Genomic DNA, 55,940 nt, shown 5'->3' with positions numbered 1-55,940 from the left:
CGCGTAGACGTCGAAGCCGCCGCCCGCGCCCGCGACGAGAATGCGGCGGGCCTTCTTCAGACGCGTGAACAGTGGGGGTTCCTGGAGGGAGAACACCACGCGACGGTAAGGCATCGCGGGTGAATGTGATCGAGGTTTTTCGGGGGAGCGCGAACTCTCGCGGGGGGTGTGGACGTCTGACTATGTGGTGGCCGTGGTCATCGGGGGACTACGGCCACCACTGAGCATTCGCGGTCAGTACTTCGCGGTCTGTACTTCGCGGTCAGTACGGGGACGGGCCGCCGAACATCTCGCTGAGCCGCGGCGCCAGGTCGTAGTCGCCGCGCAGTTCCAGGCGGCCGTCCATGAGGAGCGTCGCCGGGTTGGCGTCGCCGGCGATGATCCGCAGGAAGTCCGCCGTCTTCACCGTGAGGGTGAGGGACGGGTCGTCCGCCGGGCCCGGGTGGGCGCGGGCTCTGGACTTGCCGAGGACGAGCGTCCAGGTGGTGCGGGTCAGGCGGAACTCCAGCTCGCCGGTGAAGCCGCCGGCCGCGGACGGGTCGTAGGCGCGGGCCATGCCCGCGAAGAAGAGGCGCTGCGCGCTCGGGCCGAAGCGGCGTTCGATCTGCTCGTCGGTCCGGCCGTGGACGAGCCGGTAGAAGCCCTGCCGGAACCGGCGGCGGCTCGCGGCGCGGACGTCCTCGCGGAGCGGCCGCCGGGACCGGTGCGCGCGGGCGACCTCCGCGTCCTCGTCGATGCGGTAGCCGGGCGGCGCCGTCCGGGCCGGGGTGCGGCGGGCGAGCGCCGCCTCGATCGCGGGGGCGAGCCGCTCCGCCTTGGCCGCCTCGCGCTCCTCGCGGCCCTCGGTGAAGTGCGGCAGGACGGCCGTGCCGAACAGTTCGAGCGACTCGCAGATGTGCTCGTGCCGGTTCGGCCCCGACTGCAGGACGAACGCGATCTGGTCGACGCCCGCCGACTCGTACCGCCGGATCAGGTCGATGACCTGCGCGGGCGTGCCGACGGCGCCGCGCAGCGAGCCGATGTTGACGTTGAGGGTCCCGGCGCCGGCGATGATCTGCTCGCGGGAGAGGCCGCGCGCGTCGCGGTGGGCCTGGAACTCCTCCCAGACGTTCGTCCGGCCCGGGTCGTGCGGTGTCGGGCCGTAGTAGTGCGCGAGGGCGAACGCGAAGAAGTGCGCGCCGTCGATGCCGCGGTCGATCGCGGTGGCCTCGTCCTCGTGCAGCATCATCGGCAGGACGACGGTCACGTTCGGGTTCACCGCGAAGCCCGCCGGGACGCACTCCTCGGAGGCGATGATGCGGTAGTACTCGTCGACCCACTTGCCGGCGTCCTCGGGTTCGACGAAGGAGAACGACAGGGCGCCGACGCCGTTGCGGGCCGCGAACTCGATCGTCTCCCGGCGCGAGCACGCCACCCACAGCGGCGGGTGCGGCTTCTGGACCGGCTTCGGCAGCACGTTGCGGGGCGGCATCCGGACGTGGTCGGACGACCAGCCGGCGAAGGGCTCCTCGACGAACATCCGGGTGACGGCGTCGACGGCGTCCTGCCACTGGGCGCGCTTCTCGGTGCGCCGCACCCCGAACCCGCCGAGCTCGGCGCTCGAACTGGACTCGCCCGTCCCGAACTCGACCCGGCCGTTGGAGACGAGGTCGAGCGTCGCGATGCGCTCGGCGATCCGCGCGGGGTGGTTCACCGCGGGCGGCATCTGGACGATCCCGTGCCCGAGCCGGATCCGCTTCGTCCGCTGCGACGCGGCGGCGAGGAACACCTCCGGCGCGGACGAGTGCGAGTACTCCTCCAGGAAGTGGTGCTCGACCTCCCAGACGCAGTCGAAGCCGACCCGGTCGGCGATCTCCACCTGGTCCAGCGCGTCCTGGTAGAGCCGCTGCTCCTGCCCGTCCAGCCAGGGCCGCGGCAGCTGGTGCTCGTAGAAGAGTGAGAACCGCATCGGTGACCACCTCCCGGCCAGCCTTACCCCGATCGGACGGCCCGTCAACGGCGACCAAGCGCTCGCTTGACGCTGCCCGGCGGCACCCGGCACGGTGATCGCGACGACCCCGCGCGAGAGGAGCCCCATGGCGCCGCTGGACGGACTGCGCGTCCTCGACCTGACGATGTGGCGGCCCGGCCCGTACGCCACGCAGCTGCTCGCCCAGTTGGGCGCGGACGTGATCAAGGTGGAGCCGCCGGGCGGGGAGCCGATGCGGATGTTCCGCGACCACTTCGACGTCCTCAACCGGAACAAGCGCAGCGTCGTCCTCGACCTGAAGTCCGCGGACGGCCGCGCGGAGCTGGCGCGGCTCGCCGCGGACGCCGAGGTCGTCGTCGAGGGGTTCCGGCCCGGCGTGGCCGACCGCCTGGGCGCCGGCCACGAGGCGCTCCGCGCGCTCAACCCGCGGCTCGTCTACTGCTCGATCTCCGGCTACGGGGCGGACGGGCCGCTGGCGGACGTCCCCGGCCACGACATCAACTACCGGGCCTACGCCGCCGCGCTGCCCCCGGACGCCGTCTCCCCGGAGGCCGACGACCTGCCCCTCGCGGACATGGCGGCCGCCACGATGGCCGCGTTCGCGATCACCGCGGCGGTGCTGGCGGCCCGCGCCACCGGGATCGGGGACCGCATCGACCTCGGCATGGCGGACGTCCTGGCGCACTGGACCGGTACCGTCCCGGCGGCGACGCGCAGCTCGGGCGCCGGCCCCGTCCCCGGCTACGGCGTCTACCCGACGCGGGACGGCCGCAAGATCACGCTGGGCGTGGTGTCGGAGGAGCGGCTGTGGGCGGCGACCTGCCGCGCGCTGGGGATCGAGGAGCACGCCGGCGTCCCGTTCGCCGAGCGGCTGGGGCGCATCGCCGAGCTGGACGGGGCGGTCAGCGCGGCCGTGGCGAAGCTCACGCGGGACGAGGCCGTCGAGCGGCTGACCGCGGCCGGCGCCCCCGTCGCGCCCCTCCTCTCCCACGCGGAGATGCTCGCGCTCGACCACTTCGCGCACCGGAAAGTGCAGGAAGAAGGGCCTGTCCGGACGACCGTGCACCCGCCGGTCAAGGGCGGGGCCGCACCCGAGGCCGACGAGCACCGGGGCGAGACCTGGCGTCTCACGGGCTGAAATTCGGGTGGGATCGTCCGCCCTTTTTGGCATGCTGGGTGCGTGAACGCGCGTGGCATATGTCCTGCTTTGGTCGGCCGGGCGGTGGAGCTGGCGGCCCTGCGGGACGCCCTCGCCGACGCCCCCGGCGCCGTCCTCGTCGGCGGCGACGCCGGGCTGGGCAAGACGCGCCTGGTCAAGGAGTTCGCCCGGTCCGTGGCGGGCGAGGCGAAGGTCCTGGTCGGAGGCTGCTTGGAGCTCGGCTCCGACGGCCTGCCGTTCGCGCCGTTCACCACCGTGCTGCGCGGCCTCGTCCGGGAGATCGGCATCGACGGCGTCGCGGCGCTCGTCCCGCGCGGCGACACCGGCGGCCTCGCCCGGCTGCTGCCGGAGTTCGGCGAGCCGGAGTCCGACGCCGCGTCCGGCGAGGAGCGCGCCCGGCTGTTCGAGGTCGTGCTGTCGCTGCTGGAGCGGCTCGCCGAGCGCGGCCCCGTCGTGCTCGTCATCGAGGACGCCCACTGGGCCGACCGCTCCACCCGCGACCTGCTGGCCTTCCTCGTGCGCAACCTCGGCCGCGGCCCGGTGCTGGTCGTGCTGACCTACCGGACGGACGAGCTGCACCGCACCCATCCGCTGCGGCAGCTCCTCGCCGGGCTGGAGCGGCTCGACCGGGTCCGCCGCACCGACCTCGGCAAGCTGAGCCGCGCCGACGTGTCCGCCCTCGTCGCCGAGCTGCTCGGCCAGGACCCGCCGCCCGGCCTCGTCGAGCGGATCGAGGCGCGCAGCGAGGGCAACCCGCTGTTCATCGAGGCGCTGCTCGACGACGACGGCGGGCTGGCGTGCGAGCTGCCCGAGTCGCTGCGCGACCTGCTGCTCGCCGGGGTGCAGCGGCTCCCCGACGAGACGCAGGACGTCCTGCGGGACGCGAGCGGCAGCAGCACCCGCATCGAGCACGCGCTGCTCGCCGCCGTGACCGGGCTCGGCGACGCCGCGCTGACCCGCGTCCTGCGGCCCGCCGTCGCCGCCAACGTCCTGGTCGTGGACGGCGACGGGTACGCGTTCCGGCACGCGCTGATCCGCGAGGCCATCCACGACGACCTGCTGCCGGGCGAGCACACCCGCCTGCACAAGCGCTACGCCGAGACCCTGGAGCAGAACCCGTCCCTGGTCTCCGCCGGGCGGCTGTGGGTCGAGCTGAGCTACCACTGGAAGCAGGCCCACGACAGCACGTGGGCGCTGGTCGCGGCCTGGCGCGCCGCCGGTGAGGCCCGCAAGGCGCTCGCCCACGCCGAGTGCCTGGCGATGCTCGAACGCGTCCTCACGCTCTGGGACCTCGTCCCCGACGCCGTGGAGCGCATCGAGGCCGACTTCGTCAAGGTGCTCATGGACGCCGCGACCGCCGCCGACCTCGCCGGGGAGTACGACCGCGGCATCAAGCTCGTCACCGCCGCGCTCAAGGAGGTCGAGGCCGCCGGCGGCGAGCGCGACGACGAGTGCTGGGCGACGCTCCTCGTGCTGCGCGCCCGGATGCGGTACCAGATGGCGCGGCCCGGCTTCGTCGACGACCTGCGCGCCGCCATCCGGGCGCTGCCCGCCGAGCCGCCGACCGTGCTGCGCGCGCGGGCGCTGTCGATGCTCGGCAACTACGTGCGCGTCACCACCGAGATCGGCGCGGCCCGCGACGCGGCGGAGGAGTCCCTGTCGGTCGCGCGCCGGCTCGGCGACCCGCTCGCGGAGGCGGAGGCGCTCATCACCCGGTACTGCGCCGACACCGACTACGAGAACGACGCCGGCCTCGCCGAGATCGAGGCGACCGCGCGGCGCTCCGGCAACCACCAGGTGCTGCTGCGCTACTACGTGATCAAGTCGCATTTCCTGGAGGGCGCCGGCCGGCACGCCGAGGCCGCCGCGGTCGCGGCGCGCGGCAAGGAGCTGGCCCGCGAGTACGGGGTGGCCCGCACCCAGGGCACGTTCCTGTGCATCAACCAGGCCGAGCCGCTGGTCTCGCTCGGCCGGTGGGACGAGGCCATGGCCGAGATGAATTACGCGCTCGCGCAGGACCCGGCCATCACCACCCGGACGTCGCTGCTCGTCCTGACCGGCTGGGTGGCGCTGGCCCGCGGCGACCTCGCGACCGCGCGGGAGCGGCTCGCGACGTCCCGCGACATCAAGAAGCTGAAGGCCGAGTGGCTGAAGACGCAGGACTACTTCGCCACGCTGTGGCTGGAGGCGAACCTCGCGCTGGCCGAGGGGCGTCCCGCCGCCGCGCTGGACGCGGTCCGGCCCGTCCTGGAGCAGGCGGGCATGCCCGACGACGCGCGCTATGCCTGGCCGGTACTCGTCGCGGGGGCCGCCGCGTGCGCCTGGCTGGGCGACGCCGCGGCCGGCGAGCTGGCCCGGATCGAGGAGCGGGCCGCCGGGCTGGGCGCGAGCGGGCCGCTGCAGCGCGCCTACCGCCGCACGTTCGCCGCCGAGGCCGCCCGCGCCCGCGGCGTCCTCGACCCGGCCGCCTGGCAGGAGGCCGCCGCCGCGTGGGAGGAGCTCGCCAACCCCTACGCGCGGGCCCGCTCCCTGCTCCGGTACGCGGAGGCGCTGCTCGCGAGCGGCGACCACGAGGCGGCGTCGGACGCGCTGGGCACCGCCGCCGCGCTCGCCGACGAGCTGCGGGCGCCGCTGCTCGCCGCCGACATCGCCGAACTGAGGCGCCGGGTCCGGTCGCCGCGCCGCGGCGACGCGTCCGGGCCGCTCGGGCTGACGCCCCGCGAGTTCGAGGTGCTGCGGCTGGTGGCGGAGGGCCGCAGCAACCGCGACATCGCCGAGGCCCTGTTCATCTCCGTGAAGACGGCGAGCGTCCACGTGTCGAACATCCTCGGCAAGCTGGAGGTCGCGAACCGCGGCGAGGCCGCCGCGACCGCGCACCGGCTGCGGCTGTTCGCCGCGCCGAAGACCCCCGCCTGACGCGCAGCGGGCCCGTGTTCCCAGCCCGTGTTCCCGCCCCGTGTTCCCAGCCCGTGACTCCGGCTCGTGATTCGGTGGCGGGGGACCTCCCCTCCCGGATCCCCCGCCCCGAACCGTCGGACCACACGGGAACATCGTGGCCGGCCGGCCGGGGTACGGCCCGCGGAAGCAGGCGGTGCTCCACCGTCCGGAGAGACGGCCCGTGACCCGTCCGGCCACTGTCCAGTGTGGTGGTCCGGGGCCCCCGGCGGCGCGCGAGACATGCCTTGGGGAGCGACAGAAAAAAGCGACGGTGCCGAGCCGCGTTCCGTGACCCGGCACCATCGCCCGCGGGCACGCGGCCCGCGTCAGTGCGGCATGCGCCGGCGCGGCGCGCCGGCGCGGCGCGTCAGCGCGGGACGCGCGCGACGCAGAACACCGTCTGCCCGAACGGCGGGCGGACGAAGCGTTCGATGGTGCGGGTGACCGGCACGACCGTCCGGTCGTAGATCTTGACCAGCCGCGGGTCGGGGTAGCCGGCGCCGCCGCGGCGGACCGCGAACCACCAGGCGATGCCGCCGAGGAAGTTGATGGGCTTGAGCACCTCGGGGACGAGCCCCGCCTCCCGGACCGACGCCTCCAGCGTCTGCGGCGTGTACCGGGTGACGTGCCCGACCTTGCGGTCGAAGTCGCCGTAGAGCTGCATGTAGCCGGGCACCCAGATGACGATGCGGCCGCCGGGCTCGGTGACGGCGGCGAGGTCGCGCAGCGCCTGCACGTCGTCCTTGATGTGCTCCAGCACGTTCATCATGACGACCGTGTCGACCTTGCGCCGGATCTTGATCTCGGCGGGCAGCGCCAGGTCGATGACCTCGACGTCGTCGTTGCCGTCGTAGCGGCCGCGCAGCTCGCCGACGCAGTACGGGTCGTTGTCGCTGACGACGAGGTAGTCGAGCCGCCCCGCGAACTGCTCGGAGAAGTGCCCGAGGCCGGAGCCGACCTCCAGCATCGACCGGCCCACGTGCGGGGCGACGGTCTCGTACTCGTACTTGCGGTAGTTGCGGGCCTCGTCCCCGCCGAGGTGGTTCTCCAGCGCGCCCTCCCCGGCGGCGGGCTGGACGACGTCCCCGTCGGCGTTCACGTGCGGCGCGGGCCCGGCGGCCGGGGCGCCCTTCTTCGGGGCGCTGCCGAGCAGGCCGAGGAGGCTGCCCGCGATGGACTTCTTCTGACCAGGTGACTGCATACTTCCCGCTCGCTGGGTGCGTTGGCGTTCGGCTTCTCGTTCGCCGGATCCGTGTCCCGGCCTGCTCGGGGCCGGCCGATCTCTGGCGCGAAGGATCGGGTCAGTCTACCCATGCGTGCACGCCGGGCGTCCGTCAGTGACCGCGATGGCGGGCGCCCGGACGGCGTGTCGCCTGGTCGGCGCGCACCGGATCCAACCGCGAAGCCGGATCCAACTGCGAAGCCGGATCCAACTGCGAAGCCGGATCCAACTGCGAAGCCGGATCCGGCTGCGATACCGGATTCAGCCGATCGTCCGGTGCACGGTCTCCTTCGTGCTCGGCCCCGGCTCGGACGGCGCGATCCACGGGCCCGGGATCGACGGGTCGAGGACGCCCTGCTCCAGCCACGCGAAGTCGCCGGCGAGCACGGCCCGCGCCAGCTTCGCGTCCATCGCGTCGGTGTTGCGCCACAGCCCGTCGAACAGCTCGTCCACGCGGACCCGCGCCTGCTTGCAGAACGCGTCGGCGAGCAGCAGCGCCGACTTTCCGGGCGCCCCGTCCGAGAGGCCGCTCTCACCGGACGCGTCGGCGTGGGCGCGGACGCACACCGCGCTCATCGCGAACAGCTCGGCGCCGATGTCGACCATCCGGCCGAGGAACCCCTGCTTGCGCTCCAGGCCGCCCTGCCAGCGACCGGCCGCGTAGAAGACCGACCGGGCCAGCTTGCGGGACGCCCGCTCCACGTACCGCAGGTGCCGCGCGAGCACCCCGAACTCGGCGTAGGAGTTCGGCCGCTGCCCGGCGCCGGTGACGAGCGTCGGCAGCCAGCGCGCGTAGAACCCGCCGGCCTTCGCCGCGGCCCGCGCCCGGCGCGCGGGCGAGGCGTCCGGGTCGATGACGCCGCCGGCCGCCGACAGGTGCGCGTCCACCGCCTCGCGGGCGATGAGCAGGTGCATGATCTCGGTGGAGCCCTCGAAGATCCGGTTGATGCGCAGGTCGCGGACGAGCTGCTCCACCGGCACGCCGCGCTCGCCGCGCGCCGCGAGCGACTCCGCGGTCTCGTAGCCGCGGCCGCCGCGCAGCTGCATCAGGTCGTCCGCGACGCGGCACGCCATCTCCGACGACCACAGCTTCGCCAGCGCCGCCTCGATCCGGATGTCGTTCCGCTCGTCGTCGGCCAGCCGGCTCGACAGGTCGTGCATCGCCTCCATCGCGTACGCGGTCGCGGCGATGAACGCGACCTTGCGGGACACCGCCTCGTGCTCGCCGACCGGGCGGCCCCACTGCACCCGCTCGCGCGACCACTCGCGGGCGATCCGGGCGGCCCACTTGCCGCTCGCCGCGCACACCGCGGGCAGCGACAGCCGCCCGGTGTTCAGCGTCGTCAGCGCGATCTTCAGCCCGGCGCCCTCCGTGCCGATCAGGTTCGCCTTCGGGACGCGGACGTCGTGGAACCGGGTCACGCCGTTCTCGATGCCGCGCAGCCCCATGAACGCGTTGCGGTTCTCGACCGTGATGCCCGGCGTGCTCATGTCCACGACGAACGCGGAGATCCCGCCGCGGTGCCCGGCCGACTTCGGCACGCGCGCCATCACCACGACGAGGTCGGCGACGACGCCGTTCGTCGTCCACAGCTTGACGCCGTTGAGCAGGTAGTCGTCGCCGTCCGGGACGGCGGTGGCGCGCAGCCGGGCCGGGTCCGAGCCGACGTCGGGCTCGGTGAGCAGGAAGGCGCTGATCTGCCGGGCGCAGCGCGGCAGCCACTCGTCCTTCTGCTCCCGGGTGCCGAACAGCTTGACCGGCTGCGGGACGCCGATGGACTGGTGCGCCGACAGCAGCGCGCCGAGCGCCCCGCTCACCGAGCCGACGACCATCAGCGCGCGGCCGTAGTAGTACTGGCTGAGGCCGAGCCCGCCGTACTTCTCCGGGACCTTCATGCCGAGCGCCCCGAGGTCGCGCAGCCCGGCGATGACCTCGTCCGGGATGCGCGCCTCCCGCTCGATCAGCGCCGGGTCGATCCGGGTGGCGCAGAACTCGGTGAGCCGGGCGAGGAAGTCCTCGCCCTTGCGCCGCTGCTCGGCATCCGGACGCGGATGCGGGTGGATCAGGTCCAGCCGGAAGTCGCCGAGGAACAGCTGCTTGCCGAAGCTCGGCAGCCGCCACTCGCTCTCCCGCGCCTCTTCGGCGACCTTCCGGGCCGTCCGCTCGTCGACATGCGTATGCGTCTGCTGACTCATGGTGACCGCATTTCCCGTGACCGCATGGGGAAACTCCGGGCGTCCGCCGCCGGGAAGTGATCCAATGGACACGGACAGCGCCGAAGGCTCGACCAGATCGGACGAGAAGGGTGCACCGCGCGTCATGGGCGAGTCACGCAAACCGACTCTCATCGCCTCCGTGCAGCGTGCCCTCCATCTGATGGAGGCGGTGGCGTCGCATCCCGGCGGGGCGCCCGCCAAGCAGCTCGCCCGGGAGGCGCGGCTCCCGCTCGCCACCACCTACCACCTGCTGCGCACCCTCGCCCACGAGGGCTACGCGACCCGCCTCCCGGACGGCGTCTGGGTGCTCGGCGAGCGCGTCGGCACCCTGCACGGGCAGAGCCGGGCGCAGCAGCTGCTCGCCCGGCTCCGGCCCTCCCTCACCGCCCTGCGCGACGACCTCGGCGCCGCCGCCTACTTCGGCATGCAGGTGGACGACGAGATCCGCCTCATCGACATCGCCGACGGCCCCCGCACGCCGCGCGTCGACCTCTCGATCGGGTTCGAGGACGCCGCGCACGCCACCGCGATCGGCAAGTGCGTGCTGAGCCAGCTCAGCGAGGAGCGCCGCCGCGACTACCTGTCCCGGCACCCGCTGGTCGACCTGACCCCGCACACCATCACCGAGCCGGCCCTGCTGCTGCGCTCCCTGCGGACGCCGGGCGGCCTGCTGCTCGACCGCGAGGAGTACGCGCTCGGCACCGGCTGCGCGGCCGTCCCGGTGACGGACGCGTCGGGCGCGGTGACCGGCGCCCTCGCGGTCTCCTGCCGGCCGGCGCGGCTGGGCCGCATCGAGCGGTCCGCGCACCGCCTGCGCGCGGCCGCCGAGCGGATCCAGCGCACGCTGACCCTCTCCGGCTGAAGCTCGCCCGGGAGCCGGAGCCGTCCGGGAACTGAGCCGTCCGGGAGCCCGAGGCCGCGAAGGAACCGGAGCCCGCGAAGGAACCGGTGCCCGCCTCAGCTGAGGCGGCGGCGCGTCCAGTGGAAGCAGAGGCCGCAGAGCCCGAGGGTGAGGACGGCGAACAGTCCCGTCTCGGCCCACTGCAACGGCCAGAAGCGGCTCGCGGGGTGGTAGACCACCTGCTGCTTGTAGCCGAGCCGCGCGATCTCGGTGAAGCACTTCTCGGGGGGACCGCCGGGAGGCTCCGGCACCCCGGGCTTCCCTTCCGCCCCCGGCTTCGGTGGGGGCGGGGGCTCCGGCGCCGCCGGGGCACAGGCTCCCGCGAGCAGGGCGGCGGGCAGGGCGGCCTTCCGCCCGGACGCGTCGACCGTGTGGTTGCCGAGCGTCCACGCCCCCGGCGCGGCGCCGGTCTGCACGGTCATCTCCTTGGCGCCCTGGTCCATCATCATCTGCGACAGGTTCTTCGAGGTGATCGTCACGGTCGCGGTCTCCGGCGGGATGAGGTGGGCGCGGACCCACAGCGGCATCGCGACCTGGACGGCGACGAACACGGCGAGCGTGATCGCCATGGCCGTCAGGGTGCGCCGGGTGAGGACGCCCGCGGTCACGCCGAGCGCGAACGCGAAGGCGGCGTACCCGATCGGGACGATGCCGTGCGCGCCGAACGCGACCGGCTCCATCCGCGGGAAGCGGTCGGCGATCGCCTCGTCCAGAGGGCCGGCCCACCAGTTCGCGGCGCGGACGGCGATCCCGGCGGCGGCCATCGCGGCCAGCCCGACGAGGCCGAGCTTGACGGCCAGCCAGCGGGTCCGCGTGATGCTCTGGCTCCACGCGAGCCGGTACGTGCCGGTCTCCAGCTCGCGGGCGATGAGCGGCGCTCCCCAGAAGAGGCCGATGAGGGCGGGCAGGGCCGTCACGAGCGCGATCAGGGCGCCGTACTCCATCTGGTGGTCGCGGAAGAACGTCCGGGCGAAGGTCGCGCAGGCGTCCTCCGAGCCGCAGGACGCGAGCCCCCGGTCGTAGGCGTCGGCCAGGCCGGGCCCGCTGACGGCGAGGAGGACGCCGAGGACGGCGAGCGCGCCGAACACCACCGCGGCCTGGACCCGGAACTGCCGGAACGTCAGCCAGATCATCGGATCGCCTCCAGCGCGGGACGGCTCGGGGCCTCGGTCATGTAGGCGAGGACGAGGTCCTCGATGCCGATCCGCCCGACCGTCCAGGCCGGGTCGTGGATCGGGCCGTCCGTCCGGACGACGTACGTGCTCTGCCGGTCGGTGTGGCTCTCGGACACGACGTGCTGGTCCGCCGGCAGCGTGTCCTTGCGCGGCCCGGTCAGCCGGTGATGGGTCGCGAGCAGGTCGTCGATGTCCCCGGCGACCCGGACGCGCGACTCCACGAGCACGATCAGGTAGTCGCAGGTCCGCTCCACGTCCGACACCAGGTGGGACGACAGGACGACGCTGAGCGAGTGCTCGGCGGCGGCCTCCATCAGGCCCTGCAGGAACTCGCGCCGGGCGAGCGGGTCGAGCGACGCGACGGGCTCGTCCAGGACCAGCAGCTCGGGGCGCTTGGCGATGCCGAGCGTCAGCGCCAGCTGGGCGCGCTGGCCGCCGGACAGCTTCCCGGCCCTGTGGTCTAAGGCGAGCCCGAGCCGCTCGACCCGCTCGCGCGCGAAGGCGTCGTCCCACCGCGGGTTGAGCCGGGCGCCGAGCTTCAGGTGGTCGCCGACGCTGAGCCCGGAGTACGTCGGCGTGTCCTGCGCGACGTAGCCGACCTTGGCGAGCTGCTCCGGCCCGGACGCCGGGCGGTCGCCGAGCACCCGGATGGTGCCGGCCGTCGGCGCGAGCTGGCCGACCGCCAGGTTCAGCAGCGTGCTCTTGCCCGCCCCCAAGGGTCTCCCAAGGCACCACACGGGAGAATGTACGATGATCAGCGAAAACGCCACGTACCGCATGGTGAGGGTTGGGGCAGGGCGCATGATCCACGCGACTACCGGGACGTCCGGGCGGACGCTCTGCGGTCGGTCCGCGTCGCACGCGTCCCACCTGGACGCCCCGACGTGCCGTCAGTGCGCGGACCGCATGCCCGTCCCGGCGGACGCGGTCACGGTCGAGATCGCGGAGCCTGCCCCGTCCGGCCGTGCCGTCCCCGCCGTGTCCGCCCGTGAGGCGGTCACGGTGAACGTGACCGGTGACGTCGCGGTGATCTACGTCCGTCTGTCCCGGGACTCTGATGACTCCACGTCGGTTGAGTCTCAGCGGGACATCTGCCGGACGTTCGCTGAGGCGCGCGGGTGGGAAGTGGCCGAGATCTGTGAAGACGTGGACGTGTCCGGCGCGACTCCGCTGGAAGACCGGCCCGGCATGGCGCGGGTGCTTGAGTACCTCGCGACCGGCCGCGTCCGGTACGTGCTCGCGTGGAAGCTGGACCGGTTCGCGCGCAGCATGATCGAGTTCGGCCGGTTCCTCGCCGCGTGCGACGCGGGAGGTAGCGAGGCTGTCACGACGGACGGGGTTCTTGCTCCGGGTGCTTCGCGCATGGCAGCGAAGATCATGGCGACCGTCGCGGAGATCGAACGGGACATGATCACGGACCGGATCCGCACGATGAAAGAGCGTCTCCGCAAGCGTGGCGCGTGGCCGGGCGGTATCCCGCCGTACGGGTACGCGGTGGAGTCGACGCCGGACGGGAAGCGGCTCATAGAGGACGCGGAGGCGGCGGCCCGGGTGCGGGACATTGTGTCCCGGGTTATCGACGGGGAACGTGTCGGCGGCATCGTGGACCGGCTGAACGCTGAGGGTGTCCCGTCCCCCGCCGCGCACGCTCGTATCCGTCAGGGGAAGGACCCGCGTAACAAGCGGACGGGCCGCATGCCCGCGTGGACGAACACGGCCGTTAAGGACCTGCTGACGTCCCCCGCGCTCACGGGCACTCTCATGCACAACGTGGGGACCCGTGACAAGCGCGTCATGCGCCCGGTTCTCGACGCGCAGGGACGCGCGGTCAAGGTCGGCCCGCCGCTGATCACGGACCGGGATCACGTGCGGGTGTGCGAGGTGATCGAAGCCCGCGCGGTCCCCCAGGGCAAGCGCGCTACGGACACGATGCTGCTGCACGTCGCCACGTGCCACGGGTGCGGCGGGTACCTGACCGCGAACGCGCGGAAGGACCGCCCGGGGGTCAGCTTGTACCGGTGCACCGCCAAGGGGTGCGAGGCTCGCGCGTCGATCCAGAACACGGCACTTGAGCCGTTCGTTGTGCGTACCGTGCTGGCACGGTTCGGCATGTGGCGGCCCCTGGTGAAGGTCGCTGAGGTCGCGGACGTGTCGGCGGAGATCGCCCGGGACACGGCGGCTGTCGAGTCGCTGAGCGAAGCTCTCGGGAAGCTGCCCGCCGGGGGTCCCGCGTGGAACGGCGTCATGGCTCAGCTCACCGCGACTAACGAGCGGCTCGCGGTGCTGACTGCTCAGCAGGAGGCGGCCGGTACGGCGGACTACGCCCCGGGGCCGCTGACGCTGTCTGAGCTGTGGGAGCGCGCGGAGACGGACGCGGACCGCCGTGAGTTGCTCCGTGAGTGGGGCGTTACGGCGGAGGTTTGGAAGGCGTCTCCGGACCGCCGGGACGTGGCGCGGCGGGTCAAGCTCAGCATCACCATGCCGCACGCAATGGACACGTCCCTTGAGTCGGACGACGTTGACCCGATGGAGTACGCCGCATAGCGCGGTGTGGTCTGACCGCGAAAGCCCCGGCCCCGTAAGGGTCCCGGGGCTTTCTGCCGTCTACGGCCGTCTGAGGGCCGCTGAGGGCTATGCGTCGCGGGTGATCTGCTCCGCTTCCGCGACGATCACGCCGAACGGGTCCGCCCCGATTGCGATGGACTCCGCGTGGAAAAGGGCGGTCGCGGATTCTGTCGCGCTGATCCGCCCGTCCGCGACGAGTTCGCCGAGGTGCTCCGTGTAGTAGTCCAAAAGCTGCGCGGTGGTGGCGTCCATGGCGTTCCCCGTTCTGTCTTGCGGTCGATTTCCAGGGGACCATAGCCCGGGAATCCGTCGGACGCCAAATGTGTGCAGCGCTGCACAAGAAAGGCTTACGCAAGTGACTTGCGCGCACCATTCCAGGGGTTCGCTAGTCGCCTTGCGGACCCATGCGTCCCGCCCCCTGGTCGCTGCGGGTGCTGCGCACCTTGTGACGCTCGGGGGCGGGGAGGACTTCCGAGGTAACCCACCGCTTGAACGCCCGCGCGGCGGGGAGCTTGCTACCGAAGACGAGCGCGTACATGCCGGACTCATTGAGCCCGGTCATGTGACGGACCCGGTTGCCCTCCGGAATCTGGAGGGTAGCCCCAAGGTCCCGGGGGTGCTCAGCAAGTGAGCCCCCTTTTCGTCGTCGTCCAGCATCCGGAGCGCGTTGCGTGCGCGGTCGTATCCCAGGATCCGGCACACGTCGGACGCCACGAACCACGGCGCTTCCGGGTCGCCCACCACCCTCACCGCGTAGCTAGCGGACTCGTCGGGGGTGGTCGCTCGCGTCCCGCTGGCGCTTCGCCGCGAAGTGCGTCCCGCATGCGTGCCTGTGCCTACGCGGCGAGAGCCCCCGAGAGCCCCTGTGAGCCCCCGAGAACATCCCGTGAGCGTCGCCCCCTGGTCGCTGGTCGGCCGGACGCGGGGATGCCCTCTCGGACGCCCCTGGCGGTGCCTGGCGCGCAAGCGCCCCGTGCGGCCCGGGGCGACGGCGCGTGACGCGGCGGGCCGTCCCTGCCCGGTCGGCGACACGTTAGCTGTGCTTCAGGGTCGGGTCGGGAACGTTCGGCAGAGCTACAGGGTGCGTCTCGGGTGGACGGGCGGGTCCGTCACCGAGATGACGAGTTGGTTTATAAGCCGACGCTGATACATCGAGGTAGGCGCGGTGGTCCGGCTGGCGGGTGACGACAGAGACATGATTTCTGTATTGCTGCTAACGCGCGTTAGAGCAATACAGATACAAGGTCTCTGTCGTCACCGCGTCACCTCCGCGTGCTGATCAGCGCTGCACAAGGCGGGAAGCTTGCTACCAAAGACGAGCGCGTACATGCCGGACTCGCTGACCAGCGACGTACGCCGGTTAACACCGTTCACGTTGTGGACACTGCCGAGTAGCCCCAAGGTCCCGGGGGTGCCGTGCTCGTCAGCGTCGAGAATCCGGGGGACATCGCGAGTCTCCGTTCCCAGGATCCGGCACACGTCGGACGGGCGGCGGGAACTTTCTCTGTGCTCCCGCGAACACTTCGGGTGTGACGGCACAGAACACTAGTGAGGACCCGCATCGCGAAGCGCCTTGCGGTCCGTGCCGGGTCCTTGAACGTCCCGCGATTTCGTGGGTCGGCTGCGTTTACCCATCGTGGCCCTTTCAGTGCCGACCCGCCCCCGCCTATCCGGATGGGGGCGGGTCGGTGTGCGGCTGTAGATGCCGCCCAGATGCTTCCTACGCCCCGCGCACGCTCGCACCGTGCCCGCGTATGGACCGGCCGCCGCTGGCCTCACAGCGGCAAACCAACGCCCCGTCCAGGGGACGCCCGTAGCTGGGTGCGAGCCAGCTATGCGGCGATTCCTGGGCGGGGCGTTTTTCGTGTCTGAGGCCCTTTGCGGTTCAGCCGCCGTCCCGGTCACGCGGGGAAGGGCACCCGGGACCCCCTGACGCTTGGGAATGCCGTCACGGGGTCCCCCGCATTCCCACGCGTTCCCACCGTTTGGAGAAACCTAATGTCCGACTTCACACCCGACGAGCAGAGAGCCGTCAAGCTGGCGCTATCGCTCAGCGCGGGAGAAATCGAACCCGCCGAATTCGAGCACGACATGCGCAAGCTGTGGCGGAAGCTCGGATACGCGGCGCGCACCGCCGTTCAAGGCATGGCGAGCGACGTCGTAACGACCATGCTCCGCGACGACGCGGGCAACACGCCCGCCGTCCCGGGGAGCGACTCAAACGAACCGTCAGATGCATGGTGGGGAGCAATGGCCGTAGAGACCGCACCGATCGACGCAACCGACACAGCCAACGGCGGACAACTCATCAACACCGCCGCGTACGCGGACGCAACCGTGAGACTCACGGGAGACAAGTTGCGCTTCGTTCCCGGGTTCGGATGGTTCGAGTGGACCGGAACCCACTGGGCATCCGCACCCGACCGCTACTCGGTCGCGTTCAGCGCGATTGACGACACGGCCGGGGAATTCCGGGCACGCGGCATGACCACGCAAAGCCGACTCATGGGCGTGCAGCGCCACCGCCGCGAGATTGCCGAAGCCATGCAGTACAAGCGGGACGTCATGTCACCCGCCGACCGGCTGAACGCGGCCCCACGCATCCCGTTCCGGAACGGCACGTTCAACCCCCGGAACGGCGAGTTTCAGTCCGGCGTCTGGTACCCCGACGACATGCGGACCGCGTGCGTGAACGCCGATTTCGACCGGTCGGCCGACGCGGAACGGTGGACGCAATTCCTCACGGAGGTGTTTCCCGACGCGGCCGACAACGGCGAACACGTCATGCGCATGCTCGGCCGCGCGTTGACCGGCGACCAACGGCACCACGTGTTCGGCGTCTGGTACGGACACAAAGGCCGCAACGGCAAGGGCACAATCACCCGGCTCATGCAGCACCTTCTAGGGTCCGCCGTTGTCATGCCGGACGTTCGCCTATTCGAACGACGCGGGCAGGCACACGGGGAACAGCTTGCGCGTCTTGCGCTTGCTTGGCTGGTCATCGCGAACGAAACCAATGAGGGCGTTGCGATGGACGACGAGCTTGTTAAGCGCATGTCCGGGAACGACTCCATGAACTTCCGCCGGAACTACCTCACGGAAGTGGAGTACGCCCCGCGATACACGGTCGTCTTCACCACGAACCACCTTCCCGAGTTCACGGGGACCGACGATGCGCTGTGGACGCGACTCCGCGCGGTTGAGTTCCCTGTCTCGTTCGCCGGACGGGAAGACGTCGACCTTGACGAACGGCTCAAGGGCGAAGCGGACGGCATCGCGACGGGAATTGCCCTAGCGGCGCACAGGGCGTACGCGGAGGGGCTCCCGGACACGGCCAGTACCGCAGCCGCGAAGCAGAAGCACCGCGAGGGAATCGACCCGCTGAGCCAACTTGAGGGCGAAGTGTTCGGCTACGCGGAGGGCGCGCGTATGAAAACGTCCGAGTTCAACGCTGCGCTACAGGAGTGGCGACGCGCGAACGGTGAGAGCCGTACCGCGAAGTTCGCGCCGAAACAGATCAAGGCTGCACTTGAACGGCAGGGAGTCAAGGTGGTGACCGGGCGGGGAACACGCTACTTCGCGGGAATCGCCGCGCCGTCCGGCCCCGTCGCGGAAGGGTCCGGCCGCGTCTTTGAGGGCTAAGGGGTGCAGGAAACGCACCCGGGGTGCAGATTTTGGCCTAGTTTCCCAACTCTCTGTATTAATAGAGAGGGGAGTTTAGATCTAGGGCTGAATTTTGCACCCCGGTGCATTTCTTGCACCCCCGGCCGGACGACATGACCGCGAAGACCCGCGCCCGGTGCGATGCCGGGTGCCTAACCGAAAGAGAGAACGGCATGCCACGCAAGCATGCGAACGCCCGTCCCCGCTTCGTCGCTGAGCACAACTGGGCGGGCATGGAATTCAGCATGGGGATCTACCGCACCTACCCGGATGCGCGGAGGTGGCCCGAAGAGTCCTCGAAGGTCAGCAGGCCGCGTGGCCGCGTGCGGGTGCTGGGGAGGAACTCGTGACCGCGCGCATGCAGTTCTTCGCGCATCTGGCGTTGAACACCGCGATTCTGCTGCTGGCCCTGCTGGCCCTGCTGGCGCTGTAAGACTTGCCCGGGGGCGTGCTTCGGGTGCGCGCCCCCCCGGGTTTCACCCGTATCACCCGTGAATTGGAGAACGACATGAACAATCTGAGCGTCCACTACAACGCCCGCCCGGTTGCGGGCCTTGCGACGGCTGAGACGAACGCTCTACTGGATAAGGTCCACGAGTGGAAAGACCTTGCCGACGAGCACGCCGCGATTCTGGATGACGAGTGGGAATCGCTGGCGGACGCTGAGGAACAGCGTCGGGCGGAGGCTGAACTTCGGGAGGGTAAGACTCCCGGGAAGGGCCGTAAGTCGGTCCGCGAGGAATGGGCGGTGAAGCGCGCTCACGTGCTGGCGCAGCTCAAGCTGATTCAGGAAGAAATCCGCCCGCTTGACCGGGCTACTCAGGCAGCTATCAAGCGGGACGCTGCGGGGGCGGTGGCGCAGGTTTCGGAGTCGCTGACTTCGCGTATGGCCGCGTATGAGCAGGCGGCGCAGGATCTCAAGCGGGCGGCGGCTGATCTGCGGGCCGCGATTGACCGGGCGTTCCTGGTTAAGGGCATCGCTCAGGGTAAGGCTCAGGCGCGTATTCCGCGTCCCGGTCTCAAGTGGGTGAACGACGACTACGTGAATTACCAGGTTACGGAGGTGATTCGTGGGGTCAAGCACAACGTTTCCCGTCTGGCGTCCGGCGTCCGGTTCATGGCTGGCGACGCGGTTCTGTTCAGCACGCCGGGCGGACTGGTGGAAAAGGTGCTCGACGCGGAGGGTGCCGCGATTCTGAATGCGAAGGATGCCGCCGCGTTCGCGAAGTCGGCTGGTCTTCCGGCTGGTTCGGTTCCGGTGATGGAAGAGGGTGTTTCCAGTGAGTGACGCGGACGGTTTCACGCCGATTCCGGGGTATGGCGGCATGTCGCCGAAAGACGTGGTGAGGGTGCATGCCGCTGAGCGTGCCCGTGTGGCGCAGGAGACGGCGGATCGGGAAGCGGCTGAGACGGCGCGTGACGTTGCCGCCGCGCAGATGCGCGCGGACGTCCAGGCGGCCCGGGAAAACCTCGCTCAGGCTCTCATGGACGCGGGCAAGTCGCCGGTTGAGGTGGCGCGGTACATGGCTGAGACGGGGCTGTGACCATGGACCCGGTAAGCGTCGGGGATCAACTCTGGATTCCCAACCTGGACCCCTTTAGCCGCGTGGAAGGCTGGGCACGAACGGTGATGACGCAAGCGGAAGCGGACGCCGTTAACGCGGCTATTGCTGACGGGCGCGCGCCGTTCCTGCCGGATGTGTTCACGGGCGGCTGAGAGCCGCTGTGACGGTCGCTGAACGCCCGGGGGGGGCCCGACAAGGACCCCCGGGCGTTTGGCTGTCTCGGCGCGAATCAGCGCCGTATGGAAGGAACCTCGCATGACTGAAAGACCCTCCGGGTGGTATACGCACCCGTCCGGGCGTACGAAGTCGCTTCCCCGCGATTGGAAGAACCGCCGCCGGGCGGTGCTTATCCGGGATGGGGGGCGTTGTCAGATCAATGGGGATCGGTGCATTGGTCGTGCGTCTGACGTTGACCATGTCGGTGACCGTGATGACCACTCGCTAGCCAATCTCCGCGCAGCCTGCGGCCCTTGCCACCGTCAGCGGACGGGTAGCCAGGGTGGTAAGGCTGCTGCGGCGAAACGTCCTTCGCGGAAACGGCCTGAGGAACGGCATCCTTCGCTCCGCGATGACGGAGAGTAATGGGCACCCGGCTATTGGCCCTAGGTCTAAGGGATTGGTGCTCGGTAAGGGTTAGCAGCCGGGCGGTTGTACGGGTTTCAGGGTCGCCTGGGGGTACAGAGAGTGACAATCGCCGGGGCGGTTCCCCCGGCATGAAATGCGAGGGTTGACTAATGGGACGACGCGGACCAATCCCTAAGCGGAGTGACCAGCGACGTAGGCGTAATAGGGCGGAAAGTGGCGGGCTGCCGGTTACGCGGGTGCGGGTGCCGCGTGCTTGGCCCGGCGTCCCCCGCGCGCCGGAACGGCAGGCAACGGAGGAAACCGACACGTCGGCGGAGTGACGAGATAGGCGCAGGTCAGCGGCTTTACTTCGTCTGCGCGACCGTTCAGAGGAAGTCAATCGACGCGGCCCCGGGGCGACGCCGGGGCTTTCCACGTTCGAGGAAAGGTTTACACATGGGCAGGATCACGGCGGTTGAGCAGAGTTTCCGGGATGACATGGCCGCGTTTGGGTTGCACTTCTGTAGCGGGTGCAAGCTGTTCTTGCCGGTGGGGTTGTTCCCGCCGGACGCGCGGATGCGGTCGGGGCTGGGCTCGCGGTGCCGTGACTGCTGCCGCGCGGCTGACGCCCGCAAGCGCGTGAAGCGGAAGGCGCGGAACGCGGCGAAGGACCCTTACGCGAATTCGTCGCCGAAGCGGTGTCCAGATTGTTCACGAGAGTTGCCACGCTCGGAGTTCTCGCGCGACGCGACGGCGGCTGACGGGCTGACCGGCGTGTGCCGCGATTGCTGCCGCGAGAAGGACGCCCGCAAGCGCGCGAGGAACAAGACGCGGAACGCGTCGGCGGACCCGTACGCGGACCCTTCGTCGAAGCGCTGTCCTGACTGCGGACGGGACCTTCCGCGCCGGGAGTTCTCGCGCAACGCGACGCAGGCTGACGGGCTCCACACCGTGTGCCGTTCCTGCCACTCCCTCCGCGTTGTCGAGTGGCAGCGTGCAAACCCCGGCAAGAAGGCCGACCGCAACGCGCGTCGCCGGGCCGCGAAGGCGGGTGTGCCGTCTGAGCCGTTTGACCGGACCGCCTGCTACGGTCTGCCCTGCTATTCGTGCGGGGACCCGGCGGATACTCACGACCATCTGTTCCCCGTGAACGGTGAGCTGACGGAATTCACGGTGGACGCCCCGCGAAATGTGCTTCCTCAGTGCCGTTCGTGCGGGTCGAGCAAGGGGAACATGAATCCGCTGGACTGGTGGGCCCGCGAGCATCGCCCGTTTGACGGTCTGGTGGTCGTGTGGGATGAGGACGACTGGTTCGGTGATGATGCGCCCGACCTGGATTGGGCGCATGTGGCGGCCGGGATTTGAGACGGGAACAGCCCCGGCTAGTCTTCGGACTGGTCGGGGCTTTTCTCTTGCCCGTCGCCTTGTGCGGCGCTGCTCAAGTTGGGGTGCGGGTAGGTGCCCTTGCCGTGGACACTTACCGTGACTTGCCGTTCTTTGAGTACGCGCAAGGCAGCCTCACTTGTCCGCGTGGACACTCCCGCCATGTCCGCGAGTCGCCGCGCGGACGGCACCCGCGTTCCGGCGGGGATTTCGCCGTCGCGGATAGCGCGCTCAAGTTCGTCCGCGATGACGAGGTACGCGGCGCGCGGCTGGTCGAGATCGAACCTCACGTGATCGACGGTAGGTCCCCCGTGGTCATGACTGGTGACCAGTGGTGTCAACGGGTGTCTACGTCTAGGGTGGAGGGCTCAACACAAGAACGCCCCGCCCGGACCGTTGCACGCGGCCGGGCGGGGCTAGATCGACCCGCCTACAGGGAGGCAGGACCGACCATGACCCCAGACTCTAGGGCGCGGCTGGACGCGCTAGGCACCGTTCTACGGGCGCATGGCTTCACGGCGTGGATGACGCCGGAGGGGCTGCACGTCGAGAACCCGGACGCGGCGGGGTGCTGCACCCCGCACCCGTGTGTGGTGCTGCTGGCGGAGGCTCGCGGGGATGACGGGGGCCGCTTGTGGTACGTGACGAGCTACCGCGAGCCGTTGGCGGAGGCGGACCGGGTGACGGACGCTGTGATGGCCGTCCGGTCCCTGCTGGGCGGGGCGGGGGTGTCGGTGTGACTGTGCTCATGCTCGCCGCGTGCATCATCGGCGCGGCTCTGCTGACGGGTAGCGCTACGGCGTTCGCTGCGTCCCGGCGACGGGTGTACGTCGGCCGTCACCGCGCCCCGTTCTGACCGTCCGCACCTCAGCCCTTGGCCCCCGTCCGCGACTGTGCGGCGGGGGCTTTGCTGTGGGTCGTGGCACGCCATGAGGTATCTTGGTCTCAAGAGTGAGACCCGCGCCGTTCGGCCCGACGAGGCCCACGACCCGTCCGGCCGGAATCTCCAGCGTGCAGTCGGACAGCGCCCACCGCCGCCCGTACCTCTTGCCCAGCCCTCGGGTCTCCAGAACGGCGGTCACGCTATGTCCTCCTCGCGGGCGGACCGAAATGTGGTCATGAACAGCGCCTCGATGCTCTCGTCGTCCAGCCCGGCCAGCCGCGCCTTGGCGAGCCAGCGCTCCAGGTCCTTGCGCAGCGGGCCGTGCGCGGCGAGCGACTCGCCGGCCAGCGACCGCGTCACGAACGTCCCGACCCCGGGGCGCGGTGCGACGAGCCCCTCGTGCTCCAGCTCCCGGTACGCCTTGAGCACGGTGTTCGGGTTGATCGCCAGCTGCGCCACCACGTCCTTGACCGTGGGCAGCTGGTCGCCGACCCGCAGCAGGTCGAGCCGCAGCGCGTGCCGCACCTGCCGGACGAGCTGCATGTACGGCGACACCCCCGACCCCGAGTCCAGATGGAACTCGATCACCGCCACCTCCATTTATCTAGTGTCCTAGTACTTTAGATGTGTAGGGGTGCCGGATGTCAACGCCTCCGGGGCGGGACCGGGGTTGCATGCGGTTCGAACCTCCCCAATTTCGGATAAAGCGGGCTGTATCGGACGGCTCGCCGGGCATGACCCCGGCATGTCCACATGGAGCAATGACGACCTGGCCCGCCTCGGCGGCGCCGACGAGATCCAGGTCGCACCGGAGAAGAGCGACGGCACGCTGCGCAGCCCGACGACGATCTGGATCGTCCGTACCGGCGAGGAGATGTACGTCCGCTCGGTGAACGGCCGCGACGGCCACTGGTACCAGACCGCCGAGAACACACACCGGGGCCAGATCCGAGCCGACGGCACGACCGTGGACGTGGCGTTCGTCGACGAGGGGGACCCGGCCGTCAACGAGCAGGTCGACGCCGCCTACATGGCCAAGTACGGCAGCACGCCCTACGCCGAGCCGATGACGCGGCCCGGCCCGAGGGACACCACCCTGAGGCTCGCCCCCCGTTGACCACCGCGGGGAAGGCGCGCGCACCGCCCGCCGACACCGCTTCCCGGCCGCCTTCCCGGCCGCCGACACCGCTTCGTTAGGCGCCCGTTTTGTGCCGGGGACGTAGTTCGGCGATGCTTGTGGGGTGTCAACGGAGACTATGCACGGCGCCGCCGAGCTGCGCGCCTTCCTGCACGGCCTGCCCGGCGTGGACCGGGTGGGCGCCGAGGAGCGGGCCGCGCGGCTGGCGACCAGGTCGATCAAGACGACGGCGAAGGCCGCGGCGATCGACCTGGCGATCTCGATGGTGGACCTGACCACGCTGGAGGGCGCCGACACGCCCGGGAAGGTGCGGGCGCTGTGCGCCAAGGCCGCCCACCCCGACCCGGCGGACGCGTCGGTGCCGAAGGTCGCGGCCGTCTGCGTCTACTCGGACATGGTGGACGTCGCCGTCCGGGCCCTGTCCGGGACGGGCATCGGGGTCGCGAGCGTGGCGACGGCGTTCCCCGCGGGCCGGGCGCCGCTGGAGGCCAAGCTCGCCGACACGCGCGCCGCGGTCGCGGCGGGCGCGGCGGAGATCGACATGGTGATCGACCGCGGCGCGTTCCTGGCCGGCGACTACGCCAAGGTGTTCGACGAGATCACCGCCGTGAAGGACGCCTGCGGCGACGCGCACCTGAAGGTGATCCTGGAGACCGGCGAGCTCGCCACCTACGACAACGTCCGGCGGGCGTCGTGGCTCGCGATGCGCGCCGGAGCCGACTTCATCAAGACGTCCACCGGCAAGGTGTCGCCCGCCGCGACCCTGCCGGTCACGCTGGTGATGCTGGAGGCCGTCCGCGACTACCGGGCCGCCACCGGGCGGCAGGTCGGCGTCAAGCCCGCCGGCGGCATCAAGACGACCAAGGACGCGATCAAGTACCTGGTGCTGGTGAACGAGACCGCCGGCCCCGACTGGCTGACCCCCGAGTGGTTCCGGCTCGGCGCGTCCAGCGTGCTGAACGATCTGCTCATGCAGCGCCGCAAGCTGACCACCGGCGTCTACTCCGGTCCCGACTACTTCACGCTGGACTGACCATGGTTTTCGAGTACGCGCCGGCGCCCGAGTCGCGGGCGGTCGTCGACATCCGCGCCTCCTACGGGCTGTTCATCGGCGGCGAGTTCACCGACGGGCACGGCGAGCCGTTCAAGTCGATCAACCCGGCGGACGAGAGCGTCCTGGCCGACATCGCCTGCGCCGACGAGGGCGACGTCGACCGCGCCGTGAAGGCCGCGCGCACGGCCTTCGACAAGGTGTGGGGGCCGATGCCCGGCCGGGAGCGCGCCAAGTACCTGTACCGGATCGCCCGGATCATCCAGGAGCGGTCGCGGGAGCTGGCGGTGCTGGAGTCGATCGACAACGGCAAGCCGATCCGCGAGTCCCGGGACGTGGACGTGCCGCTCGTCGCGGCCTGGTTCTTCTACTACGCCGGATGGGCCGACAAGCTCCCCTACGCCGGGTTCGGCCCGGACCCGCGGCCGGTGGGCGTCGCGGGGCAGGTCATCCCGTGGAACTTCCCGCTGCTGATGCTGGCCTGGAAGATCGCGCCCGCACTGGCCTGCGGCAACACGGTGGTGCTCAAGCCCGCCGAGACGACGCCGCTGACCGCGCTGCTGTTCGCCGACATCTGCCGCCAGGCCGAACTGCCGCCCGGCGTCGTCAACATCGTCACCGGCGCGGGGGAGACCGGCCGCGCGCTCGTCGAGCACGAGGGCGTCGACAAGGTCGCCTTCACCGGCTCCACCGAGGTGGGACGGCAGATCGCCCGCACCCTGGCCGGGACCGGCAAGAAGCTCACCCTGGAGCTGGGCGGCAAGGCCGCCAACATCGTCTACGCGGACGCGGCGCTCGACCAGGCCGTCGAGGGCATCGTCAACGGGATCTTCTTCAACCAGGGGCACGTGTGCTGCGCCGGGTCGCGGCTGCTCGTCCAGGAGTCCGTCGCCGCCGAGGTGCTGGAGCGGCTGAAGGCGCGGATGGCGACGCTGCGCGTCGGCGACCCGCTCGACAAGAACACCGACATCGGCGCGATCAACTCGGCCGCGCAGCTCGCCAAGATCAAGGAGCTGTCCGAGGCGGGGGAGAGCGAGGGCGCCGAGCGGTGGTCGCCGCCGTGCGAGCTGCCGTCCCAGGGGTTCTGGTTCGCCCCGACGGTCTTCACCGGCGTCGCGCAGTCGCACCGGATCGCGCGCGAGGAGATCTTCGGGCCGGTGCTGTCGGTGCTGACGTTCCGCACCCCGGACGAGGCCGTCACCAAGGCCAACAACACCCCCTACGGGCTGTCGGCCGGCATCTGGACGGAGAAGGGCTCGCAGATCCTCTGGACGGCGCAGCGGCTGCGCGCCGGGGTGGTGTGGGCCAACACCTTCAACAAGTTCGACCCGGCCTCCCCGTTCGGCGGCTACAAGGAATCGGGGTTCGGCCGCGAGGGCGGACGCCACGGACTGGAGGCCTACCTCAATGCCTGACCGTCTCGCCGTCCGCAAGACCTACAAGCTGTTCATCGGCGGCGCGTTCCCCCGATCGGAGTCCGGCAGGTCGTACGTGGTCACCGACGCCAAGGGCCGTTTCGTCGCCAACGCCTCGCAGGCGTCCCGCAAGGACGCCCGCGACGCCGTCGCCGCCGCGCGCAAGGCGTTCCCCGGCTGGTCCGGGCGCACGGCCTACAACCGCGGCCAGATCCTGTACCGGGTCGCCGAGATGCTGGAGGGCCGCCGCGACCAGTTCGTGGACGAGCTGCGCCAGGCCGGCGCGGCCAAGGGCGCGGCCGGCGCCGAGGTGGACGCGGCCGTCGACCGGTGGGTCTGGTACGCGGGCTGGGCCGACAAGCTGACCGCCGTCGCCGGCGCCGCCAACCCGGTCTCCGGGCCGTTCTTCAACTTCTCCACGCCCGAGCCGACCGGGGTCGTCGCCGTCGTCGCGCCCGACTCGCCGCTGCTCGGGCTGGTGTCGGTGGTGGCGCCCGCGATCGTGTCCGGCAACACCGCCGTCGTGGTCGCCTCCGAGCCGGCGCCGCTGCCGTCCATCACCCTCGCCGAGGTGCTGGCGACGTCCGACCTGCCGGGCGGGGTCGTCAACGTCCTCACCGGCCGCCGCGCGGAGATCGCGCCCTGGCTGGCGACCCACATGGACGTCAACGCCATCGACCTGGAGGGCGTCGCCGACGACCAGGCCGCCGACCTGGAGGAGAAGGCCGCCGAGAACCTGAAGCGCGTCCTGCGCCCCACCCGCGCCGACTGGACCGGGGAGCCGGGAACCGCCCGTATGACGGCATTTCTGGAGACGAAGACCGTCTGGCACCCGGTGGGCGTCTGATTTCGATATGACGCTTCGCGTGTAGAGGGTCACAAAGTGTGGAATAGATCTCCCCGTAACTGATCATTTCGGGGGGGAGATCAGTGGCAACGAGAACCGCATCGCGCACGACCACGAGCCGAGGGACGGCCGGTCGCGCGAAGAGCACCACAGCCGCCAAGTCCACCACCGCGAGGAAGCCGGCGGCCAAGCGCACGTCGGCGGCGAGCTCGTCGTCCCGGTCGACCACCACCAGGTCGACCGGGAGCAGGTCGACCGGGAGCAGCACGGCGAAGAAGTCGACGACCTCCAGCCGGACGTCGTCGACCGCCGCGACCCGCGTCACCAAGGCCGCGAGCCAGGCCAAGACCGCCGCCACCCAGATGAAGTCGGTGGCGACCAAGGCGTCCTCGTCGGCCAAGGCCATGACGGCGATGACCAAGGCGATGACCAGCGCGACCAAGGCGATGTCCGACGCCGCCAAGGCGATGGACGCGGCCGCGAAGGTCATCACCACCACCGCCAAGTCGAGCACGTCGAGGGCGAGCTCGCCGGCGAGCCGGAGCAGCTCGTCGTCCAGGGCGAGCACCTCGAAGGCGAGCACGTCGAGGTCCGGGACGTCCCGGGCCAAGGCGGGCACGTCGAAGTCGGGCACGTCGAAGTCGGGCACGTCGAAGTCGGGCACGTCGAAGTCGGGCACGGCCAAGTCGGGCACGTCCAGTGCGGGCACGTCCAGGTCGGGCACCTCGTCCCGCAAGACGACCTCGGCGGCGTCCAGCCGGTCGCGGTCGACGACCTCCGCCCGGACGAGCGCGTCGAAGTCCGGCACATCGAAGTCCGGCACATCGCGGACGAGCACCGCCAGGAAGGCGTCCGCGCCGAAGTCGCGGACGACGTCGGCGCGCAAGACGTCCTCGTCCAAGACCACCGCCGGCACGGGGTCGGGGACGCGGTCCGCCGCGTCCCGCAAGACACCCGCCCGCCGTGCGGTGGAGGCCGCGGCGGCACCACCGCCCGCGTCCTCGCTGGTCGAGCCGAAGACCAGCCCGTTCCAGCATTCGACGCGGAGCGAGGGCGGGTTCCTCAGCGGGCTCACCAACGCCGGCCGCGAGCGCTGAGAGCCGATGGACGAGAAGGACATCCTCGCTCGCATCGACGAGTACGTCGGCGAGGAGCAGCGGCTCCGCGAGCGCTACCAGCGCGACGAGCTGGGGCGCGAGGAGGAGCACCGCCGGCTCGAGCAGCTGGAGGTGGCCCTCGACCAGTGCTGGGACCTGCTGCGCCGCCGCAGGGCCCGGTTGGAGGCCGGCGAGGACCCGGACGCCACCGGCGTCCGGCCGCCGGACGAGGTCGAGGGCTACCTGCAGTGACGCCGACGCACCGGGCGCGGCCGCGGCTGCGGTTCGGCGCCCGCCTCGACCCCGATGCCACCGCGCCGCTGCTGCGCATCGCGCAGGACGCGGACCGCTACGGCCTCGACCTGCTCGGCATCCGCGACCTGCCGCACCGGCGCGGCACCGCCGACGCGCTCACGCTGCTGGCGGCCGTGCTGACCGGCACGTCCCGGATCCGGGCGCTGCCCGCCGTGGCGTGCCTGCCGCTGCGCCCGCCCGCCGCGCTCGCCAAGGCGATCGCGACGATGGACCTGCTCAGCGGCGGCCGCGTCGAACTCGGGCTCGGCGCGGGCGCCGACCCGGCCGGCATCGAAGCCTACGGCGGCGTCCGGCCCGGCGGCCTCGGGGCGCTCCGCGCCGTGGAGGAGGCCGTCCGGCTCATCCGGCTGCACTGGAGCGACCAGGCCGGGCTCCACATCGAAGGCGCCCACTACCGGTTCGCCGCGCCCGACGCCGGCCCGCGACCGCGGCGGACGATCGGCATCTGGCTCGGCGTCACCGGCCCGCGCGGCATCGACCTCGCCGGCCGGCTCGCCGACGGCTGGATCGTGCCGTCGTCCCGCGTCCCGCCGAAACGCCTCGCCGACGGCCGCCGCCGCTTCGACGACGCCGCCGCCCAGGCCGGCCGCGACCCGGACACGCTCCGCCGCGTCTACATCCTCGAAGGCTCCCTGGACGGACCGGACTCCCAGGGCTTCCTGCACGGCCCGCCCCGCCAATGGGTCTACGAACTCACCGAACTGGCCATCGGCCACGGCGTCGACACGTTCCTCTACGCGGGCGACCCGGCGAACCTGCCGGTCTTCGCCATGGAGGTGGTCCCGGCGGTCAGGGAGAAGATGGCGGAGGAGAAGAAAGGATTGGGGTCTCCACAGGGGGAGGTGTCGCCCCAGGGGGAGATGTCCATCCAGGAGGGCGACCCCCTGGAACCCCCGTCAGGGCTGGCAGGCCCTTTCCCCGATCCGCTGGCGCATCTCGGTGAAACGGCCTCGAACCCGCCGGGCCGGGCGACCTCCGGACGCTAGGGCGCCCTGCGGCCGCCCGACCCGTGGGCGGTGGTCGGGGTTCTCGCCTTACATGCGCTCCGGGGTCGGGACGCCCAGGAGGTGCAGGCCCGTCTCCAGCGTGCGCAGCGTCGCCGCGCACAGGGCGAGCCGGGACGCCTTCGTCTCCTCGTCGGGGGCCTTCAGGACCGGGCAGTTCTCGTAGAACGTGGTGTAGGCGTCGGCGACCGCGTAGACGTAGTTCGCCAGCCGGTGCGGCTCGGCGGTCTCGCCGGCCTGCTTCAGGACGGCGCCGAAGCCGAGGAGTTCGAGCGCCAGCGCCCGCTCGGCCGGGTGGCCGAGCTTGATCGGGCCGGTCGCGTCCGCGACGTCGATGCCGCCCTTCCGGAAGATCGACCGGATCCGGGCCGCCGCGTACTGCAGGTATGGGCCCGTCTTGCCGTGGAACGAGATCATCCGGTCGAAGTCGAAGACGTACTCGCTGTCGCGCGCCACCGACAGGTCGGCGTACTTGACGGCGCCCATGCCGACGTCCCGGACGATCGCCGCCCGCGTCGCGTCGTCGAACGGTTCGTCGTGCTGGATCTCGTCGAAGACCGCGCCGGCCCGCTCGACGGCCTCGTCGAGGAGTTCGGCGAGCTTGACGGTGCCGCCCGCGCGGGTCCGCAGGATCTTGCCGTCGGTGCCGAGGACGTTGCCGATCTGCGCGTGCTCGGCCTTGACCTCGTCGTTCAGCCAGCCCGCCATCCGGGCGACGGCGAAGACCATCTGGAAGTGCAGCGCCTGCGGGGCGCCCACCACGTAGATCATCCGGTCGACGTGCTCGGTGTCCACCCGGTACCGGATGGTGGCGAGGTCGGTGGTGGAGTAGTTGTAGCCGCCGTCGCTCTTGCGGATGATCACGGGCAGCGGCTCGCCCTCGCGGCCGGTGAAGCCGGGCGGGAACGCGCACAGCGCCCCGTCGCTGATCACCGCGATGCCCTTGTCCTCCAGCTCCTGGGCGGTCGGGGCCAGCAGGTCGTTGTAGAAGCTCTCGCCCCGGATGTCGTCGTCGGTGAGCGTGACGCCGAGCCGCCCGTAGACGGCGTTGAAGTACCGCTTGGACACGTCCACGAGGACGTTCCACAGCCGCAGGGTCTCGGGGTCGCCGGCCTGGAGGGCGACGACCCGCCGCCGGGACCGGTCGGCGAACTCCTCGTCGCCGTCGAACTTCTCCCGCGCGGCCTGGTAGAACGCGGTCAGGTCGCTGACGGACGAGTCGTCCCGCGCGGCGGCGTCCTCGCCGAGGTCGAGCAGGTGCTCGATCAGCATCCCGAACGGGGTGCCCCAGTCGCCGACGTGGTTGTCCCGGACGACGTCGTGGCCGAGGAACGCCAGGATCCGGGCGATCGCGTCGCCGACGATCGTGGTCCGCAGATGGCCGACGTGCATCTCCTTCGCCACGTTCGGCGAGGAGTACTCGACGACGGTCTTCTGCGGCCGCTCGGCCGGCGGGACACCGAGCCGCTCGTCCTCCAGGGCTCGCTGCGCCTCGGCGGCGATCCAATCGTCGCTGAGCGTCAGGTTGATGAAGCCCGGCCCGCTGACCTCGACGTTCGCCACGACGTCGGCGGTGTCGAGGTTCCTGACGATCTCGCCGGCCACGTCTCGCGGCTTGCGGCCCAGCTTCTTGGCCAGCGGCAGTGCCACGTTGGCCTGAAGGTCGGCGAACTGCGACGGCCGGATGACCGGGTCGGCGTCCGCGTATGACGGTCCGAAGGCGGCGCTCAGCGCGGCCTGGACCCGGGCGGCGAGTACGAGTTGCGGATCGGGCATGTTCCAAGGTTATCGGCGCGGCGCCGCCGACCGGACCCGGTTTTTCCCGCTACGGCTCGGTGCGGTCGGGGACGGTGTCCCCGGCGGGCCCGCTGACCGGCTGCCGCGGCGCGGGCGGCCCCTCGACGGGCTGCGCCGGGGCCTCCGCGGGCTTCTCGGGCTTCTCGGGCTTCTCGGGCGGACGGTCGCCGTCGCGCTCGCCGTGCGTCCAGCGGCCGAACCGGGAGGTGCGGGTCGCGGCGACCTGCTCGCGGATCCGCTCGACGATCCGCCCGGCGGCCAGCCGGTGCGCCAGCTCGCACGCCGAGGTGATCGCGCGGGCGCGCGAGGCGCCGTGCGCGATCACGACGGTGCCGTTCAGGCCGAGCAGGACGCCGCCGCCGTAGGTGTCGGGGTCGAGCCGGTCGCGCAGGTCCTGGAGGCGGCGCCGCTGGAGCAGCGCGCCCATCCGCGCCGCCGGGCTGGCGGTCATCGCGTCGCGGACCTCGCTGAACGCGGCGGCGACCGTCCCCTCCATCGTCTTCAGCGCGATGTTGCCGGTGAAGCCGTCGGTGACGATCACGTCGACCCGGCCGGCGAGCAGGTCGTGGCCCTCGACGTTGCCCGCGAACTCCAGCCCGTGGCTGCCGCCGGCGAGCAGCTCGTGCGCCCGCTTGGCGAGCTTGTTGCCCTTGCCCGCCTCGGAGCCGATGTTGAGCAGCCCGACGGTGGGCCGGTCGGGGCCGAGCAGGATCTGCGCGTAGGCGGTGCCGAGCGCGGCGAACTGGACGAGCGTCTCCGCCTTGACGTCGGCGGTGGCGCCCGCGTCCAGCAGGATCGTCGGGCGCGGGCGGGTCGGCAGCGTCACCGCGATGGCGGGGCGCAGCACGCCCTGCTGGCCCTTCAGCCGCAGCCGCGAGGTCGCCACCACCCCGGCGGTGCTGCCCGCCGAGACCAGCGCCGACGCCCGGCCCTGCTTGATCAGGTGGCAGGCGATCGCGATGGACGAGCGGGGCTTGCGCCAGCTCGCGAGCGCGCCCTCGCCCATGTCGAGGGCCTCCTCGGCGTGCACGATCGGGATCTTGCCGAGATAGCCGTACCGGTCGAGCTCCCGCCTGATCCGCGGGGCCTGCCCGACCAGGACGAGCCGGACGCCGTGCTCGCGGACCGCGTCCACCGCCCCGGCGACGATCTCCCCGGGGGCGTGGTCGCCGCCCATCGTGTCGACCGCGACCGGCAGGGGGCGCGGCGGCACGCGACGGGGCGCGGCGGCACGCGACGGCTCGCCAGTGCCGGTCATGGCCGCTCCAGGAGAGGGAAGGAAAATGCGGTGTGCCGCAACAATGCAGCTCATCGCATCGTATGGCGTTCCTTCACCTGCCTTGGCGGCGCCCGGCCGGAGTGGCGATCATCACCCCGCCATCACCCCCGCCATCACCCCCGGCCATCACCCCCGGCCGCCGGCCTCCTCGCTGCGGCAGTCGGCGCCCAGGCAGCTCGCGTTCTCCACGACCGGGCGCCCGCCCACGAGGATCGTGTAGTTGGACGTGGCGGTCCTGGTCTCGCCGGTGCCGAGGACGTCGACGCGCTTGCGGTCGGCCGTGGTGCCGGTGCACGAGACGCGCAGCCGCTCCTTCGTCCAGCCGGGCAGGTCGGCGCACTTCAGCGGCCCGGCGAGCGTCACGCCGCGCTGCTTCAGCTCGGCGGCGGCCGTGACCGGCAGCGCGGTGCGCAGCGCGGCCTGCGTCTTGTACTTGAGCTCCTTGCCGCCGGACAGCGCCAGGTACGAGACCCCGCCGGCCAGGGCGAGCACGATCAGCGCGGCGGACCCCAGGATCAGGGCCTTCTTGCGACTCATCTTCACGACGGCAACATCACCGACAGTACGGGATCGTATGCGTCGAGTGGTGGGTTTTTGGGATCAGCAGGTGGATTCGTTGCCGTCCGGGGTCAGCGGTTCGGACGCTCGCAGCCGAGGCCGAGGCAGTCCTTGCGCAGCACCTCGCGCCCGCCGACGGTGACCACGTAGCGCTCGCGCGGGCGGTCGGTGTCGGCGCCGGTGGCGACGCCGTCGACGACGACCCGTTTCCCGTCCGCCGTCCGGGCCGTGCAGGTGACCCGCACCACCGAGCCGGTGGCGGGGACCGGCGACTCGCAGGCGGGGCGCTCCTTCAGCGTGATGCCGCGGATCTCCAGCTCGTCCACGACGCCGTCGGAGACCGCGTTGCGGTACGCGCCCTCCGAGATCCGCTGCATGACCTTGCAGCCCGACACCGTCAGGGCGAGCAGGACCGCCAGGGCGAGGGCCGGGCCCCTTCTCACGCGGGCTCCCCTTCTCACGCGGGCTGGGCTTCTCACGCGGACTCCTCGACCCGGCCGATGCGGGCGACCGCGTCGGCGACCACGTCGGGACGGTCGAGCGGGACCATGTGCAGGGCGTCGGGCAGCTCGATCCGGCTCCCGTGCGTGCTCATCCGGGCGAGCCGCTCGTGGCCCTCGGCCCACTCGCGCTTCCGGTCCCCCTTGTCCACGTCGCCGAGCGCGGTCACCACGACCAGCGGGACGGCGGGGAACGGGTGCCGCTCCCGCAGCCGGGCCAGGTCGGCGGCCATCTCCCGGTAGGCCAGCTCCTCCGCGATCACCGTGCCGATCACCGTCCCGCGCCCGTACACCGCCCGGACCACGCGGTCCGGGACGGCCTCGTCGCGGCGGCTGGTGCGGCGGAGGACCAGCCGGCGCCCGAGCGGCCCGGCGAACCGCGCCACCCGGGTCGCGCCGAGGAGCGCGCCGGCGGCCGTGGCGAGCGGGGTCAGCGCGGCGGCCGCCCGGACGCGCACGCGCGGGTCGCGCTCGTAGCTGGGGTCGAGCAGGACCAGGCCCCGGACGAGCGCGGGCCGCAGCCGGGCCAGGGCCTCGGCGGGGAACGCGGCCATCGAGTGCGCGAGGACGGTCACCGGCCCGCCCGCCCGCTCCGCGAGGGCCTCCAGGATCGCGGTATCGCGGCGCAGCGACGGCCGCGCGACCGCGGCCGGGCTGAGCCCGAGGCCGGGGCGGTCGAACACCGTCACCCGGTGCCCGGCCCGCAGCCGCTCGACGCTCGGCGCCCAGTCGAACCACGCGCCGCCCAGTCCGGACGTCAGCAGCAGCGGCGGCCCGTCCGCCGGGCCGGATTCGACCACGTGCACCTGCTCGCGCCCAACGTTGACGATCGCGCCGCCGTCCGGCGCGGTCTGGTTCCCGCTCACAGCCGGGCCTCCTCCTTCGCGGTAGGGGTGCCGCCGGGCGGGGTGCGCGCCGCGTCCCGCCGGTCGGCGTACAGCGCCCAGGCGATGACCAGCAGGCCGAGGACGAGGATGCTGATCTGCACGCGCTGGACGACCCCGAGCCACTGCCCCAGGTACATCGCGGCCATCGTGCCCAGTGCCGCCACCGATTCGGCGAGCGCGAGCAGCCAGCCCCAGCGGGCGAGCGCCGGCCACCAGCCGTAGCGGCGGGCGGCGAGCGACAGCAGCAGCAGCGCGGCGACCCCGCAGACGACCACGGCGCTGCTGGTCACCGAGTGGAACTCGTGGGAGAACGACACGTGCTCGGAGCGCTCCCGCAGTGCGCACCAGGTCTCCAGGCTGGGCGCGCAGTCCAGCGGGAAGGACGCGTCGCCGATCGCGCAGAGGCCGAACAGCCCGAGGAACGCCCAGCCCGCCGTGGCGAGGGGCCGGCGGGTGAGCCGGCGCAGCGTGCCGGCCGCCACCATGATCGACAGCACCCCGGTGACGAAGTCGCCCGCGCTGTAGACGAGGTGGAACGGCTGGTCGGCGGCCGACAGCTCGCTGACGTAGCCGTTGAAGAAGTCGAGCTTGGGGCTGAGGAGGTTCTCCAGCACGAAGGTCGCGTAGCTGAGCCCGGCGACGGTCGCGAAGACGACCACCCGCAGGGGGACGACGCCCGGCTCGTCCCGTCCGGCCCCGTTCCGTCCGACAGCGTCTCGTCCGGCCCCGTCTCGTCCGACAGCGTCCACCGGCCCCCCTCACGCCGCGTGGTCGCGCCCGCGCCCTGCCGCACGCCCCGCCCACGCCGCTTCGGTCCTGCCCGCCCCGCCCAGTATTTCCCAAGATCGCCGTTCGTGGGGGCCGGGGCGGCCGGTCGGGGCGTATCCGCTGGCAGCGTCGGCGCGCCGGGCGGGGCGCGGCCGAAATCACCCCGGGATGACGGAGAAGTTGACGTCCCGTAGTCGTTGTACTGGAGACGGGGCGTCAACGATGATGTCCAGGCTATTTGTCTGGATCGTCCTTGACCTGCCTTTGTCCGGACCCGGTAGGGGGTATCAATTCGGCATGAACCCGTCCCAAACGGTTGAATGGGGGTGTCCCGCGCACTCCTGATCACAGATCGTGACGACGCGCGCCGGGGCGCGCCCTCCCCGCTGACAGCAAGGAGTACCAACACGTGACACTGGTGAACGACGCGGCTCCCGCGGTGCGATCCACCGGTCGCAAGTTCCGCGCCTTCACGGCGAAGCACCTGGACGAACTCACCGCTCGCGCCGGGCTGTCGCCCGACGAGCGGCTCGCGACCCGGGCGGTGGCGACGGTCCTGCCCTTCCGGACCAACGCCTACGTCATCGAGGAGCTCATCGACTGGACGGCCGCGCCCGACGACCCGATCTACCGGCTCGTCTTCCCGCGCCCGGACATGCTCCCCGCCGAGGACGTCGCCCACCTGTCGGACCTGCTGCGCCGCGAGGCCCCGAAGGCCGAGGTCGAGGCCGCCGCCCACCGGGTCAGGATGCGGCTGAACCCGCACCCGGCCGGCCAGATGGAGCTCAACATCCCGAGCTTCGGCGACGGCAAGATCCCCGGGATGCAGCACAAGTACGACGAGACCGTGCTGTACTTCCCGAAACAGGGCCAGACCTGCCACGCGTACTGCACGTACTGCTTCCGCTGGGCCCAGTTCGTCGGCGAGGCCGACCTGAAGATGGCCGGTGACGAGCCCACCGCGCTGCGCGACTACCTGATCGCCCACCCCGAGGTGACCAGCGTCCTGTTCACCGGTGGCGACGCCATGATCATGGGCGAGCCGGTGCTGCGCCGCTACGTCGAGCCGCTGCTGGAGCTGGAGCAGCTCGAGTCCATCCGGATCGGCACCAAGTCGCTGGCCTACTGGCCGCAGAAGTTCGTCACCGACCCGGACGCCGACGAGATGCTCCGCCTGTTCGAGCAGGTCGTGGAGTCCGGCAAGAACCTCGCGTTCATGGCGCACTTCTCGCACCCGCGCGAGCTCGAACCTCTCATGGTCGCCGAGGCGTGCCGCCGGATCCGCGACACCGGCGCGGTCATCCGGACCCAGGCCCCCCTGATCAGGACGATCAACGACGACGCCAAGACGTGGGAGACCATGTGGCGGACACAGACCCGGATGGGTCTGATCCCCTACTACATGTTCGTGGAGCGCGACACCGGGCCGCAGGACTACTTCGCCGTCCCGCTCGCCCGCGCCTACGACATCTTCCGGGACGCCTACAGGAACGTCTCCGGGCTCTCCCGTACCGTCCGGGGGCCGTCCATGTCGGCGACCCCGGGCAAGGTCTGCGTGGACGGAGTGCTCGACCTGCTCGGCGAGAAGGTGTTCGCGCTGCACTTCATCCAGTGCCGAGACTCCGAGCTGGTCGGCAAGCCCTTCTTCGCCCACTACGACCCCGACGCGGTCTGGCTGGACGACCTGAAGCCCGCCTTCGCCGACCGCTTCCCCTGGGAGAAGTAGGCCCTTCCCAAGGAAGCAGGGACATCGGGAGCCGGGGTCGGCCGCGTACTCAGCCGAGGCCGGACTGAGTACGCGGTCGGCCCCGGCTGAGCACGAACGCCCAAGCGGCGCCCGCCGCGCCAGGGCGACGATGGCCGCATGTCCCCCCACATCCTGTCCTTCGAGGGGCGCGGCCGGGCCGACCGGATCCGGCTCGTGCTGGCCATCGGCTACACGCTGACCGTCCTCGCGGTGAGCGCGGTCGTCCTCGCCGTCATGCTGTTCTCGGACGACCCCGGCTTCATAGGCGTCTGGCTCATCTTCGTCACCAGCCCGCTGTCGATACTCGGGATGCTGGCCGTCTTCCCGTTCGGCGAGCTCCCCGGCCCCCTCGACACCGCCCTCTTCTTCGCGGCGACGACCGGCCCGGGGCTGGTCCAGGCATGGCTGCTGTGGCCGTCCCGGAAGGTCAGCGCAGCGAGCGGGCCAGGCACAGGCAGGCGATGATCGTGGCGGCGCCGCACAGCGCCATGACGTGGCCGGGCGCCAGGAGGTCGCCCAGCGCGCCCGCCGCGCCGATACCGGCCGCCTGGCACGTCATCAGCCCGCTGCCCGACAGCCCCAGCGCCTGCCCGCGGATCTCCTCGGGCACCGCGTCCACGAAACGCCGCTGGACGGTCAGCTCGTAGCCCAGCCCGAACGTCCCGGCCGCCATCAGCGCGCACGCCGCCGCCAGGCCCGGTTCGAGCACGAACAGCAGCAGGGGCGCGCCCGTCAGCATGGCGAGCGGGAGCGTGAGACGTTCGCGCGTCGCCGGCGGAATCCAGCGTCCCACCACGAAGTTGCCCGCGAACATGCCCGCCGCGGCGGCGGAGAGCAGCAGGCCCGCCGCGTCCGGGCGCCCGGCCCCGGCCGCGTACGGCACGACGACGCCCTCCGCGCCGACCGAGAGGGAGATCGGCAGCCACGCGGCGAGCAGCAGCCCGCGCGTGGAGCGATGGCCGAGCAGCCGCCGGTTCGTCCGCCACGTCTCGCCCGCCAGACCGGACGCGCCCGGCAGACCCGACGCCGGCCGTGCCGCCGGGGGGACGTCCGGGAGCCGGGTGCGGGCCAGCAGCGCGGCCAGCGCCGCGCTCGCCGCCGCCAGCCACAGCGCGGCCGCCGGGGTGATCGCCGCCAGCAGCAGCCCGCCCGCCGCCTGCCCGGTGATCTGGGCGCCCGCGCTGGTCATCGTGAACAGCGACCGGCCCAGCACGTAGCCGTCCCCGGGTAGCAGCGCGGGCAGCCTGGCCTGCACCGCCGCGCCGCCGACCGGCGCGAACAGCCCCACCGCGACGAGCAGCGCCATGACCGCGGGCAGCGGCAGGACGCCCAGCGCGAGCAGGGCCGTGGCGGCGAAGCGCAGCACGTGGTACCCGGTCAGCAGCCGCCGCACCGGGAGGCGGTCGGCCAGCGACAACAGCAGCGCGCCGCCGACCACGTAGGGGAGCATCCCGGCGGCGAACACGAGCGCGGCCGCGACGGACGAGCCCGTCTGCGCGTAGGTCTGCACCGACAGCGCGATCGTCCGGACGGAGTCGCCGGCCACCAGCAGGGTCTGCAGCGAGAAGAGCGTCCGGAACTCGGTGACGCCGAAGACGTCGCGGTACCGCGCCGAGGCGGAAGCGTCGGAAGGGGGAGCGGTCATGCGGTGACTCTGCGGCTCCGGGCCCGGTCGGCGACAATGTTTCGGGGAGGAGCGAAACATGTACCGCATCGAGGTCGGGCCGGGGGACCTCGCGGCCAGCCGGTTCGGGGTCGCGCCGCTGATCGAGGTGCACGCCGCGCTCGGCCTGGTCGCGGGCCGGATGCCCGTCGGGCCGCTCGGACCGTGGGTGGAGCGGGCGCGGCCCGCCTACCGGGAGATCGCCGGCGATCCGGCCGTGCGGGCACTGGCCTTCCTGCGCCGCCGGCACGGGTACATGGCGGACTTCGTCGTCCCGCCGCCCGCCCGGCCCAACCTCACCGTCGCCGAGCAGCTCGCGACCGTCCGGGCGACGCCGCTCGACCAGGCGCGCCGGGAGATCGCCCGCAACTTGGACGGCCTGCCGGAGCCGGACGCCGTGATCCGGGACGTCCTGGACGCACCGGACGTGGCCGACCGCCTCGCCACCGGCCTGGAGACCGTGTGGCGCGCCCTGCTGAAGCCGGATTGGGCGGTGCTGCGCTCGATCCTGGAACGCGACATCGTCCACCGCGCCGGGCGGCTCGCCGCCTACGGCTGGGCGGCGGCGCTGGACGGCCTGTCGAGCCAGGTGCGGTGGCGGGACGGCGTCATCGAGGCCGACATCCGCAGCGACGGCACCTTCCGGCTGGGCGGCGCCGGGCTGACCCTCGTGCCCGTGGTCTTCTCCGAACTGGGCGTCGCCCTCGAACAGGACTGGCCGTACACGCTGATGTACCGGGCGCGGGGCGTGGCCGCCCTCTGGGAGAGCCGGGAGCGGCGCGGCGACGACGCCCTCGACCGGCTCGTCGGCCGCACCCGCGCGGAACTGCTGCGGGTGCTCGCCGAGCCCGCCACGACGACCTGGCTGAGCGCCCGGTTCCGGATGAGCCTCGGCGGGATCGGCGGCCACCTCGCGGTCCTGCGCGAGTCGGGGCTGGTGACGCGGGAGCGGAGCGGCCGGTCGGTGCTCTACCGGCGCACGGCCGTCGGGGACGTCCTCGTGGGCACCGACTGAAGCGGCGTGACAGGGACGGCCTGGCTGAGGCGGCGTGACAGGGGCGGCGTGACAGGGGTGGCCTGGCTGAGCGCAGCCTGGCCAGACCCCCGGCCCAGCCGGCGTGGCCGAGGCCGCCCCGGGCGGGGCGGCCTCGGCGGAAAGGGTCAGGACTCGTAGACGGGGATGATCGAGGCGCGGGCCAGCGTGTGCGCCGTGACGTTGAACCCGACGACGGCGGGGGAGGCGTCGGAGTCGATGCCGAGCGACTCCACGTCCAGCGCGTGCACGGTGAACACGTAGCGGTGCGGCCCGTTGGGCGGCGGCGCGGCGCCGCCGTAGGCCTTCGTCCCGAAGTCGTTGCGGGCCTGCACGCCGACCTTGGAGTCCGCGGTACCGGCGCCGGTGGGCAGCTCCGTCACGTCGGCGGGGATGTCGAACAGGCTCCAGTGCCAGAAGCCGCTGCCGGTCGGCGCGTCCGGGTCGTAGCAGGTCACCGCGAAGCTCTTCGTCTCCGCCGGGAACCCCGACCAGCGCAGGTGCGGGGACTTGTTGCCCCCGCTGAACCCCCAGTCGTCGAAGACGTGCGCGTCCCCGAGGCGCTCGCCGTCGCGGATGTCGTCGCTCTCGACGGTGAACGACGGCACCTCGGGCAGGTGCTCGTGCGGAAGCGGCGGTTTGGCCATGGCGACCTCCTCCATCAGGATCTTCGTGTGCCTCCATCTCTACCAGTGGGCGTCACGTCTTGACCGCGCCCATGGTGAACCCGGTGACGAAACGGTCCAGGAACAGGTTGAACAGGAACGCGATCGGCACCGCCGTGATCACCGTGGACGCCTGGAGCGACTGCCAGAAGAACACGTCCCCCCGGACCAGCTGGGTCGGCACGCCGGTGCTGACCACCATCTCCGGGCTCGCCGACACGAACGCCAGCGCGTACACGAACTCGCTGGAGGTGAGCGTGAAGGCGAACACGACCACCGCGACGATCCCGGGGAACACCAGCGGCAGGACGACCCGCAGGAACGCGCCGAGCCGGCTGTGGCCGTCCACCATGGCCTGCTCCTCGACGTCCTTCGGGACGGCCTTCAGGAACCCGATCAGCAGCCACACCGACACCGGGACCGTGATCGTCGGATACACCACGATCATCGACCAGAGGGTGTCCTCCAGGCGCAGCGCCACCACGACCCGGGTCAGCGACAGGAACAGCAGCGACGGCGGCACCAGGTACACCAGGAAGATCGCGATGCCCATCGGGGTGCCCCACGGCCGGTCCAGCCGGGCCAGCGAGTACGCCGCCGGCAGGGCCAGCAGCAGCGTCACCGCCACCACCGCCGCGCCCACGATCAGCGTGTTCACCACGAACGTCAGGAACGGCGTGTCGGTGAACAGGAACGTCACGTGGTCGGGCGTGGCCGGCTTGTTGAAGAAGAACGGGTTGCTCTCCGGGTCGTAGAGGTCCTGGTTCTGCTTGAACGCGCTGATCACGCTCCACAGGAACGGGAGCGCGCACACCAGCGCCGCCAGCACCGCCGCCCCGTACACCCCGCACCGCGCCGCCACGTGCCGCCGCGCGTACTTGCGCCGCAGCGCCGCCACGTCGGTGCCCGCCGTGTCCGGGGGACGGGCCTCCGGCGCGTCCCGGACGGCTTCGCCGTGCTCGGTCATCCGGCCTCCAGCCGTCGTACGGCCCGCAGGATGGCGACCGCGCCGGCCAGCAGCAGCGGGAACAGGAACAGCGCGATCGCCGCGCCCTGCCCGACGTCGCCGCCCTCGATGCCGCGGAAGTACGCCCAGGACGCGAGGACGTCCGTCGAGTGCGTCGGGCCGCCCCTGGTCAGCACGTACGGGACCGTCATGTCGGTGAACGTCATGATCGCGCCGAACAGGCCGGCGACCGCGATCACCGGCAGCGTCAGCGGGATCGTCACCTCGAACATCCGCCGCCAGAACCCGGCGCCGTCGATCCGCGCGGCCTCGTCGATGTCGCGGGGGATCGCCACCAGCCCGGCCATCACGATCACGGCGGCCAGCGGGGTCAGCCGCCAGGTCTGCACCGCGATCACCGACGCCATCGCGGTGCCCGGCCGCCCGAGCCACACGACGTTCGCGTCGATCAGCCCGAGGTGGCGCAGCACCCAGTCGACCGGCGAGTAGATCGAGTCGAGGAACCACAGCCACGAGATCGTCGACAGCGCGACGGGCGTCGTCCAGGGCAGCAGCACCAGGAACCGCACGACCCACTTGCCGCGGAAGTCGGCCACCAGGATGTTCGCGAGGATCTTCCCGAACAGGACGATCAGCGCCATGCTCACCAGCGTGAACACCAGCGTGTTGCGCAGCGCCCGCCAGAACACGCCGTCCGCGAAGACCGCGTCGAAGTTGCGGAACCCGACGAGGTCGAACGACGGGTCGCCGGTCGTCACGTCGGAGAACGCGAACGCGATCGCCAGCAGGAACGGGACGCCGACCAGCGCGGCGATGTAGACGACCGACGGCAGCAGCATCACCCAGGCGAGGACGCCCTCCCGGTCGGCGAGCCCGGCCTTCGCCCGCGGCGCCTCGGCCCCGCCCCCGGACCCGTCCCCGGCGCCATGCGGGGCCGGGGACGGGGCCGCCTCCGCCCGCGTCACGGTGCGTCCCCGAGCGGGACGGCGGCCCGCCGCTCGCCCGACGCGGCGTCGAAGAACCGGAGCCGGCCGGCCGGCACCGCGAACTCCCGGGTCTCCCCGGCCGCCAGCGGCGTCCCCACGGTCGCGGGGAGCCGGGCGATCACGCGGGTCTCCGCGCCGATGCCGGAGACCGTCCCGTACACGTGCCGGTCGCCGGACAGGTACTCCATCCGCTCCACCCGCAGCGGCATCGTCACCCGCTCCGCCTCCGCGACGTTCTCGGCGGGCAGCAGGTGCTCGGGACGGAACCCGACCAGCACGCCGTCCCGCTCGACCAGGTTCATCGGCGGCGACCCGATGAACGTCGCCACGAACGTGTCGGACGGGTCGTCGTACACCTCCTGCGGCGTCCCCACCTGCCGGACGCGGCCCTGCTCCAGCACCGCGATGCGGTCGCCGAGGCCCATCGCCTCCGCCTGGTCGTGGGTGACGTAGATGGTGGTGGTGCCGACGCGCTCCTGGAAGCGCTTCAGCTCGTCCCGGGCCGTCGCGCGCATCTTCGCGTCGAGGTTGGACAGCGGCTCGTCCAGCAGGAAGACCGCCGGGTCGCGGACCAGCGCGCGCGCCAGCGCCACCCGCTGCCGCTCACCGCCCGACAGCTGCCGCGGCCTGCGGCGCAGCAGCGGCTCGATCTCCAGCAGCCCCGCCGCCCATCGAGCCTTCTTCTCGCGCTCCTCCTTGGGCATGCCCTCCGCGCGCAGCGGGAAGACGATGTTGTCCTTCACCGTCTTGTGCGGGTACAGCGCGTACGACTGGAACACCATCGCGATCTGCCGGATCCTGGGCGGAAGCCCGTTCACGACGTTCCCGCCGATCAGCACCTCGCCCTCCGTGGGCTGCTCCAGCCCCGCGATGGTGCGCAGCAGCGTTGTCTTCCCGCACCCGGACGGCCCCAGCAGCACCAGGTACTCCCCGGGCTCCGCCGCGAGATCGACGCCGTCCAGCGCCCGCACGTGCTCCGCCCGGCCCCGCCGAGCCCGCACGTGCCCGTCGAAGGTCTTGACGAGCCCCTTGACCTCGACCGTCTTCACCTGCCTCAGGACCGTCTCCACCGGCCTCAGCCGCCCACGAGGCCGCGGCCGCGCCAGTTCTTGAAGATCGCGTTGGCGCGCCGCTCGGCCTCCTCGACCGCCTGGCGCGGGGACGCCTGGCCGCGGGCGGCGCGGCCGAACATCGTCGGCAGCACGTTGGTGTTGAAGATCTCGCCGATCGCCGGGTTGGACGGGCCCGGGTAGCCGATGTTCGCGCTCCACGACGTCGCCGTCTTCAGCAGCGCCAGCTTGTCCGCCGGCTTCGCGCCCCACGGGTCGTCGTCCAGCCAGCCGTTCAGCTGCGGGACGAGCGACGGCCAGCCCGGCAGGTCGTACAGCTCCGAGTGGTACGACACCGCCGGGAAGTTCGCCGTGTAGTGCAGCAGGAACTCCTTCGCCGCGTCCGCGTTGCCCGCGTACTTCGGCACGATCCACTGCTGGATCACGTGCTGCGCCGCCATCGCCGCCTTCGGGCCGCGCAGCGCGGGCACGAAGAAGATGTCGTCGCCGATCGTCCGGTTGGTGCCCATCGCGGTGCGCCACGCCGAGATGGAGTTCAGGATGTAGGACGACTTGCCGGCGATGAGCGCCTGGTTGTTCGACGCCGGCGTCCATGAGAAGACCTCGCTGGTCTCGGCCTCCTTGAACAGCCGCGTCATGTACTCGACGGCCGCGACGGTCGCGTCCGAGTTGAGCACGACCCGTTCGTTCTGGTCCTGGACGGAGCCGCCGTACGACCACAGCAGCGCCCGCGCCGCCATGTTCGAGTCGGTCTCCGGGGACAGCCCGATGCCGCACGGCACCCCGGTCTGCTTCTTGATCTCGGCCGCGCCGCGCAGCAGGTCGTCCCAGCTCGACGGGCCGTTCGGCATGCCGACCTTCTGCCACATCGACCGGCGGTAGTCGCCGGGGTCCGGCGACCAGCCGGGGCAGTAGGCGTAGAACTTCCTGGTGTTGGGGTTGAAGCTCGACTTGCGGCACAGCTCCAGCTGCTGCCCCCAGCGCCGGTTCGCCTCCTGCACGACGTCGGCCATGTCGAGGACGGACGGCTCGTACTGCGAGAACGGCGCGATGTGCTGGATCAGGTCGTGGCCGCGCCCCGCCTGGATCTCGGAGGCGGCCCGGCGGGGGACGTCCACGGTGTTGATGTGGTCGACCCGGACGTCCACCCCGACCTTCTTGCCCCAGTCGGAGACGAACGCGTCGAACCATTTGTCGTGCCGGGGCACGAAGTGGCTCCACATCAGGATGCTGAGGGAGCCGCTCAGCTTCTTCGCGGGTGCGGTGAACACCTCCTTCGGGGCGTTCCCGCTGCTCTTCGCCTGCGGGCCCGAGGACTCGCTGGCGCAGCCCGCCAGCGCGCCGTACGCGCCCGCCGCGACCGCCGCCGAGGACAGGAAGCCGCGCCTGCTGATCCGTGGGGTGTCGAACCGATCGGCCATGGGAGTCTCCCTCGCCGCTGGAGGTCTCCCCTCGACGGTAGATCCGCGAGGGGACTTCATCCAGAGACGATCCGGTAACTCCGCGTCACTGTGGCCTCACCGGCCACGACGGCCCCGGCGGTACTCCAGTGTTACTCGCCGGTGGCCCGTGTCATTTGCCGGTGGCCCGTGTTATTTGCCGGTGGCTTCGGTGTAGGCGGCGATGACCTCCGCGGGGTCGCCGTCCATGTGCATGCGGCCGTCGTCGATCCAGATGACCCGGTCGCACATCTCCTTGACCGTGTCGAGCTGGTGCGCGACGAGGAACACCGCGCCGGCCTCCTTGCGCAGGACGTCGATCCGGCGCTTGCTCTTGGCCCGGAACTTGGCGTCGCCGGTGGCGAGGGCCTCGTCGATCAGCAGCACGTCGTGGGTCTTCGCCGCGGCGATCGCGAACCTCAGCCGCGCCCCCATGCCGGACGAGTACGTCCGCATCGGGTACTGGATGAAGCCCTCCTTCAGCCCGGCGAAGTCGACGATCTCCTGGTACTTGGCCTTCGTCTCCGCCGGGGACATGCCCATCGCGAGGCAGCCGAGGATGATGTTGCGCTCGCCGGTGAGGTCCTTCATCAGGGCCGCGTTCACGCCCAGCAGGGACGGCTGGCCGTCGGTGTAGACGCCGCCGCGGTGCGGGGGCAGCAGCCCCGCGATGGCCTTCAGCAGCGTCGACTTGCCGGAGCCGTTGGTGCCGATGATCCCGACGGCCTCGCCGCGGTAGGCCACGAACGACAGGCCCTTGATCGCGTGGACCTCGGTCATGCTGGGGCGGCTCTGCCGGCGCAGGACCCGCGAGAACGCGGACGCCGCGTTGCCCTTCCCGCCCGCGCCGTACACGCGGTAGACGATGTGCAGGTCGTCCACGACGACGATCGGCTCCCGGGACGGGTCGATGGTGACCTGGTTTCCGGTGGGGTTCATGCGCACCTTCGTGTCAGCCACGGCCGTATCGCTCCTCAGCGCGGTGGAAGTACATGAAACCGCCGACCAGCATCACCACGGCCCACACGACCGCGTACAACCACAGCTGGCCCACCTCGTTCAGCTTGAGCACGTCCTGGACGTAGTTGCGGTACTTGCCGAGCAGGACGTGCCGGCTCAGCTCGACGTACACGTACGCCGGATTGGCCTTCATCAGCTCGGCCAGCCACGGGTACTCGGCGAGCTTGGAGCCGGGGCCCATCAGCGAGGGCAGGCTGAAGATGACGCCGGACATGTACAGCCAGGTCCGCATGACGAACGGCAGCAGCTGGCTGATGTCCCGGTTGAACGCGCCGAGCCGCGCCATCACCAGGCTGATCCCGACGTTGAACATCAGCTGGAGCGCGACGACCGGGATGAACAGCAGCATCTGGAGGGAGAGCGGCTCCCCCTTCGCGAAGATGATCGCGAACAGCACGACCAGGGCGAGCAGGAGCTGCTGGAGCTCGACGACCGCGATCGCCAGCGGCAGCGTGGCCCGCGGGAAGTGCAGTGCGCGGATCAGCGAGAGGTTGTCGCCGACGGACTTCGCTCCGGAGGTGACCGAGCGCTGGGTGAACCCGAAGAGGAAGACGCCGGTCACGAGGAACGGGATGAAGTCCGGCAGCCCGCGGCTGGTGTTCAGCAGCTTGCCGAAGATCAGGTAGTACACCGCCGCGTTGAGCAGCGGTGTCAGCAGCTGCCACACCTGGCCGAGCCGCGAGTCGGAGTACATCGAGATGTTCTTGGCCGACGCGAACGCCCAGATGAAGTTCCGGCGAGCCCATACGTCCTGGATGTACTTGCGCAGCGGGGGGCGCGCAGCGCTCTGCCTCAGCCCGTGTCGTGCGGCGTAGTCGGCCAGGGACCCGTTCACGTGATATGGCTCCGCGATCGTTCCGACCGACTCGCCACCCGGGGATCCGAGCCGTTCCGGGTGACTCATGTCGCGAAGCCTATTGCAGTCGTTGAGTCCAGAGTGACGTTCGCCCGCATGTGACCCCCGATTTGAGATCTTTACGGAATCATGTCGGCGTCCCTGGGGATACCCCGGACATGCGGGTCAACCACTCACGGAGCATCGCCGTGCCGTCACGGTCCGTCATCCGGCGTCGTCACGAGCCCGGCCATGCCGCCTCCCGATCCGTCTCCCCCCGATCCGTCTCCCCCCGATCCGTCTCCCCCGGGTCCGTCGTGTTGCGCCGCCTCGGCCGCGCCGACCGGTGGGCGTTCGACCGGGTGGCCGCGGCGCGGCTGCGCGGGCTGGAGTACGTCCTGCCCCGGCTGTCGCGGTTCGCCGACCACGGTGTGCTCTGGTTCACCACGGCCGGGGTGATGGGGCTCACGGGACGGCCCCGGCTGCGGCGCGCGGCGCTGCGCGGGGCGATCGCGATCGCGGTGGCGAGCCCGGCCGTGAACCTCCTGGGCAAGCAGGCGTTCCGCCGCAAGCGCCCCGTCGTCGACCTGGTGCCGCCGATCCGGATCCGCTGGAAGCTGCCGACCTCGCACGCGTTCCCGTCCGGCCACTCGGCGTCCGCCGCCGCGTTCGCGACCGGGGTCGCGCTGGAGGCGCCGCGGCGGCTGGCGGTGCCGGTCGCGGTGACGGCCGCCGCCGTGGCCTTCTCCCGCGTCTATACCGGCGCCCACTACCCGGGCGACGTCCTCGCCGGCCTCGGGGTCGGCGCGCTGGCCGGGGCGGGCACCCGCCTGGTGTGGCCCGCGCGGCCCCCGGTGGCGCGGGTGGCGCCGACGGCGGAGCGGGCGGGCGCGGCCGAGGACGGGCGCGGTCTGGTCGTGGTCGCCAACACCGGCGCCGGGCCGGGCGCGGGCGGCGAGGCGGCCGGGATCTCCCTGCCGGGGCGGCCCGAGGTGACGCTGGGGCTGGTCCGGCGCGAGCTGCCGGCGGCCGAGATCGTCGAGCTGGACCCGGACGACGACGTCGACAAGGCCTTCCACGAGGCGGCGGAGCGCGCCCGGGTGCTCGGCGTCGTCGGCGGCGACGGCACGGTGAACGCGGCGGCGGGCGCCGCCCTGAAGCACGGGGTGCCGCTGCTCGTCGTCCCGGGCGGGACGTTCGACCACTTCGCCCGCGCGCTCGGCATCGAGTCGGCGGCGGAGGCGATCGCCGCGTACCGGGACGGGCGGCTCGGCCGGGTCGACGTGGCCTACGCCGCCCCGGCCGGTGCGGGCGGGGACGGCGCGGGCGGGGACGGCGAGCGGCTGTTCCTCAACACCGCGAGCTTCGGTGCCTACACCGAGCTGGTCGACCGGCGCGAGCGGCTGGAGCGGCGGATCGGCAAGTGGCCGGCGCTCGCGGTCGCGGCGGTCCGCACGCTGCGGCACTCCGAGCCCGTCGAGCTGCGGGTGGACGGGCGAGCGCTGCGGGTATGGCTGGCGTTCGTCGGCAACTGCGCCTACGGCTCGCGGGGCCCGGCCCCGACCTGGCGCGGGCGGCTGGACGACGGCCGGCTCGACATCCGGATGATCGTCACCGGGCGGCGGGTGCCGCGGGTCCGCGCGGTCGCCGCGGTGCTGGCCGGTCCCCTGCACGTCATGCCCGGCTACCGGGCGTGGCGGGCGCACGGCCTGGAGGTCGTCTCCATGGACGGCGAGCTGCGGCTGGCGCGCGACGGCGAGGTCTCGTCGCTGCCGCCGGCGATCCGGTTCGGCAAGCACGCGGGCGCGCTCGCGGTGTTCCACCCCGCGGCGTCCTGACGGCGGTTCCGAGCGGTCGGACGGCGGCCCGTGACGAGCCCCGTCCCAAGGCGTCCCGTCCCAAGGCGCCCCGTCCCAAGGTGCGGCCCCGTGTTGGCCGGGTACCGGTCTTGATCGGGTAAAAGCACGGGGTTACCGGTCCGTCGGCGGCAGGGTCCGGTGCAGGATCCCGATAGGGGATCATCGGGGGGTGTGAGCCGTGGGACGGACCCTGCGGGACCGGTACCGGCGACGCCGGGGGCGCGAGCGGCAGCTGCGCCAGTGCGTCCGCCAGTGGTGGCCGATCGTGGCGGGGACGCTCGCGACGACCGGTCTCTTACTCGGCGCCTACCTGGAGGTCCCGCGCCAGAAGGGGGCGTCGGCGACGCTGGCCGCCCCGGGCCGTCCGGGCGCGAAGCGGCCGGACGCGGCGCGGCGCGGGGCGGCGGAGCGGCCGATGAGCACCTACACGACGCGGTTCGCGCCGGGGGAGCCGCGCGTCCGCAACATCGAGCTGGCGGCGGAGATCCTGGACGGGCACATCGTCGAGCCGGGCGGGACGTTCTCGTTCAACGGCGCGGTCGGGCCGCGGACGAGGAGCCGCGGGTACGTGCCCGCGCCCGCCATCCTGGGGTCGCGGCTGGTGAACGACGTGGGCGGAGGCATCTGCCAGGTGTCCACGACGCTGTTCAACGCCGTCTTCAAGGCGGGCCTGGACATCCGCAAGGCGCGCGCGCACACGATGTGGATGCCGGAGTACCCGGAAGGGCGGGAGGCCGCGGTCTCCTATCCGCAGCTCGACTTCACCTGGAAGAACGACACCGACGGTCCTGTGCGGATCCAGGTGGCCTACACAGGGTCGTCGCTGACGGTGAACCTGTGGGGCGAACGCAAGTACGGGGTGCGGTCGGAGACGTCCGAGCGGTACGGGTTCACCCCGTACGGGGAGGGTGTCGGGCACGGCCGCAAGTGCGTGCCCATGACGGGCCGCAAGGGCTTCGAGATCGACGTGTGGCGGACGCTGTACGCCGGGGAGCGCAAGGTGCGGCGGGAGAAGTTCCACACCGAGTACCGGCCGCAGCCGAAGGTGACATGCAGCTGAGGGGCGCGGGGCGGCGCATGGCAGGGTGGTGAGCATGCAGGGAGAGTTCGAGCTGGGGCCGGACGACGGGCGGCTGCTGATCCGTACGGGCCGCAGCGGGCTCGGCCGGCGGGCGGGGCACGATCTGACGATCGAGGCCACCCGGTGGTCGGCGTCGGTGCGGGCCCGGGAGCCGGTTCAGGAGTCGTCGGTCGCGGTGTCCGTCGAGGTGGACGGGCTGGAGGTCCGGGACGGCACCGGCGGCGCGCTGCCGCTGGGCGACCAGGACCGGGCCGACATCAAGCGGAACCTGCGCAAGATCCTCGACAGCGGCCGGTACCCGGAGATCACGTTCGTCTCGACGGCGGTCGGGGAGGACGCCGTCGAGGGCGATCTGACGATCATGGGCCGGACGAAGCCGGTGCGGGTCGCGGCCTCCCTGGACGGTCGCCGGGTGCGGGGCTCCGCCACGGTGACGCAGACCCGCTGGGGCATCAAGCCGTACTCGGCGTTCTTCGGCGCGCTGAAACTCGCCGACGACGTCGAGGTGGAGTTCGACGTCACGCTCCCCGAGTAGGCATCTCGCGCCGAGCGCGCGCGGCGCGCGTGAACTGGTCGTCCAGGCTGCGGGGGAACGGCAGGATCCGGTGCCGCTCGCGCCAGGGCGCGTACTGGCGGACGGCGTTGAACCCGCCCGCGGTGATGATGCGTTCGACGTTCGGGCCCGGCGTATGGGCGGGGTACACGTCCATATGGGCGACGTCTTCGGGCAGGCCATGCGGCCGTTGGGGCGATACCAGCGTCATCGGCGGGCGGACCCCTTCGGCGGACGCCATGTCCCGCGCATAGGAGACGAGTTCGAGGGTCTCCGGGTCGGGCCCGCTGTGGACGATGAGCCAGCCGTCCACATCGACCGGATCCGCTGGGGGATCGGTCAGGACCAGCGGCGACACCTCGTCCGACACCTCGCGCAGGTAGGCGTCATGGGCAGGGTCGAGCGGCTCAAGCACGAACGTGCGGTCGAAGCGCGGCGGGTCGGCGGGCAGCAGCGGGCGGTAAGCGTCCCAGCGCAGCAGCCGGGCCAGATGGGTGACGCTCGTCCCGGACGGGAAGCGGGCCAGTTCGCCCTTCAGCCCGGCGGGGAACGCGTCGACGACGACCTCGTCCGGCGTGAGGCCCGCCGCGCTCTCCACGACCCGCCAGCCGCCGGTGACGCGCGCGTCGCCGCCGAACCGGGACCCGGTCACCACCGTCACCGGGCCGTCCCCGTCCATCCCGAGGGTGTGCAGCGCCGCCCGGAGCCGCGTCAGATGGCCGAGCCCGTCCCCGGCCGCGTAGCAGACGATCACCGGGCGGCGTCGAGGACGGCCAGGTACCCGGCGGTCTCGGCGGCCGGGGTGAAGTCGCGGCGGATCCGCTCCGCGCCCGCCGCGCCGAGCTTCGCCAGCTCGCCGGCGCCCGCCCGCGCGGCCCGGTCGACGGCCGCGCGGCAGGCGTGCGCGTCCCCGGCCGGGAACGTGAACCCGATCTCGCCGTCCACGAGGTCGGCGAGGCCGCCGCCGTCCGAGGCGAGCAGCGGCACGCCGAGCGCCGCCGCCTCCAGCGCCACGTTCGGCATCCCGTCATAGAACGAGGGGAGGGCGACGAGGTCGCAGCCCGCGTAGACGGCCGGCAGGTCGTAGCGCTCCATGAACGGCAGGAACGAGTGCGGGACGTCGTGCCCGGCGAGCCATTCCCGCACCGACTCCTCGACCTCGCCGACCAGCACCAGGTGGAACGCGCCGGCATGTCCCGACGCGGCCAGCGCGTCCAGCAGGAACCCGACGCCCTTCTTCACCTTGAGCTGACCGATGAGGCCGATCGTCCGGCGGCCCGGCTCGACGTGCGCCTCCCGCCACGCCAGGCCCGCGGCCCGCTCGGACGGCAGCACCCGCCACTGCGCCGTGTCGACGCTGTTCGCGACGAACTCGACCGCCGCGTCCGGGGCCAGGGCCTTCACCAGCGGCGCGTGCGACCGCGCGACGACGCAGACGCGGGACGAGGCGCGCAGCGCGTCCGCGAGCACGCCGCGCCGCCGCATCGAGAACACGCCCACGTCGATGTCGTTGCCGCGCAGCAGCGTGACCAGCGGCGCGTCCAGCAGCGAGGACAGGACGGGCGCGGCGAGCATCGCGTACACGCCGCCGAACGCGACCACGTGGCTGTAGCCGGTGAGGCCCTCGGCGGTGACCGCCGTCCACAGCCGGCGCAGCGCGTGCTCGGAGTCGTCGCCGAGCGGGGCCGTCAGCAGCCGCCCGCCGTGCTCCCGCTTCACGCCCCACGGCCGGGCGCGGCGCGTCAGGTGCGCGACGTCCACCTCGACCCCGGCGCCGCGCAGGCCGCGCACGATCCGGTCGCACGACTGCGCCATGCCGCCCTGGCTCGGCGGGTAGTGCTCGGTGAGCCACAGGACGCGGTGCATCAGCTGTCCACGAACCCGGTGTCGTCGTCCGGCCCCCAGTCGCCGCTGTAGGAGTAGTCGTCACCGGGATTGAAGGCGTCCCGGTCGTACTGGTCGAACGAGGAGTACCAGTACGTGTCCTGGTAGGTCCGCGAGCTCCGCTCGTAGTACTCGCGCCGGCGGTTGCCGACCCACGCCGGGTCGTGCGGGTCCTCCGTGCGGTACCCGCGCGCGGCCGCGCACTCGGGGCACGTCCCGTCCAGCGCCTCGTGCGCCGCGCAGACGGGCCGCCCGCATCGCGGGCACGTCGCGACGGCCGCCTGGCCGCAGCGTCCGAGGACGAAGAATCCGGTGGTCACGGTGCAGCGGGTCACTTGGCCCTCCTCGCGGCCGTGCCGGGCGGGGTCCACCGGAACGGCTCCGTCGACACGTCCAGGATGCGGTTGAGCATGGCCTTGCCCTCCTGCACGCCCCGCAGCTTGCCGTCCACCCGGATCGCCATGCGCCTGCCCGGCTTGACCTGCACCTTGAGCCAGCGCGGCGGCGGTGACGACGGCTGCCGGACGACCGCGTCCTTGGCCAGCCGCCGGGTGACCCGCACGAGCTGCGTGGTCTTCGTCTTCGTCTTGATCTTGACCTTGCCGCGCGGGTTGCGCTTCTTGCGCTTGCGGTAGCGGACCCTGTCGGTGATGGACAGCTCCAGGACGCTGCCGTCGCGCAGCTCCGCCCGCATCCGCAGCCACGGGTCGATCGCGTACCACTGCTTCATCGAGATGACGGGACGCCGGACGGGCACGTCGTGCTGCGGGCCGCGCTTCTCGGCGACCGCGGGGCCGCGCAGGTCCGCAGCGACCGACAGCACCCCGTCCGGCGGCATGTCGGCGGCCAGCACCCGCAGCAGCGGGACGAGGACGGCCGGGACCCGCGGGGACAGCTGCCACTTGCGGCGCCTCACCACCGTGCGGTGCCCCGCGAGGCTCTGGATCACCGGCTCCCAGTCGTCGCGCCGCAGCGAGACGGAGAAGCCCTTCTCCAGGGTGAGCGCCTTGTGCAGCGGATGGAACCGCTCGATGGCGGCCTTCTGCTTACGCCAGAACATGTCGAACCACCTGTCGATCCAGCCACTCGTCGATCAGCCACTCGTCGATCAGCCACTCGTCGATCAGCCACCCGTCGAGCCGGCCACCCGTCGATCCAGCCATCTATCGGTCCAGCGTGCGGTAGACCTCGGCCAGCCGGGCGCGGGACCGCGCCCAGGTCAGGCCCTCCTCGATGTGCGCGCGGCCCCTCCGCCCCATCGCGGCGGCCTCGTCCGGGTACTCCAGCAGGATGCGGACCGCCCGCGCCAGCTCGGCGGGACGGTCGGCCGGGACGAGCCGCCCGTGCACCCCGTCCGCCATCAGCTCGCGGACGGCGGGCAGGTCCGAGGCGACGACCGGGACGCCCGCCGCCATCGACTCGATGACCTTCAGCGGCGCGCAGCCCTGGTCGAGGTTGCGGGCGCAGCCGGTCAGCGGCGCCACCGACGCCTCGGCGTGCGCGAGCCAGGCGGCGACCTCGTAGTGCGGCAGGGTGAACCGCCAGTCGATCCGGTCGGCGATCCCGAGCCGCTCCGCGAGCCGCCGCACCGGCTTCGCCCGCCGCTCCGGGACGGACGCGCAGACGACCAGCCGCAGCCCGTCGAGGTCGGCGAGCCGGGCGAACGCGCGCATCAGCACGTCCAGCCCCTGCCACGGCTGCATCGCGCCGACATAGATGACATAACGCTCAGGCGCATCGGCGGGCCGTTCGGTTTCACCGGGCACGTCCGCGCCGTTCGGCACGAGGTGCACCTTGCCCTCCGGGACGCCCCGCTCCCGGACCGCGTCGCCGATCACCCGCGACGGCACCACGACCGCGTCGCTGCGCTCCAGGCAGAACCGCTCCAGCTCGCGGATCTTGCCGAGCGTGCTCGGCGCCGCCCACGGCCACGTGTGGCTCATCTCGATCGACGGCAGGCCGTTCACCTCGTAGACGACCCTGTGCCGGCGCCCGTCCGCGACCGCCGGCAGCGCGCTCCAGGGGTCCCGGACGTGGCAGACCTCGAGGGTGTCCCAGTGCGGCGCCAGATGGTCGGCCACCCAGCCGGAGAACGCCTCGGCCCGGTCGATCAGGTTCGGGATCTGCGCGTCGAACCGCGCGATCTCCCGCGTCCCCTCCCGCTGGTAGCGGGGCAGGCCACCGCCGCCGATCGCGCCGAGGAGGCCGCCGCCGTACCGGTCGAACAGCTCGTCGGCCATCTGCGCGATGTGCACCGCCGACCCCTTGCTGGACGGGAACCGGTCGAACGCGACGTAGGCCGCTCTGTGCGTCATCCGACCCGCACCTCCGCCAGCGCCCGGTGCCAGGCGATCTGGTCGTCGAGCCCCTCCCGGAGCCCGATCGCGGGCTCCCAGCCGAGCAGTTCCCGGGCGCGGCCGGTGTCGGCCCACGTCCGGTCGGCGTCACCGGCCACGGGCGTCTCCCGCTGGATCTCCGCCCGGACGCCCAGGGCGTCGACGAGCATCGCGATCGCGTCCCGCACGGCCACATGCTCGGGATGGCCGACGTTGACGGCGATCCCCGAGGGCAGCTCCTCGGCCGCCGCGGCCAGCGTCGCCGCCACCACGTCCCGCACGTGCGTGAAGCTCCGCGACTTGCGGCCGTCCCCGAACACCGGCAGCGGACGCCCGTCCAGCGCCGCCTCCACGAACCGGTGGAAGGCCATGTCGGGCCGCTGCCGGGGCCCGTACACCGAGAAGTACCTGAGCACGACGACGCGGAGCCCCGCGTCCGCCGCGAGCCCGGCGAGCCGCTCCACCTCGACCTTGCTGACCGCGTAGGGGCTCTGCGGCCGCAGCCGGTCGTCCTCCCGGTTCGGCCGCCGCCCCGCCGACCCGTACACCGACGAGCTCGACGCGATGACCACCTTCGGCCTGCGTCCCGCCGCCGCGCACGCCGCGAGCAGCCGCCGCGTCGCCGTCACGTTGTCCCGCTCGGCGACGGCCCGCCCCGGACCCCACGAATCCCGCACACCGGGCCGCCCCGCCAGATGCAGGACGACATCCGCCTTCGCGGCGGCGTCCAGGTCGTCCACCGCGAGATCGATGTCGGCGGCGACGACACCGGGCCGCGCCGCGACCTCCGCCCACGTCCGCCGCGCGAGCCCCGGACTCAGCGACCGCGCGGGCGCGTCGACGGCGAGCACCTCGTGCCCCGCCCCCGAGCACGCGTCGACGACATGGCTCCCGATGAACCCCGCAGCACCCGTGACCACCACCCGCACCCGGGCACTTTATCCGCAGGACCCCGAACCGGGACAGGGCTCTCGTCCCAGCTCAACCAGGACTGCCACCGGGACGCCGGCCGGCCGTCGAGCGGAGGAACCCCTCCACCTCCGCCGCACTCTCCGGCGGCACGGCGCGCTTCGGAAGCGCCACGCAGAAGGACCGTCCGCTGAGCAACCACTGATCGGGCACCTCACGGACCCGATCCACCCGCTCCCAGGGGATCTCGGTGGCGATCCCGTCGACCTCCACCCGGACGTGGGCGGAGGTCAGGTGGATGCGCCGCTCCGCCTGCTGCCGGACCTGGGCGCGGTACACCCACAGGCTCACCAGGACGGGAACGGCCAGGAGAAGAGCGCCGCCCACGGCCGCCAGCGACGCCGCCCCCGTCGCCTCGCCATGCCGCGCCGCCGCGCGGGACAGGGCACCGGCGCCCACGACGGCCAGGACGCCGCCCGCCAGCCCGGCGTACAGGAGCCGGACGAACCACGGATACGCCGTGGCGCCGCGGCGTTCACGAGCGGTCGGCACATAGCTCAGGTCTAAGTTCACGCGGCCCGCACTCCCCATGAGGTCTCGATCTCCGAGCCGGACACGTTAGCGCCCGACTCGGACACAAGGGTCCCTCACCCGCCCGCCATGGCGCCGACCACCATGAAGGGCTCGGCACCCGCTACGACACGCGCGGGCAGGACGGTCTCAGGCGGGACATGGGAGAAGTCCTCCTCGCAGGCGTAGAAGCGGACGAACGCGCGGCGGCGGCCGGTCGAGCGGTCGCGGATCGTGCCGCGCAGCACCGGGTACCGCGCCTCCAGGGCGTCCAGGACCGAACACAGCGTCACCGGCTCGGGCACGGCCACCTCCACCTCGCCCTCCACCCGCGCCAGGACGCGCAGGTGCGCGGGCAGCACGACGCGGATCATGGCAGCGTCTGGACTTCCACCGACAGCACCGCCGGCAGGTCGCGGACGATCGGCGCCCAGGTGTCCCCGGCGTCCGCGGACGCGTACACC

General features: G+C 72.0%; 58 protein-coding genes (2 of these 58 cut by a window edge). 23 read left to right on the top strand and 35 right to left on the bottom strand.

Features of this window, described 5'->3' with window-relative positions; translation table 11 throughout:
• Together CHF16_RS17740 and CHF16_RS17735 are read right to left on the bottom strand one after the other, a co-directional pair.
• Positions 1-114, bottom strand: partial view of a DUF1152 domain-containing protein gene (locus tag CHF16_RS17740; RefSeq protein WP_218826708.1) — the beginning only. Its footprint begins 861 nt before the window's first position; only the first 114 of its 975 coding nucleotides appear in the window; the start codon lies at positions 112-114; its stop codon lies beyond the left edge, outside the window.
• 148 nt (positions 115-262) lie between these two features.
• On the bottom strand, positions 263-1,948 hold the full coding sequence (locus CHF16_RS17735; RefSeq protein ID WP_089327152.1) for an LLM class flavin-dependent oxidoreductase: 1,686 nt from the start codon (positions 1,946-1,948) through the stop codon (positions 263-265).
• Positions 1,949-2,075: 127 nt separating this feature from the next.
• On the opposite strand from CHF16_RS17735, the gene CHF16_RS17730 reads away from it, so the two are divergent.
• The gene (locus CHF16_RS17730) at positions 2,076-3,107 is read left to right on the top strand and encodes a CaiB/BaiF CoA transferase family protein (RefSeq protein WP_089327151.1); all 1,032 of its coding nucleotides are present in this window, start codon (positions 2,076-2,078) and stop codon (positions 3,105-3,107) included.
• A 42-nt stretch (positions 3,108-3,149) separates the two neighbouring features.
• Positions 3,150-6,044 carry a helix-turn-helix transcriptional regulator gene (locus CHF16_RS41875; RefSeq protein WP_089327150.1) on the top strand — a complete coding sequence of 965 codons (2,895 nt, stop codon included), beginning with the start codon at positions 3,150-3,152 and terminating at the stop codon, positions 6,042-6,044.
• 388 nt (positions 6,045-6,432) lie between these two features.
• Here CHF16_RS41875 and CHF16_RS17720 read toward each other — a convergent pair whose 3' ends face one another.
• Positions 6,433-7,266, bottom strand: a complete 834-nt coding sequence (locus CHF16_RS17720; protein WP_089327149.1) for a class I SAM-dependent methyltransferase — start codon at positions 7,264-7,266, stop codon at positions 6,433-6,435.
• Positions 7,267-7,548: 282 nt separating this feature from the next.
• Positions 7,549-9,483, bottom strand: a complete 1,935-nt coding sequence (locus CHF16_RS17715) for an acyl-CoA dehydrogenase family protein (RefSeq protein ID WP_089327148.1) — start codon at positions 9,481-9,483, stop codon at positions 7,549-7,551.
• Between the two features lie 160 nt (positions 9,484-9,643).
• Between CHF16_RS17715 and CHF16_RS17710 the strand changes: the two genes are divergently transcribed.
• Positions 9,644-10,366 carry an IclR family transcriptional regulator gene (locus CHF16_RS17710; RefSeq protein WP_245868706.1) on the top strand — a complete coding sequence of 241 codons (723 nt, stop codon included), beginning with the start codon at positions 9,644-9,646 and terminating at the stop codon, positions 10,364-10,366.
• A gap of 95 nt (positions 10,367-10,461) precedes the next feature.
• On the opposite strand, the gene CHF16_RS17705 is transcribed toward CHF16_RS17710, so the two are convergent.
• Both CHF16_RS17705 and CHF16_RS17700 read right to left on the bottom strand, forming a co-directional pair.
• Positions 10,462-11,538 carry an ABC transporter permease subunit gene (locus CHF16_RS17705; RefSeq protein ID WP_089327146.1) on the bottom strand — a complete coding sequence of 359 codons (1,077 nt, stop codon included), beginning with the start codon at positions 11,536-11,538 and terminating at the stop codon, positions 10,462-10,464.
• Complete coding sequence (locus CHF16_RS17700) at positions 11,535-12,296, bottom strand: ATP-binding cassette domain-containing protein (RefSeq protein ID WP_245868703.1); 762 nt, start codon at positions 12,294-12,296, stop codon at positions 11,535-11,537. Before CHF16_RS17700 ends, CHF16_RS17705 begins: the two co-directional genes overlap by 4 nt.
• Before the next feature lie 262 nt (positions 12,297-12,558).
• On the opposite strand from CHF16_RS17700, the gene CHF16_RS17695 reads away from it, so the two are divergent.
• Entirely contained in the window at positions 12,559-14,124 is a 1,566-nt protein-coding gene (locus tag CHF16_RS17695; protein WP_179271575.1) for a recombinase family protein, read from the top strand.
• 87 nt (positions 14,125-14,211) lie between these two features.
• Here CHF16_RS17695 and CHF16_RS17690 read toward each other — a convergent pair whose 3' ends face one another.
• The 3 genes from CHF16_RS17690 to CHF16_RS42190 all read right to left on the bottom strand — a co-directional run bounded on the left by CHF16_RS17690 (position 14,212) and on the right by CHF16_RS42190 (position 14,886).
• Positions 14,212-14,397 (bottom strand): hypothetical protein, encoded by a 186-nt coding sequence (locus CHF16_RS17690; RefSeq protein WP_089327144.1) that lies wholly within the window; start codon positions 14,395-14,397, stop codon positions 14,212-14,214.
• Positions 14,398-14,530: 133 nt separating this feature from the next.
• Positions 14,531-14,734 (bottom strand): BRO-N domain-containing protein, encoded by a 204-nt coding sequence (locus CHF16_RS42195; RefSeq protein ID WP_425427497.1) that lies wholly within the window; start codon positions 14,732-14,734, stop codon positions 14,531-14,533.
• Positions 14,704-14,886, bottom strand: coding sequence for a BRO-N domain-containing protein (locus CHF16_RS42190; protein WP_218826707.1), 183 nt, complete (start codon positions 14,884-14,886; stop codon positions 14,704-14,706). The genes CHF16_RS42195 and CHF16_RS42190 overlap by 31 nt, the downstream gene beginning before the upstream one ends.
• Before the next feature lie 1,257 nt (positions 14,887-16,143).
• Between CHF16_RS42190 and CHF16_RS17670 the strand changes: the two genes are divergently transcribed.
• From CHF16_RS17670 to CHF16_RS17650, 6 genes are all read left to right on the top strand, one after another.
• Positions 16,144-17,787 carry a DNA primase family protein gene (locus CHF16_RS17670; RefSeq protein ID WP_089327140.1) on the top strand — a complete coding sequence of 548 codons (1,644 nt, stop codon included), beginning with the start codon at positions 16,144-16,146 and terminating at the stop codon, positions 17,785-17,787.
• A gap of 301 nt (positions 17,788-18,088) precedes the next feature.
• The gene (locus tag CHF16_RS40315) at positions 18,089-18,241 is read left to right on the top strand and encodes a hypothetical protein (RefSeq protein ID WP_179271573.1); all 153 of its coding nucleotides are present in this window, start codon (positions 18,089-18,091) and stop codon (positions 18,239-18,241) included.
• Between the two features lie 75 nt (positions 18,242-18,316).
• Positions 18,317-19,096: a hypothetical protein gene (locus tag CHF16_RS17665; protein ID WP_089327139.1), complete on the top strand. Its 780-nt coding sequence runs from the start codon at positions 18,317-18,319 to the stop codon at positions 19,094-19,096.
• Positions 19,089-19,352, top strand: coding sequence for a hypothetical protein (locus tag CHF16_RS17660; RefSeq protein ID WP_089327138.1), 264 nt, complete (start codon positions 19,089-19,091; stop codon positions 19,350-19,352). Before CHF16_RS17665 ends, CHF16_RS17660 begins: the two co-directional genes overlap by 8 nt.
• Entirely contained in the window at positions 19,349-19,525 is a 177-nt protein-coding gene (locus CHF16_RS40310; RefSeq protein ID WP_179271572.1) for a hypothetical protein, read from the top strand. The genes CHF16_RS17660 and CHF16_RS40310 overlap by 4 nt, the downstream gene beginning before the upstream one ends.
• 868 nt (positions 19,526-20,393) lie before the next feature.
• Positions 20,394-21,302, top strand: a complete 909-nt coding sequence (locus tag CHF16_RS17650) for a hypothetical protein (RefSeq protein ID WP_089327136.1) — start codon at positions 20,394-20,396, stop codon at positions 21,300-21,302.
• 17 nt (positions 21,303-21,319) lie between these two features.
• Here the strand turns inward: CHF16_RS17650 and CHF16_RS17645 are convergent, their stop codons facing one another.
• On the bottom strand, positions 21,320-21,610 hold the full coding sequence (locus tag CHF16_RS17645) for a GntR family transcriptional regulator (RefSeq protein WP_179271571.1): 291 nt from the start codon (positions 21,608-21,610) through the stop codon (positions 21,320-21,322).
• A gap of 162 nt (positions 21,611-21,772) precedes the next feature.
• On the opposite strand from CHF16_RS17645, the gene CHF16_RS17640 reads away from it, so the two are divergent.
• Positions 21,773-22,060: a hypothetical protein gene (locus tag CHF16_RS17640; RefSeq protein ID WP_089327134.1), complete on the top strand. Its 288-nt coding sequence runs from the start codon at positions 21,773-21,775 to the stop codon at positions 22,058-22,060.
• 338 nt (positions 22,061-22,398) lie between these two features.
• Here CHF16_RS17640 and CHF16_RS17630 read toward each other — a convergent pair whose 3' ends face one another.
• Positions 22,399-22,803, bottom strand: a complete 405-nt coding sequence (locus CHF16_RS17630; protein ID WP_171069207.1) for a GntR family transcriptional regulator — start codon at positions 22,801-22,803, stop codon at positions 22,399-22,401.
• 145 nt (positions 22,804-22,948) lie between these two features.
• Between CHF16_RS17630 and CHF16_RS17625 the strand changes: the two genes are divergently transcribed.
• From CHF16_RS17625 to CHF16_RS17610, 4 genes are all read left to right on the top strand, one after another.
• Positions 22,949-23,320, top strand: coding sequence for a DUF2255 family protein (locus CHF16_RS17625; protein WP_089327132.1), 372 nt, complete (start codon positions 22,949-22,951; stop codon positions 23,318-23,320).
• A gap of 139 nt (positions 23,321-23,459) precedes the next feature.
• Complete coding sequence (gene deoC / locus CHF16_RS17620; RefSeq protein WP_089327131.1) at positions 23,460-24,374, top strand: deoxyribose-phosphate aldolase; 915 nt, start codon at positions 23,460-23,462, stop codon at positions 24,372-24,374.
• Between the two features lie 2 nt (positions 24,375-24,376).
• Positions 24,377-25,807 carry an aldehyde dehydrogenase family protein gene (locus CHF16_RS17615; RefSeq protein ID WP_089327130.1) on the top strand — a complete coding sequence of 477 codons (1,431 nt, stop codon included), beginning with the start codon at positions 24,377-24,379 and terminating at the stop codon, positions 25,805-25,807.
• Entirely contained in the window at positions 25,800-26,654 is an 855-nt protein-coding gene (locus CHF16_RS17610) for an aldehyde dehydrogenase family protein (RefSeq protein ID WP_089327129.1), read from the top strand. Before CHF16_RS17615 ends, CHF16_RS17610 begins: the two co-directional genes overlap by 8 nt.
• Positions 26,655-26,734: 80 nt before the next feature.
• Here CHF16_RS17610 and CHF16_RS42185 read toward each other — a convergent pair whose 3' ends face one another.
• A complete protein-coding gene (locus CHF16_RS42185) occupies positions 26,735-27,691 on the bottom strand; it encodes a pentapeptide repeat-containing protein (RefSeq protein WP_143228028.1) in 957 nt (318 codons plus the stop codon).
• A 66-nt stretch (positions 27,692-27,757) separates the two neighbouring features.
• Here CHF16_RS42185 and CHF16_RS17605 point away from each other — a divergent pair, with 66 nt between their 5' ends.
• Together CHF16_RS17605 and CHF16_RS17600 are read left to right on the top strand one after the other, a co-directional pair.
• Positions 27,758-28,003, top strand: coding sequence for a DUF2630 family protein (locus tag CHF16_RS17605; protein ID WP_089327128.1), 246 nt, complete (start codon positions 27,758-27,760; stop codon positions 28,001-28,003).
• Positions 28,000-29,052 (top strand): LLM class flavin-dependent oxidoreductase, encoded by a 1,053-nt coding sequence (locus CHF16_RS17600; protein ID WP_089327127.1) that lies wholly within the window; start codon positions 28,000-28,002, stop codon positions 29,050-29,052. The genes CHF16_RS17605 and CHF16_RS17600 overlap by 4 nt, the downstream gene beginning before the upstream one ends.
• Positions 29,053-29,100: 48 nt before the next feature.
• On the opposite strand, the gene argS is transcribed toward CHF16_RS17600, so the two are convergent.
• The 6 genes from argS to CHF16_RS17570 form a co-directional block, all read right to left on the bottom strand.
• A complete protein-coding gene (gene argS / locus CHF16_RS17595) occupies positions 29,101-30,846 on the bottom strand; it encodes an arginine--tRNA ligase (protein ID WP_089327126.1) in 1,746 nt (581 codons plus the stop codon).
• A 49-nt stretch (positions 30,847-30,895) separates the two neighbouring features.
• Complete coding sequence (gene plsX / locus CHF16_RS17590; RefSeq protein WP_089327125.1) at positions 30,896-32,125, bottom strand: phosphate acyltransferase PlsX; 1,230 nt, start codon at positions 32,123-32,125, stop codon at positions 30,896-30,898.
• A 147-nt stretch (positions 32,126-32,272) separates the two neighbouring features.
• On the bottom strand, positions 32,273-32,683 hold the full coding sequence (locus tag CHF16_RS17585; protein WP_089327175.1) for a hypothetical protein: 411 nt from the start codon (positions 32,681-32,683) through the stop codon (positions 32,273-32,275).
• 92 nt (positions 32,684-32,775) lie between these two features.
• The gene (locus CHF16_RS17580) at positions 32,776-33,147 is read right to left on the bottom strand and encodes a hypothetical protein (protein ID WP_089327124.1); all 372 of its coding nucleotides are present in this window, start codon (positions 33,145-33,147) and stop codon (positions 32,776-32,778) included.
• Positions 33,148-33,179: 32 nt separating this feature from the next.
• A complete protein-coding gene (locus CHF16_RS17575) occupies positions 33,180-34,070 on the bottom strand; it encodes an alpha/beta fold hydrolase (RefSeq protein ID WP_245868696.1) in 891 nt (296 codons plus the stop codon).
• A complete protein-coding gene (locus tag CHF16_RS17570) occupies positions 34,067-34,840 on the bottom strand; it encodes a DUF998 domain-containing protein (RefSeq protein ID WP_245868694.1) in 774 nt (257 codons plus the stop codon). The genes CHF16_RS17575 and CHF16_RS17570 overlap by 4 nt, the downstream gene beginning before the upstream one ends.
• Positions 34,841-35,268: 428 nt before the next feature.
• On the opposite strand from CHF16_RS17570, the gene CHF16_RS17565 reads away from it, so the two are divergent.
• Together CHF16_RS17565 and CHF16_RS17560 are read left to right on the top strand one after the other, a co-directional pair.
• Entirely contained in the window at positions 35,269-36,585 is a 1,317-nt protein-coding gene (locus CHF16_RS17565; protein ID WP_089327123.1) for a KamA family radical SAM protein, read from the top strand.
• A 138-nt stretch (positions 36,586-36,723) separates the two neighbouring features.
• The gene (locus CHF16_RS17560) at positions 36,724-37,071 is read left to right on the top strand and encodes an SCO4225 family membrane protein (RefSeq protein ID WP_089327122.1); all 348 of its coding nucleotides are present in this window, start codon (positions 36,724-36,726) and stop codon (positions 37,069-37,071) included.
• On the opposite strand, the gene CHF16_RS17555 is transcribed toward CHF16_RS17560, so the two are convergent.
• Positions 37,034-38,251, bottom strand: a complete 1,218-nt coding sequence (locus tag CHF16_RS17555; RefSeq protein WP_089327121.1) for an MFS transporter — start codon at positions 38,249-38,251, stop codon at positions 37,034-37,036. The two genes, CHF16_RS17560 and CHF16_RS17555, sit on opposite strands and share 38 nt — an antisense overlap.
• Positions 38,252-38,309: 58 nt before the next feature.
• On the opposite strand from CHF16_RS17555, the gene CHF16_RS17550 reads away from it, so the two are divergent.
• Positions 38,310-39,284, top strand: coding sequence for an ArsR/SmtB family transcription factor (locus CHF16_RS17550; protein ID WP_089327120.1), 975 nt, complete (start codon positions 38,310-38,312; stop codon positions 39,282-39,284).
• A gap of 146 nt (positions 39,285-39,430) precedes the next feature.
• Here the strand turns inward: CHF16_RS17550 and CHF16_RS17545 are convergent, their stop codons facing one another.
• The 7 genes from CHF16_RS17545 to CHF16_RS17515 form a co-directional block, all read right to left on the bottom strand.
• Positions 39,431-39,949: a YbhB/YbcL family Raf kinase inhibitor-like protein gene (locus tag CHF16_RS17545; protein WP_089327172.1), complete on the bottom strand. Its 519-nt coding sequence runs from the start codon at positions 39,947-39,949 to the stop codon at positions 39,431-39,433.
• Positions 39,950-40,001: 52 nt separating this feature from the next.
• Complete coding sequence (locus CHF16_RS17540) at positions 40,002-40,934, bottom strand: carbohydrate ABC transporter permease (RefSeq protein WP_089327119.1); 933 nt, start codon at positions 40,932-40,934, stop codon at positions 40,002-40,004.
• Positions 40,931-41,899 carry a carbohydrate ABC transporter permease gene (locus CHF16_RS17535; RefSeq protein WP_218826706.1) on the bottom strand — a complete coding sequence of 323 codons (969 nt, stop codon included), beginning with the start codon at positions 41,897-41,899 and terminating at the stop codon, positions 40,931-40,933. The genes CHF16_RS17540 and CHF16_RS17535 overlap by 4 nt, the downstream gene beginning before the upstream one ends.
• On the bottom strand, positions 41,896-42,990 hold the full coding sequence (locus CHF16_RS17530; RefSeq protein ID WP_218826705.1) for an ABC transporter ATP-binding protein: 1,095 nt from the start codon (positions 42,988-42,990) through the stop codon (positions 41,896-41,898). Before CHF16_RS17530 ends, CHF16_RS17535 begins: the two co-directional genes overlap by 4 nt.
• A gap of 5 nt (positions 42,991-42,995) precedes the next feature.
• Positions 42,996-44,411, bottom strand: a complete 1,416-nt coding sequence (locus CHF16_RS17525) for an ABC transporter substrate-binding protein (protein WP_089327118.1) — start codon at positions 44,409-44,411, stop codon at positions 42,996-42,998.
• 171 nt (positions 44,412-44,582) lie between these two features.
• Positions 44,583-45,368 carry an ABC transporter ATP-binding protein gene (locus CHF16_RS17520; RefSeq protein ID WP_089327117.1) on the bottom strand — a complete coding sequence of 262 codons (786 nt, stop codon included), beginning with the start codon at positions 45,366-45,368 and terminating at the stop codon, positions 44,583-44,585.
• Between the two features lie 13 nt (positions 45,369-45,381).
• Positions 45,382-46,284: an ABC transporter permease gene (locus tag CHF16_RS17515; RefSeq protein WP_245868691.1), complete on the bottom strand. Its 903-nt coding sequence runs from the start codon at positions 46,282-46,284 to the stop codon at positions 45,382-45,384.
• A 317-nt stretch (positions 46,285-46,601) separates the two neighbouring features.
• On the opposite strand from CHF16_RS17515, the gene CHF16_RS17510 reads away from it, so the two are divergent.
• The 3 genes from CHF16_RS17510 to CHF16_RS17500 all read left to right on the top strand — a co-directional run bounded on the left by CHF16_RS17510 (position 46,602) and on the right by CHF16_RS17500 (position 49,759).
• Positions 46,602-48,122, top strand: coding sequence for a bifunctional phosphatase PAP2/diacylglycerol kinase family protein (locus CHF16_RS17510; RefSeq protein ID WP_089327115.1), 1,521 nt, complete (start codon positions 46,602-46,604; stop codon positions 48,120-48,122).
• A gap of 199 nt (positions 48,123-48,321) precedes the next feature.
• Positions 48,322-49,203 (top strand): VanW family protein, encoded by an 882-nt coding sequence (locus CHF16_RS17505; protein WP_089327114.1) that lies wholly within the window; start codon positions 48,322-48,324, stop codon positions 49,201-49,203.
• Positions 49,204-49,237: 34 nt separating this feature from the next.
• Entirely contained in the window at positions 49,238-49,759 is a 522-nt protein-coding gene (locus CHF16_RS17500) for a YceI family protein (protein ID WP_089327113.1), read from the top strand.
• Here CHF16_RS17500 and CHF16_RS17495 read toward each other — a convergent pair.
• The 9 genes from CHF16_RS17495 to CHF16_RS17455 all read right to left on the bottom strand — a co-directional run.
• A complete protein-coding gene (locus tag CHF16_RS17495; protein ID WP_089327112.1) occupies positions 49,743-50,531 on the bottom strand; it encodes a hypothetical protein in 789 nt (262 codons plus the stop codon). The two genes, CHF16_RS17500 and CHF16_RS17495, sit on opposite strands and share 17 nt — an antisense overlap.
• Complete coding sequence (locus CHF16_RS17490) at positions 50,528-51,643, bottom strand: glycosyltransferase family 4 protein (protein WP_089327111.1); 1,116 nt, start codon at positions 51,641-51,643, stop codon at positions 50,528-50,530. Before CHF16_RS17490 ends, CHF16_RS17495 begins: the two co-directional genes overlap by 4 nt.
• Positions 51,643-51,996: a hypothetical protein gene (locus CHF16_RS17485; protein ID WP_089327169.1), complete on the bottom strand. Its 354-nt coding sequence runs from the start codon at positions 51,994-51,996 to the stop codon at positions 51,643-51,645. The genes CHF16_RS17490 and CHF16_RS17485 overlap by 1 nt, the downstream gene beginning before the upstream one ends.
• A complete protein-coding gene (locus CHF16_RS17480) occupies positions 51,993-52,721 on the bottom strand; it encodes a hypothetical protein (protein WP_089327110.1) in 729 nt (242 codons plus the stop codon). The genes CHF16_RS17485 and CHF16_RS17480 overlap by 4 nt, the downstream gene beginning before the upstream one ends.
• Positions 52,722-52,824: 103 nt before the next feature.
• Positions 52,825-53,976, bottom strand: a complete 1,152-nt coding sequence (locus CHF16_RS17475) for a glycosyltransferase (protein WP_089327109.1) — start codon at positions 53,974-53,976, stop codon at positions 52,825-52,827.
• Entirely contained in the window at positions 53,973-54,926 is a 954-nt protein-coding gene (locus CHF16_RS17470) for an NAD-dependent epimerase/dehydratase family protein (protein WP_245868688.1), read from the bottom strand. Before CHF16_RS17470 ends, CHF16_RS17475 begins: the two co-directional genes overlap by 4 nt.
• A gap of 52 nt (positions 54,927-54,978) precedes the next feature.
• The gene (locus tag CHF16_RS17465) at positions 54,979-55,479 is read right to left on the bottom strand and encodes a YcxB family protein (protein ID WP_179271568.1); all 501 of its coding nucleotides are present in this window, start codon (positions 55,477-55,479) and stop codon (positions 54,979-54,981) included.
• A 74-nt stretch (positions 55,480-55,553) separates the two neighbouring features.
• Positions 55,554-55,850 (bottom strand): MoaD/ThiS family protein, encoded by a 297-nt coding sequence (locus CHF16_RS17460; protein WP_089327107.1) that lies wholly within the window; start codon positions 55,848-55,850, stop codon positions 55,554-55,556.
• Positions 55,847-55,940, bottom strand: partial view of a WD40/YVTN/BNR-like repeat-containing protein gene (locus tag CHF16_RS17455; RefSeq protein ID WP_089327167.1) — the end only. Its footprint extends 1,022 nt past the window's final position; the window shows 94 of its 1,116 coding nt (coding positions 1,023-1,116); its start codon lies beyond the right edge, outside the window; the stop codon is at positions 55,847-55,849. Before CHF16_RS17455 ends, CHF16_RS17460 begins: the two co-directional genes overlap by 4 nt.

The organism is Actinomadura meyerae (assembly GCF_900188445.1).
In the GTDB taxonomy this organism is placed as follows: Bacteria; Actinomycetota; Actinomycetes; order Streptosporangiales; family Streptosporangiaceae; genus Spirillospora; species Spirillospora meyerae.
Note: the sequence above shows the minus strand (reverse complement) of the source record. Positions and strands in the feature narration are given on the sequence as shown.

Bases quoted from the DNA above. Each gene is read 5' to 3' on its own strand.
- CHF16_RS17735 (WP_089327152.1), bottom strand. From the start codon at position 1,948: ATGCGGTTCTCACTCTTCTACGAGCACCAGCTGCCGCGGCCCTGGCTG.
- CHF16_RS17730 (WP_089327151.1), top strand. From the start codon at position 2,076: ATGGCGCCGCTGGACGGACTGCGCGTCCTCGACCTGACGATGTGGCGG.
- CHF16_RS17720 (WP_089327149.1), bottom strand. From the start codon at position 7,266: ATGCAGTCACCTGGTCAGAAGAAGTCCATCGCGGGCAGCCTCCTCGGC.
- CHF16_RS17715 (WP_089327148.1), bottom strand. From the start codon at position 9,483: ATGAGTCAGCAGACGCATACGCATGTCGACGAGCGGACGGCCCGGAAG.
- CHF16_RS17705 (WP_089327146.1), bottom strand. From the start codon at position 11,538: ATGATCTGGCTGACGTTCCGGCAGTTCCGGGTCCAGGCCGCGGTGGTG.
- CHF16_RS17690 (WP_089327144.1), bottom strand. From the start codon at position 14,397: ATGGACGCCACCACCGCGCAGCTTTTGGACTACTACACGGAGCACCTC.
- CHF16_RS17670 (WP_089327140.1), top strand. From the start codon at position 16,144: ATGTCCGACTTCACACCCGACGAGCAGAGAGCCGTCAAGCTGGCGCTA.
- CHF16_RS17665 (WP_089327139.1), top strand. From the start codon at position 18,317: ATGAACAATCTGAGCGTCCACTACAACGCCCGCCCGGTTGCGGGCCTT.
- CHF16_RS17650 (WP_089327136.1), top strand. From the start codon at position 20,394: ATGGGCAGGATCACGGCGGTTGAGCAGAGTTTCCGGGATGACATGGCC.
- CHF16_RS17640 (WP_089327134.1), top strand. From the start codon at position 21,773: ATGACCCCAGACTCTAGGGCGCGGCTGGACGCGCTAGGCACCGTTCTA.
- CHF16_RS17630 (WP_171069207.1), bottom strand. From the start codon at position 22,803: ATGGAGGTGGCGGTGATCGAGTTCCATCTGGACTCGGGGTCGGGGGTG.
- CHF16_RS17625 (WP_089327132.1), top strand. From the start codon at position 22,949: ATGTCCACATGGAGCAATGACGACCTGGCCCGCCTCGGCGGCGCCGAC.
- deoC (WP_089327131.1), top strand. From the start codon at position 23,460: ATGCACGGCGCCGCCGAGCTGCGCGCCTTCCTGCACGGCCTGCCCGGC.
- CHF16_RS17615 (WP_089327130.1), top strand. From the start codon at position 24,377: ATGGTTTTCGAGTACGCGCCGGCGCCCGAGTCGCGGGCGGTCGTCGAC.
- CHF16_RS17610 (WP_089327129.1), top strand. From the start codon at position 25,800: ATGCCTGACCGTCTCGCCGTCCGCAAGACCTACAAGCTGTTCATCGGC.
- CHF16_RS42185 (WP_143228028.1), bottom strand. From the start codon at position 27,691: ATGCTGGAACGGGCTGGTCTTCGGCTCGACCAGCGAGGACGCGGGCGG.
- CHF16_RS17605 (WP_089327128.1), top strand. From the start codon at position 27,758: ATGGACGAGAAGGACATCCTCGCTCGCATCGACGAGTACGTCGGCGAG.
- argS (WP_089327126.1), bottom strand. From the start codon at position 30,846: ATGCCCGATCCGCAACTCGTACTCGCCGCCCGGGTCCAGGCCGCGCTG.
- plsX (WP_089327125.1), bottom strand. From the start codon at position 32,125: ATGACCGGCACTGGCGAGCCGTCGCGTGCCGCCGCGCCCCGTCGCGTG.
- CHF16_RS17585 (WP_089327175.1), bottom strand. From the start codon at position 32,683: ATGAGTCGCAAGAAGGCCCTGATCCTGGGGTCCGCCGCGCTGATCGTG.
- CHF16_RS17560 (WP_089327122.1), top strand. From the start codon at position 36,724: ATGTCCCCCCACATCCTGTCCTTCGAGGGGCGCGGCCGGGCCGACCGG.
- CHF16_RS17555 (WP_089327121.1), bottom strand. From the start codon at position 38,251: ATGACCGCTCCCCCTTCCGACGCTTCCGCCTCGGCGCGGTACCGCGAC.
- CHF16_RS17550 (WP_089327120.1), top strand. From the start codon at position 38,310: ATGTACCGCATCGAGGTCGGGCCGGGGGACCTCGCGGCCAGCCGGTTC.
- CHF16_RS17545 (WP_089327172.1), bottom strand. From the start codon at position 39,949: ATGGCCAAACCGCCGCTTCCGCACGAGCACCTGCCCGAGGTGCCGTCG.
- CHF16_RS17540 (WP_089327119.1), bottom strand. From the start codon at position 40,934: ATGACCGAGCACGGCGAAGCCGTCCGGGACGCGCCGGAGGCCCGTCCC.
- CHF16_RS17525 (WP_089327118.1), bottom strand. From the start codon at position 44,411: ATGGCCGATCGGTTCGACACCCCACGGATCAGCAGGCGCGGCTTCCTG.
- CHF16_RS17520 (WP_089327117.1), bottom strand. From the start codon at position 45,368: ATGAACCCCACCGGAAACCAGGTCACCATCGACCCGTCCCGGGAGCCG.
- CHF16_RS17500 (WP_089327113.1), top strand. From the start codon at position 49,238: ATGCAGGGAGAGTTCGAGCTGGGGCCGGACGACGGGCGGCTGCTGATC.
- CHF16_RS17490 (WP_089327111.1), bottom strand. From the start codon at position 51,643: ATGCACCGCGTCCTGTGGCTCACCGAGCACTACCCGCCGAGCCAGGGC.
- CHF16_RS17480 (WP_089327110.1), bottom strand. From the start codon at position 52,721: ATGTTCTGGCGTAAGCAGAAGGCCGCCATCGAGCGGTTCCATCCGCTG.
- CHF16_RS17475 (WP_089327109.1), bottom strand. From the start codon at position 53,976: ATGACGCACAGAGCGGCCTACGTCGCGTTCGACCGGTTCCCGTCCAGC.
- CHF16_RS17460 (WP_089327107.1), bottom strand. From the start codon at position 55,850: ATGATCCGCGTCGTGCTGCCCGCGCACCTGCGCGTCCTGGCGCGGGTG.